Consider the following 56,509-nt stretch of genomic DNA (forward strand, 5'->3'; position numbering starts at 1 on the left):
GCCAGCCAGTCCACGTGGACGGGTGCGCCGTTGGCCTTGATCTGGCGGGCCATCGCGTCGGCCTGGCCCAGCGGGAACAGCGAGTCGCTCTGGCCCTGCGCGATCAGCGTGGGCACCTTGATCCGGTCGCCCACGGCGGACGGGCTGCGCTCCTCCAGGAGCTTGCGGGCCGCGGCGTCCGGCTCACCGGCGACCGCCACTCGCTGGTACATCGCGCACAGCTCCGGCTGGAAGCGTCCGCATTCGAGGCCTGCCTCGCTGGTGCGCGCGCCCAGGTCCGCGGACCCGGAGGTGAAGAAGATGCCCGTCCACAGCTTCTTGAAGACGCCGTCGGGGAACAGGGCGTCGGCGAGGTTCCAGTACGTGATCTGCGGCGCGATCGCGTCGACCCGCTCGTCGTGCGCGGCGGCGAGGAGGGAGACCGCGCCGCCGTACGAGGCGCCGGTGACGCCCACCCGCGGGTCGCCCGCCTTGTCGAGCCGTACCTCCGGGCGGTCCGCGAGCCAGTCGATGAGCCGGGAGACGTCGGCGACCTCGCCGTCCGCGTCGTTCAGGCCGATCTTCCCGGTGGAATCGCCGAAGCCGCGGGCGGACCAGGTCAGCACGGCGTACCCGTGCCGGGCGAGCTTCTCGGCCTCGCCGCGCACGTCGTTCTTGCTGCCGCCGAAGCCGTGCGTGAGCAGGACGGCGGGGCGCCTGTCGTGGCGGTCGCCCGTCGTGAAGTACGAGGTGTCGATGCGGACGCCGTCCGGCATCGGCATCATCCGGTCCTGCCGGTGCACGGGCGGTGCGCCGTCGGACGCCGCCGCGGCGGACCAGGTTCCCGCCCCCGCGAGCACCACGAGGGCCGCTGCCGCGGCGGTCCATCGCCTCGGCGCGCCCCGTACTCGCTCGCGCCATGCGCGCACTCGTAGATCCATGCGTCAACCGTAGGCGCCGCCGCCTCCGCCCACGGCACCCCCCGGGCGGAACCGGGCCCCCTCCACCAGTAGTACGGTTCCGCCCCGGTCTACCGCGGCTGGTGTACCCCGGGCGGCCGGGCCCTCGCCACGGACCACACCCCGGTGGGACGTCTCGCGCAGTTCCCCGCGCCCCTGAACAGCCGGCTGCGTCTGCCGGGCTGATCCGTCACCGCGGACTACAGGTGCGTCGTGGTTGCTCGCGCAGTTCCCCGCGCCCCTGGACACTGCCGAGCTGATCTGCCATCACCGTATGCAGGTGCATCGTGGCTGATCGCGCAGTTCCCCGCGCCCCTGGAGATGCGCCCTTCGGGCGGCATCTCCCCGGAGGAGGAGGCTGCGCGCAGCGCATGCCTTCAGGGGCGCGGGGAACTGCGCGAGCAACCACGACGCGACCCACGGTGAAAGAACACACCGCGACACGGCAGACGCTCAGGGGCGCGGGGAACTGCGCGACCAGCCACGACGAGGCCCGCACCCGGCGAACACCCCGTCGACACCACGGCGCGCAGCCGTGCCCAGGAACGGACATGAGTCCGGCAGGCGCGGGACGCTGGTGGGATGCGGATCGTACGAGCCACCACCACGCCCCAGCTCCTCACCGCCTCCGCCCTCTTCGACACCCCACCCCACCCGGACCACGCGGCAGCCTTCCTCGCGGCCCCCGGCCACCACCTCTTCCTCGCCCACGAGGACGACCTCACCCCGGACCCCGTCGGCTTCATCAGCGGCGTGGAGACGCTCCACCCGGACAAGGGCCGCGAGATGTTCCTGTACGAACTCGCCGTCGCCGAACCGTTCCGACGCCGCCGCATCGCCCACACCCTGATCCGCACGCTCGCGGACCTGGCCGCGGAACTCGGCTGCTACGACATGTGGGTCGGCGTGGACACGGACAACGGAGCGGCGCTCGCCGCGTACCGCGCCGCGGGCGGCACCGACGAAGGGCCCTGCCGGATCGTCACGTGGGACCTCGGGCAGAGCTGACGTCGTCGATCCTGCAAGCGCTCGCAGAAGCCGTCAAGAGGGCGGTGCGCACCCGCGCACACCGGAACCCCACCCCGTACGACTCCTCGCAGAAAGCGCTTGCCAGATCCATTGACGGCGCTGCGAGCGCGTGCAAAGGTCCCACCTCGACACCGCCGTCGAACCGCACGTGGAGGCCCCCATGGGCACGGAAGCCCCCTCCCGCCGCACCGCCCTGTCCGCCCTGCTGGCCGCCGGCCTCGGCACCGCGCTCACCGCCTGCGGCGGACCGTCCCGGTCCGTCGGCGCCGGGGGCACCGTGACCCTGCGCTACTTCTTCTGGGGCGACAGCGGCCGCGCCGAACTGATCAACAAGTGCATCGCCGTCTTCGAGCGGGCCAACCCCAAGATCCGGGTCAAGTCGAGCTTCGCGGCCTTCGACTCGTTCTGGCCGAAGCTGAGCACCGCCGCCGCGGGCGGCAACCCGCCCGACGTCATGCACATCGACTACGCCTGGATCCGCACGCTCGGCGAACACGGCGTGCTCGCCGACCTCGGCGACCACACCGGTCCCGGCAAGGAGATCGACGCCTCCACCCTCGTGTCGTCGCTGCGCACCGCGGGCATGGTGGAGGGCCGCCGGGTCGCGCTGCCGCTGTCGCACAACAGCGTCTCGCTGCAGTACGACGCGAAGGTGTGGGCCGCCGCCGGGGCCAGGCCGCCGAGCGCGGCGGACGCGCCGATGGGCTGGGACACGTTCATGGAGCAGGCCCTGAAGGTGACCCGGCACACCGGCCGCGAGCAGTACGGCATGGACAACCCGGGCCAGAACTACCTCGGCGTCGAACTGTGGATGCGCCAGCAGGGCAAGCAGATGTGGACCGAGAAGGGCGAACTCGGCTTCAGCCGCGACGACATGAGCCGCTACTTCGGCCAGGTCGACGGCTGGCGCAGGGAGGGCGCGCTCGCGGGCCCCGACGTGGTCCTGGAGTCACTGCCCGGCTTCCCCATCTCCACCCGCCGCGTCGCCTCCAACCTGGAGTGGGACAACCAGGCGGGCGGCCGCAGCGCGATGCGCGGCAGCAAGCTCTCGCTCGGCTTCGTCCCCACCGACACCGCCCGCTCGGGCATCTACGCCAAGCCCGGCATGCTGCTCAGCGCCGCCGCGAAGAGCCCGTACATCAGCGAGGCCGCCCGGTTCATCGACTTCATGATCAACGACCGGCGGGTCGCGAAGATCCTCGGCACGAACATCGGGATGCCGCCCACCACCAGCCAGGAGGGTGCCGCGGAGGTCACCGATCCGGCGGTGCGCCAGGTCCAGGCGTACGAGAAGGCGGTCGCGGCGACCCTCGCGCCGACGCCACCGCCCCCGGCCGACGGCGGCGCCTCGCTCAACGTCTACCTGCAACGCGTCGCCGAGAAGCTCTTCTACGAGCGCGTCTCCGTGGACCACGCCGTGGACCTCTTCTTCGACCAGGCGAAGGTCGTCCTCGCCTGACGGCGGGACCGGCACCGGCCCTTCTCCCCCCTCAACGTACGGAGCCCTCATGGCCTCTACGACGACGACCGACGCCGCGATCCCCCGCGCCCGCCGCGGCGACGCCCCCTCCGCCGAGCCCGCGAAGCGGCGCGGGCGCGCGGGCGACCGGTCCGCGTACGTCTTCCTCACCCCGTGGATGATCGGCGCGGCGCTGCTGACGATCGCGCCGATGCTGTTCTCGCTCTACATGTCGTTCACGGACTACAACCTGTTCGACGCGCCGCGCTGGATCGGCCTCGACAACTACAAGCGGCTGCTCTTCGACGACCCCGAGGTCCGCGACACCGTCGGCGTCACCCTGCTGTACGTCGTGGTGGCGACGCCGCTCAAGCTCGCCGCCGCGCTCGGGGTGGCGCTGCTCCTGAACACCCGGCGCAAGGGCCGCAACGTCTACCGGGCCGCGTTCTACATGCCGTCCCTGATCGGCGCGAGCGTCGGCGCGGCCATCGTGTGGCGGCTGCTGTTCTCCACCGGCAGCGTCGTGGACGGCTTCCTCGGCGCGTTCGGCGTGCACACCGGCGGCTGGATCTCCGATCCCGACTGGTCGTTGATGTCGCTCGTGGCGCTGTCCGTGTGGCAGTTCGGCGCCCCGATGGTGATCTTCCTGGCGGCGCTGCAGCAGATCCCGCGCGATCTGTACGAGGCGGCGGAGATCGACGGGGCGGGCTCCTGGCGCCGCTTCGTCTCGGTGACCGTCCCCATGCTGTCCCCGGTGATCTTCTTCAACCTGGTCCTGGAGATGGTGCACGCCTTCCAGATGTTCAACTCGGCGTTCGTGCTCTCCAACGGCACCGGCGGCCCCGCGGGCTCCACCCACGTCTACTCGATGTACCTCTACGAACTCGGCTTCAACGACTTCCGGATGGGCTACGCGGCCGCCCTGACCTGGGTGCTGCTGCTGGTCGTCGGCGTGATCACCGCGGTGCTGTTCAAGACGTCGGGCCGCTGGGTCCACTACGCGGGCGAGGAGAAGTGACCGTGACGACCACCCCTGTACAGATCCCCGCCCCTGCCGCGGCGCCCCGCGCCCGGTCCCGGTCCCGCTCCCTGGCCTGGCACGTGGGTGCCGTGGCCCTGCTCCTCGTCCTGCTCTACCCGGTGCTGTGGGTGTTCACCGCGTCGGTGAAGCCCGCCGACGAGATCATCTCCAGCTTCGACCTGCTGCCGTCGAGGGTCAGCTGGAGCGGCTTCAGTACGGCCCTGGACGGCATCGCCGAGGTCCCCGCCTGGCGGTTCTTCACCAACTCGCTGATCCTGTCGCTCGGTTCGGTGGTGGGCAACGTCCTGTCGTGCTCGATCGCCGCGTACGCCTTCGCCCGGCTGCGGTTCCGCGGCCGCGGCCCGATGTTCGCGATCATGATCGGCACGATCCTGCTGCCGACCCACCTGCTGCTCATCCCGCAGTACACGATGTTCCAGAAGGCCGGCCTGGTCGACACGTACGTGCCGCTGCTCCTGGGCAAGTTCCTCGCCACGGACGCGTTCTTCGTGTTCCTGATGGTGCAGTTCGTCCGCAACCTGCCGCGCAGCCTCGACGAGGCGGCGCTGATCGACGGCTGCGGCCACTTCCGCATCTTCGGCCACATCATCCTGCCGCTGCTGCGCCCGGCGCTGATCACCACGGCGATCTTCACCTTCATCTGGTCGTGGAACGACTTCTTCGCTCCGCTGATCTACCTCCAGTCACCGGAGAAGTACCCGCTGCCGCTGGCCCTGCGGCTGTTCGTCGACTCGACGAGCAGCCAGGACTACGGGGCGATGCTCGGCATGTCGGTGCTGTCGCTGCTGCCGGTGATCGCGTTCTTCGTGGCCTTCCAGCGGCTGCTCATCGAGGGCGCGGCGACGTCAGGACTGAAGGGATGACGCGGCCCGTGACCGGTCGGCGTGACACCCCGTACGGCGAGCGCTTCACGCTCTTCGCCGAAGTGCTGTGGATCGGCGTGCTCGTGGCGGCGGGGTCGCTGCTCGTGGTCACCTGGCCGGCCGCGACGGCGGCGGGGTGCGCCGCGGTGCGGCGCTGTCTGCCGGACGGGCCCTCGCCCGGTACGGCACGGCGGTTCGCGGCGGACTGGCGGGCCGCGCTGCCCGGCGGGGCGAAGGTCGGCGCCGCCGGTCTGCTCGCCCTCGGCTTCCTCGCCGCCGATCTGCGGCTGGCCGCCGTCGCGGGCGACCTGCCGTTCTTCTGGCTCCTCGCGCTGGTGATCGCGGGGGCGGCCGGGGCGGTGGTCGTGTACCAGGTCCGGATGGCGGCGGCCTGGTCCGCGACGTCCCGCTGGGCCCGGCCGGCCCGGGATCCGTCGGGCACGGCGATGCTGGCGGGAGCGGTGCTGGTGTCGGCGGTCTGCGTGTGGCAACTCCTGCTGCTCGCTCCGCTGGTGGCGGGAGTGTTGTCCTTGGCCGCCGTAGCCGTGGACCGGCGCCGCACGGGGCTCCGCCCCGGCCCCCGCTCCTCAATCGCCGGAGGGGCTTGAGATGCCCACCCCCGGATTGGCGGCCGAAGGCCGGCACTTCAAGAGCGCGAAGAACTACGCGACCAGCCACGACAGACCCACAACCGCTGACGCACTCGACATGCCCGCCCCCGGATTGCCGGCCGAAGGCCAGCACTTCAGGGACGCGAGGAACTACGCGACCAGCCACGACGAACCCACAACCACTGACGCACTCGATATACCCACCCCCGGATTGCCGGCCGAAGGCCAGCACTTCAGGGACGCGAGGAACTACGCGACCAGCCACGACGAACCCACAACCACTGACGCGCTTGACATGCCCGCCCCCGGATTGCCGGCCGAAGGCCGGCATTTCAGGGGCGCGGGGAACTGCGCGAGCAGCCACGACGGACCCGCAGCCGCTGACGGGTCAGCACCAGTCACGGCGCGGACGCGCCACCCAGGAGGGGGACCACATGAACGAGGACGAGCCGAGACGCGGCAGCGTGGGCGCGAGTGCCGAAGACGTGGCGGCCGGCGCAGGCGTCTCCCCGTCGACCGTGAGCCGCTGCTTCGCCTCCCCGGACCAGGTCCGCCCCGAGACCCGCCGAAAGGTCCTCGCGGCAGCGGAACGCCTCGGCTACCGCCCCAACCGGATCGCCCGCTCCCTGGCCCTCGGCCGCACCGGCACCCTCGGCCTGATCGTCCCCGACATCGCCAACCCGTTCTTCGCCGTGATCGTCAAGGCGGTCCAGGCCCGCGCCCGCCGCAAGGACTACGCGGTGTTCCTCGCGGACACCGACGAACACCCCGACGACGAGTACGAGTTGGCGCTGACGCTGGCCCGCCAGGTCGACGGGCTGCTGCTCGTCGCCCCGAGGATGACCGGCGACCGGCTCGGCGAGATCGTCCGGCAGGTGCCGAGCGTCGCCGTGAACCGGAGCGTGTCCGGGGTGCCGTCCGTCGTCGCCCCCAGCGAGGACGGCCTGCGCCAGGCGGTGGCCCATCTGCACGCGCTCGGCCACCGCCACCTGGCCCTCGTCCTGGGGGCCCGCAACTCCTGGTCGAGCGAGCAGCGCGGCCACGCCGTACGGTTCGCGGCCGAGCAACTCCACCTGAAAGTGACCGAGTTCGGGCCGCACGAGCCCAAGTTCCACACCGGTGCGCAGGTCGCCGACCTGGCCCTCGCGGCGGGCGCGACCGCGATCGTCGCGCACAACGACCTGATGGCGCTCGGCGTGCTGTCCCGGCTCGCCGACCGGGGCGTGCGCGTCCCGGACGACGTGAGCGTGGTCGGCGCCGACGACACCCTGCTCGCCACCACCGCGACGCCCGCGCTCACCACGGTCCGCATCCCGCTCGACGCGCTCGGCGAACGGGCCGTCGACCTGATGCTGCACCACCTGGACGACCCCGGCCACCCACCCCAGGAGGTCGCCCTGGACAGCGAGTTGATAGTCCGCCGCTCGACCGGACCCGCCCCTCGAAAGGACGCCTGACCATGAAGCGCGCCGCGATCATCGGCACCGGCCACCGTGCCCGGATGTACACGAGGGCCATGGCCGCCCGGGCCCACTACGACGTGGCCCTGCTCGCCGACCCGAGCCCGGCCCGGGTCGCCCACCACAACCGGCTGCTCACCTCGCTCGGCGCACCGGAGGCGGCGGCCTGCGACCCGGCCGCCTTCGCCGGGGCGCTGCGCGACCACCGCATCGACGAGGTCGTGGTCACCACGGTCGACGCGACGCACCACACGTACATCACGACGGCCCTCGAAGCGGGCTGCCGGGTGGTGACGGAGAAGCCCCTCACCACGGACGCGGCCCGGTGCCGCACCATCCTCGACGCCGTGGACCGCACCGGCGGCGAGCTCTCCGTCGGCTTCAACTACCGCTACAACCCGGCCCACGAGAAGGTCTGGCAGCTGCTGCACGACGGCGCGATCGGCGAGATCCGCTCGGTGCACTTCGAGTGGCTGCTCGACGTGCGGCACGGCGCGGACTACTTCCGCCGCTGGCACCGCGAGAAGCGGCACAGCGGCGGGCTCCTCGTGCACAAGTCGGGCCACCACTTCGACCTGGTCAACTGGTGGCTGGGCGCGGCCCCTTCACGGGTGTACGCGGAGGGCGGTCTGGTCTTCTACGGCCGTGCCAACGGCGAACGCACCGGGCTGCGCCGCGACTACGTCCGCGCCCACGGCTCGGCCGAGGCGGCCGACGACCCGTACGCGATCCACCTCGCCGACGACCCCGACCTCGACGCGCTCTACCTCCGGGCGGAGGCCGAGGGCGACCCGTACGTCCGCGACCGGAACGTCTTCGGTGACGCCATCGACATCGAGGACGACCTGTCGGTCCTGGTCCGTTACGACTCCGGGGCCACGATGACGTACCACCTCACGGCGTACTCGCCCTGGGAGGGCTACCGGGTGATGTTCAACGGCACCGGTGGGCGGCTGGAGCTGGAGGTCGAGGAGAACACCTGGCAGCAGCCGCGCCCGCCGCGCGGTGCGGCGGGTGCGCACGGCGGGGTGGTGATGGCCAACCCGGGCCGCACCTCGATCCTGCTGCGGCCGCTGTGGGAGGCGCCGCGCGAGGTGCCGTACGAGACGTCGGCGGGGTCGCACGGCGGGGGTGACCTGCGGATGCTGAAGGAACTCTTCGGGCCGCTCGGGGACGGTTCCGACGAGGGGGCCGTGCCGGCGGCGGGGAAGGGGGCGACGGCCCGTGACGGTGCGCTGGCGCTGGCCGTCGGGGTGGCGGGCAACGCCTCCCTGATCTCCGGCGGCCCCGTGGAGACGGCTGACCTCTGGTGACCGGGTGAGTTCCCCGCGCCCCTGAAAACCGACTGCGTCTGCGGGTACGTCGTGGTTGCTCGCGCAGTTCCCCGCGCCCCTGGAAGGCATGCGCTGGCGCGCCGCCTTCCCCGGCCGGGGAGATGCCACCCGAAGGGTGCGCATCTCAGGGGCGCGGGGAACTGCGCGAGAACCCCCACCGGCCCGGCAGCCCGCGACGAAACACCAACCCGGCAGACGCAGTCGGTTTTTCAGGGGCGCGGGGAACTGCGCGACCAGCCCCCACGCACCCGCAGACGCCGACGAAGCAGCGTGAGCGCTACGGCTGGGTGTCCTCGGGCAGGGTGACCAGCCAGCGAGTCTCCCGGCGCGGCCGCAGGTACAGCGCCCAGTACAGGGTCGCCACCGCGGCGATCCCCCCGGTCCACAGCAGGTAGGACGCCTCCTGCTGGCTGAGGATGTACGCCATGACGGCGATCAGCAGCAGCGGGATCCCCGGCCACAGCGGCATGCGCCACGCCGACTGCCCCCGGTGCGCCCCGCGGCGAGCGAACAGCGCGGCGACCGCGACCAGGAGGTACATGCCGGTGACGGAGACGCCGGTGACGCCGTAGAGGGTGTCCAGGTTGACGAAGCAGAGGGCGGCGCCGGGGACGCCCACGACGAGCGTGGCGACCCACGGGGAGCCGAACCGGCCGAGCTTGGCCAGGCCCCGGTTGACCGGCTCGGGCCACGCCTTGTCCCGGGCCGACGCGAAGAGCACGCGCGAGTTCTGGATCACCATGACGATGCCCGCGTTGATGATGGCGAGCGCGACGCAGAGCGAGACGAAGGTGCCGACGGCCGAGTTCGACCAGGCCTCGACCATGCCGCCGATGTCACCGGAGGTGAGGGCCGCGAGGTCGGGCGCGCCCATGGTGATCGCGACGACCGGGACGAGGATGATCACCGTGGAGATGGCGAGCGTGGCGAGGACCGTGCGGGACACGGACGTGCGGGGGTTCTCCAGCTCCTCGGAGAGGTAGACGGCGGTGGAGAAGCCCTGGGTGATGAAGAGGGCGATGGCCAGGCCGGAGACGACGAGCATGGCGGTGACGGTGTCCGTGTGGCCGTTGCCGCCCGCGACCTCCATCGACACCAGAGAGCCCGCGCCGCGCTCGCTGTGCGCGAAGCCGAGCACGGCGACGACGGCCGCCGCGATGACCTCCAGGACGAGGAAGACTCCGGTGATCCAGGCGTTGGCCCGCAGGTCGAGCAGTCCGGCGAGGGTGGCGAGGAGCATCACGCCGGCGCCCGCGATCGCCGGGTCGAGGTGCACGATCGGGGCGAGGTAGTCCGCGGTGCCCATGGCGATCACCGGCGGCACGATCATCACGACCAGCAGGGACAGCACGAAGACGAGCCAGCCGGCGAGGCGGCCCGCGAGCGTCGACACCATGGCGTACTCGCCGCCGGCGCTGGGGATGAGCGTGCCCAGCTCCGAGTAGCAGAACGCCACGCCGATGCAGAGCAGGGAGCCGATCGCGATGGTCAGGGCGGTGGCGGTGCCGAGCGAGCCGAACAGGTCGGGGACGACGACGAAGAGCGTGGAGGCGGGCGTCACGCACGACAGCGTGAGCAGGGTGCCGCCGACGACGCCGATGGAACGCTTGAGCTTCTGGGGAGAGCCTTGGGGTGCCGAGTTCGGCAAGGGCTCCACCGATGGGGATACGGCGGGGCGAAGCGTGTCGGTCATGGAGCGGTTCCGATCGACTCGTGCGGCAGGTGGTTCGGGCGGGAGCGCTATCGCCTCCGAAGGCTGTACTGGTGGTTCCTTGTCCGCTCCCGGCGCGTCATGGAACCCCGCGCGTATCCGGAACGTCAACGGCCGTTTCCCTGCGGATTCCGCACCCTTCACGGCGTCCAACCGCCCGCGCTTCTTTAGCTGTTCGCAAAGTCGGCCGAGTTCCATGCAGTGATTGCGATGGATGACCTTGTTATCCAAGGCGCACCGGTCGGATAGCTTGCGGAGCCCGTTTCATCCCCTACGTACGGGAACCGCAGCCCGGGCTCCGAAGTTCGCCGGAATTTGTCCGCAGTCCGGACACCACCGGGTCCCATATGTCCCTCGGATTGGCCCACGCCCCCGGCGCCGCTAGAGTCCGCCCCCGCACACACAGGGGAACGCACAGGGAACGCACAGCAGGGGGCGGGACAGATGAAGCACATACGGTTCGTGGCCTGGACGGGGATCACCGTGGCCGCGCTGGCCGCGACGACCGCGTGCGGCGCCGACGGCGTCAAGCGGGCCGCGGAGGTCGCCGACCACGCGGACACCATCATGGCCGCGTTCGGCCGCGCCACCGACAGGACGGACGAGCTCGGCTCGGCCGAGGTGAAGATGACGACGACGCTGCCCGGCGGCAAGGCCGTCGCGATGGACGGCACGTACAGCTGGAGCGACGGCTTCGCCTTCGACGTCGAGATGGACAGCGCGCAGGCCCAGATGCAGGCGCTGACGGCCTCGAAGACGATCCGCGCGCTCTACGTCGACGGCGCCTACTACTACGACGTCGACCCGCAGCCCTCCGGCCCGCTCCGGGGCAAGGAGTGGATGAAGGTCGACACCTCCGCCGTGTTCGGCGAGCAGGGCGCGGCCGCGATGCAGAACGGCGCCGACCAGAGCCCCACGCAGGCGCTGAAGCAGCTCAGGTACGCGAGCAACGTGAAGGAACTGGGCGAGACGACGGTCGACGGGCGGTCCGCCACGCACTACCGCGCGACCCTCGACAAGAAGGCGATGGGCAGAATCGGCGACGCCTACAACGGCGACGGCCTGGCGAACCGGATGACCGGCGGCGTGGACGAGCTCGTCATCGACGTCTGGCTGGACGGCAAGGACCTGCCGGTCCGGATGACGCAGGACATGGGCGCCATGAAGGTGTCGATGGACTTCGAGAAGTTCGGCGGGGCGAAGCGGATCACCGCGCCGCCGGCCGCGCAGACCGGCGACGTCACCGACCAGCTCAAGAACGCCCAGCAGCAACAGGGCTGAGCACGCGCGCGCGGGGCCCCGGCCGTACCCACGGCCGGGGCCCCGCTCACGTACCGGTGCCTCAGTGGTTGCGCGGGAAGCCCAGGTCCACGCCCGAGGGGGCCTCGGACGGGTCGGGCCAGCGCGTGGTGACGACCTTGCCGCGGGTGTAGAAGTGCGTGCCGTCGTTGCCGTAGATGTGGTGGTCGCCGAAGAGGCTGTCCTTCCAGCCGCCGAAGGAGTGGTAGCCCACCGGCACCGGGATCGGCACGTTCACGCCGACCATGCCGGCCTCGACCTCCAGCTGGAAGCGGCGGGCGGCGCCGCCGTCCCGGGTGAAGATCGCCGTGCCGTTGCCGAACGGCGAGGCGTTGATCAGCGCCAGGCCCTCCTCGTACGTGTCGACGCGCAGCACGCACAGCACCGGGCCAAAGATCTCGTCCTGGTACGCCTTGGCGGACGTCGGGACGTTGTCGAGGAGCGAGAGGCCGATCCAGTGGCCGTTCTCGTGGCCCTCGACCGTGTAGCCGGTGCCGTCGAGGACGACGTCGCAGCCCTCGGCCGCGGCGCCCTCGACGTACGAGGCGACCTTGTCGCGGTGGACGGCCGTGATGAGCGGGCCCATCTCGGACGCCGGGTCGTTGCCGGGACCGATCTTGATCTTCTCGGCGCGGTCCTTGATCTTCCCGACGAGTTCGTCGGCGACCGAGCCGACGGCGACGACGGCGGAGATGGCCATGCAGCGCTCGCCGGCCGAGCCGTACGCGGCGGAGACGGCGGCGTCCGCGGCCGCGTCCAGGTCGGCGTCCGGCAGCACCAGCATGTGGTTCTTGGCGCCGCCGAGCGCCTGGACGCGCTTGCCGTTGGCGGAGGCGGTGGTGTGGATGTAGCGGGCGATCGGGGTCGAGCCGACGAAGGAGACGGCGGAGACGTCCGGGTGCTCCAGGAGGCGGTCGACGGCGACCTTGTCGCCGTGCACGACGTTGAAGACGCCGTCGGGCAGGCCCGCCTCGGACAGCAGCTCCGCGATCTTCAGCGACGCCGAGGGGTCCTTCTCCGACGGCTTCAGGACGAAGGTGTTGCCGCACGCGATGGCGATCGGGAACATCCACATCGGCACCATGGCCGGGAAGTTGAACGGCGTGATGCCGGCCACGACACCCAGCGGCTGCCGGATCGAGGACACGTCCACGCGGCTGGCGACCTGCGTCGACAGCTCGCCCTTGAGCTGGACGTTGATGCCGCAGGCCAGGTCGACGATCTCCAGGCCGCGGGCCACCTCGCCGAGCGCGTCCGAGTGCACCTTGCCGTGCTCGGCGGTGATCAGCTCGGCGATCGCGTCCCGGTTGGCGTCGAGCAGCGCGCGGAACCGGAAGAGGATCTCGGTGCGCTTGGCGAGGGACGACTGGCCCCACGTCGCGTACGCCTCCTTGGCGGCGGCGACGGCCGCGTCCACCTCCTCGACCGAGGCGAAGTCGACCTGGGTGGTCACGGCGCCGGTCGCCGGGTCGGTCACCGGGCCGTGGTTGCCCGATGCGCCCTCGACGGTCTTGCCGCCGATCCAGTGGTGGACCAACTTCGTGTCAGACATGTGGGGCAACTCCTGTTACGTCTCAGAGGTGGCGGCGTCGGGCGGTGACGTGCCGGTCGTACTCCTCGCGGGCCTTGACGGCGGACGGTCGGTCGGCCGTCTCGGCCACGGGCACATCCCACCACGCCTGCGCCGGGGGCGGGCCCGACACTGTGTCTGCCGTTTCGGTCTCGACGTAGACACATGTGGGGCGCGTGGCGGCGCGCGCCGCGGCCAGCGCCTCGCGCAGCTCCCTGACCGTCTTCGCCCGGTGCACGTCCATGCCGAGGCTGGCCGCGTTGGCGGCGAGGTCGACGGGGAGCGGGGCGCCCGTGTACCCCTCGCCCTCGCGGTACCGGTAGCCCGTCGCGAACCCCTCCGCGCCCACGGACGCGGAGAGCCCGCCGATCGAGGCGTACCCGTGGTTCTGCAGGACGACGACCTTGACCGGGATGTTCTCCTGCACGGCGGTGACGATCTCGGTCGGCATCATCAGGTACGTGCCGTCGCCGACCAGCGCCCACACCGGCCGGCCCGGCGCGGCGAGGGCGACCCCGATCGAGGCGGGGATCTCGTAGCCCATGCAGGAGTAGCCGTACTCGACGTGGTACTGGTCGTGGGAGCGGGTCCGCCACAGCTTGTGCAGGTCGCCGGGGAGCGAGCCGGCCGCGTTGATCAGGATGTCGTCGCCGGTCACCAGCGCGTCGAGGGCGCCGAGGACCTGGGCCTGGGTGGGGCGGACGAGGTCGTCGTCGGCGGCGTAGCAGGCGTCGACGCGGTGCTCCCAGCGTTCCTTGTCGTCGGTGTACTCGGTGATGTGGGCGGGCTCGGCCCGGTACCCGGCGACGGCCTCGCGCAGCGCGGTCAGGCCCGTGCGGGCGTCGGCGACCAGGGGCAGCGCGGCCAGCTTGTGCGCGTCGAACGCGGCGACGTTCAGGTTCAGGAAGCGGACCCCGGGGTCCTCGAAGAGCGTGCCGGAGGCCGTCGTGAAGTCGGAGTAGCGGGTACCGACGCCGATCACCAGGTCCGCGGTGCGGGCCAGTTCGTCGGCGGTGGCGGTGCCGGTGTGGCCGATGCCGCCGACGTCGGCCGGGTGGTCGTGGCGCAGGGAGCCCTTGCCGGCCTGGGTGGACGCGACGGGGATCTTGGTGGCGTCCGCGAACGCCGCGAGGGCGTCCTGCGCGCCGCTGTGGTGCACGCCGCCGCCGGCGATCAGCAGGGGCCGCCGCGCCGACCTCAACGCCTGTGCGGCGGCGGCGAGTTCGGCCGGGTCGGGGGCGGGGCGGCGGATCGCCCAGACGCGCTCGGCGAAGAACTCCTCCGGCCAGTCGTACGCCTCCGCCTGCACGTCCTGCGGCAGCGCGAGGGTGACGGCGCCGGTGTCGACCGGGTCGGTGAGCACCCGCATCGCGGCGAGCGCGGCCGGGACCAGCTGCTCGGGCCGGGTGATCCGGTCGAAGTACTTCGACACGGGCCGCAGGCAGTCGTTGACCGACACGTCGCCCGCGTAGGGGACTTCGAGCTGCTGGAGGACGGGGTCGGCGGGCCGCGCCGCGAACACGTCGCCGGGCAGCAGCAGGACGGGCAGGTGGTTGATGGTGGCGAGGGCGGCGCCGGTGACGAGGTTGGTGGCGCCGGGGCCGATGGAGGTGGTCACCGCGTGGGTGGCGAGACGGCCGCTCTGGCGCGCGTACCCGACGGCCGCGTGCACCATCGCCTGCTCGTTGCGCCCCTGGTGGAACGGCATCTCGTCGGCGTACTGGACGAGGGCCTGGCCGAGCCCCGCGACGTTGCCGTGGCCGAAGATGCCCCAGGTCGCGCCGATCAGCCGCCGCCGGTCGCCGTCGCGCTCGGTGTACTGGCGGGCGAGGAAGCGGACGAGGGCCTGGGCGGTGGTGAGCCGAACGGTTCCGGTCATCGGTATCCCTCCGTCACGTGGTCGGGGTGGAAGCAGATCCGCCACTCCCTCTCCTCTCCCGGCCCCGCCATCACGTTCAGGTAGTACATGGCGTGTCCCGGCTGGGCGATCGACGGGCCGTGCCAGCCGTCCGGGACGAGGACCGCGTCACCGCCGCGGACCTCGGCGAGCAGATCCGTACCACCCGGCCGGGAGGGCGACACCCGCTGGTAGCCGTAGCCACCCTCCCCGTCGATCTCGAAGTAGTAGATCTCCTCGAGCAGCGACTCGGCGCCCGGCCGGTGCTCGTCGTGCTTGTGCGGCGGGTACGAGGACCAGTTCCCGCCGGGGGTGATCACCTCCACGGCGATCAGCTGGTCGCAGTCGAAGGTGCCGGCGGCGGCGAAGTTGCGCACCTGGCGGGCGCTGGTGCCGCTGCCGCGGGCCTCGACGGGTACCTCCGGCGCGGGGCCGTAGCGGACGGGGAGTCGTCGCCCGCACTTCGCTCCTGCCAGGGCGAAGCGGCCTCCCGCACCGGAGGCGATCTCTGCGCGAGTGTCGCGCGGGACGTAAGCGAAGTCGCTCACGCCGCTGAACACGCTGTCCCTGCCCAGGAGTTCGATGATCCGCCCTTCCACACCGACGGAGCAACCACCTGACAGGGGCAGCACGATCCATTCACTCTCGCCGGTGTCGAAGACGTGCCGCTGTCCGGCTTCCAGTTCGAGCACGCGCAGGCCCGCGCGGGACCAGCCGGCCTTGTCCGGATCGACGAGCAGGGCGTACGGACCGTCGGCCGCGGCCCCCTTCGGGAGGTACGTCATGACTCCACTGTCCTCCTCTGTCCTTCGTACAGCTCTGTCCTTCGCGGGGATGAACGCGGCCGGAACGCCGGGTGGGTCACAGCAGCCCGACGGCGGTGTCGACCGCCCCGGCGACGTCGCCGTCCACCGGGTACAGCAGCGAGCGCCCGACCACCAGGCCCTGCACGGTGGGCAGTTGCAGCGCGCCGCGCCACTTCTCGTACGCGGCGTCCTGGTCGCCGTCCTTGATGTCGCCGCCGAGCAGCACGGCGGGCAGCGTCGAGGTCTCCATGACGCGGGCCATGGCGTCCGGGTCGTCGGTGACCGGGACCTTCAGCCAGGTGTACGCGGAGGTGCCGCCGAGGCCGGAGGCGATGGCGATGGACCGGACGACGGCCTCCGCGCTGAGGTCGTTGCGCAGCAGGCCGGTCGCGGGCTCGCGGCGGGACAGGAACGGTTCGACGAAGACCGGCAGCCGGTGCCGGGCCATCGCGTCGACGGCACGGGCGGCGGCCTCCATCGTGCGCAGCGAGCCCGCGTCCTCGTGGTCGATCCGCAGCAGCAGCTTCCCGGCGTCGAAACCGAGCCGGTCCAGGTCCTCCGCCCGGTACCCGGTGAACCGGTCGTCCATCTCGAAGGAGGCGCCCGCGAGTCCGCCCCGGTTCATCGACCCGATGACGATCTTGTCGTCCAGCGCGCCGAGCAGCAGCAGGTCGTCCAGTACGTCGGCGGAGGCGAGCACGCCGTCGACCCCGGGCCGCGACAGCGCGAGGCACAGCCGCCCGAGCAGGTCCCCCCGGTCGGCCATGGCGAACGCCCGCTCCCCGGCACCGAGGGCGCCGCGGGCCGGGTGGTCGGCGGCGATGATCATCAACCGGGAGCCGGCCCCGGGCAACAACTCCCGCCGCCCCCGCCGAGCGGCGGCCTCCGCCACGGCCCCGGGCCACTCGGCCCGCACCCGAGCGATCCCCCGCACATCAACCCCACCGGCCCCGAGCAAACCCAACTCCCCCACCGCCAACTCCCCCGCCGCCTTGGGCAATCTGCCGCCTGGGGCGGCAGGGTGGGCAAGGCGGCCCCCCGGTGCCGCGTCACTTTCCGGACGACGTCCCGACGGACCAGACACCCCGAGACGCCGGGACGCCCCCACCCCCACGACCCGCCCAGCCGCCAGCGCCGCCTCCACCTCCCCCGGCACCGGCATGGCCGAAGAGCACTCCAACCGGGACGCCACGATCGCCCCGGCCGCGTTCGCGTACCGCATCACCCGCTCGAGCCCCCACCCCTCCACCAGCCCCCGGCACAGCGCCCCACCGAACGCGTCCCCCGCCCCCAGCCCGTTGAGCACGTCGACGGGCAGCGGCGGCACCTCCACCGCCTCCCCGCCGGCCGTCATCGCCAGCACGCCCTTCGGCCCCTGCTTGACCACCGCGAGCTCGAGACCGAACCCGAGCAACGCCCGTGCCGCCCGCCCCGGTTCCCGCTCCCCCGTGGCGATCTCGACCTCGTCCACGTTCCCGACGGCCACCGTCGCGTGCCGCAACGCCTCCTGGTAGTACGGCCGCGCCGCCCCGGGCTCCCCCCAGAACATCGGCCGCCAGTCCAGGTCGAACACCGTGGCCCCACCGGCCCCGGCCCGGTGCGCGAGAGCGGTCAGCGTCGCGCTCCTGCTGGGCTCGGCGCTCAGCCCCGTACCGGTCATCCAGAAGATCCGGGCGGCCCGGACCGCGTCGAGGTCCAGCTCACCGGGCGCGATCTCCAGGTCCGGCGCCTTGGGCTGCCGGTAGAAGTACAGCGGGAAGTCGTCCGGCGGAAAGATCTCGCAGAAGGTGACCGGCGTGGGCAGCCCGTCGACCGGCGTCACCCAGCGGTCGTCGACCCCGAACTCCCGCAGCCTGTCGTGCAGATACGCACCGAAGGGATCCCGCCCGGTCCGGGTGATCGTCGCCGTGCGCAGTCCGAGCCGCGCCGCCGCGACGGCGACGTTCGTCGAGGACCCGCCGAGGAACTTCCCGAACGTGTCCACGTCCCCGAGCGTCCGGCCCGCCTGCAACGGATACAGGTCCACCCCGATCCGCCCCATCGTGATCAGGTCGAACGTGCTGCCTGACTCGGTACGGGGCTCGCTGCGGGCCATGGAGGGTCCCTTCGACGGCGTCGTCTCCTGCCAGATCTAGCCCCGGCCGCACCTCCCTGTCAACATTTTGTCCTGACATTCGGACCACGCCTTGACACCCCTCTCCGGAGGCCCCAAGGCTGGTCCCATGACGATCCCGACGACCCCGGTGACGACTCAGGCATCACGGTCACGGCGCATCCGCATCGGCTCGGCCCCCGACTCCTGGGGCGTCTGGTTCCCCGACGACCCGCAGCAGGTGCCCTGGCGGCGGTTCCTCGACGAGGTCGCCGAGGCCGGCTACGAATGGATCGAGCTGGGCCCGTACGGGTACCTGCCGACCGATCCGCGGGTCCTCGCGGAGGAGACGGGGCGGCGCGGGCTCCAGGTCTCCGCCGGCACCGTCTTCACCGGCCTGCACCACGGCCCGGCCGTCTGGGACCGCACGTGGGAGCACGTGGCGTCGATCGCCGCCCTGACCCGGGACATGGGCGCCCGCCACCTCGTCGTCATCCCGTCCTTCTGGCGCGACGACAAGACGGGCGAGGTCCTGGAGGACGCCACGCTCACCGGCGAGCAGTGGGGCCATCTCGCCACGGGCACCGAGCGGCTGGCCCGCGAGGTGGGCGACCGGTACGGGCTGGAGGTCGTCGTCCACCCGCACGCCGACACCCACATCGACACGGAGGAGAACGTCGCCCGCTTCCTCGACGCGACCGACCCCGGGCTGGTGTCGCTCTGCCTGGACACGGGCCACTACGCGTACTGCGGCGGCGACAGCGTCAAGCTCATCGAGACGTACGGGGAGCGCATCGGGTACCTGCACCTGAAGCAGGTCGACCCGGTGGTGCTCGCCGACGTCCGGGACCGCGGCACGCCCTTCGGGCCGGCCGTCGCGCAGGGCGTGATGTGTGAACCGCCGCGCGGCGTACCGGAGTTGGAGCCCGTGCTCGCGGCGGCCGAGCGGCTCGGCGTCGATCTCTTCGCGATCGTCGAGCAGGACATGTACCCGTGCGATCCGGACCGGCCGCTACCGGTCGCGCGCCGTACGCGGGGCTATCTCCGGTCGTGCGGCGTGTAGCAGTATCGGCGGATGAGTTCTCGTGCCACGGGTACCGCACGGCCCGCCGTCCGCCCCGCCCGGAGCCCGGACGGGACCTGGGAGACGGCGGCCGGGCGCCCGCACCCGCGGCTGCGCCCCGGCGTCATCGGGTACCGCGGCTTCCGGCTCGCCTTCCCCGGACCGCGCGCCCGGCTCGAGGCGCCGATCGGCGCGGTGACGCTGATGCTCGCCTTCCAGGGCGCGGTGCGCATCACGGAGGCGACCGGCGGCTGGGTGGGCGTCGGCCGGCACGGCGGCGTCCGTCCGTCCGGGCTGCGCACGAGCGAACTCCCCTGCGTCCTCTCGGCGCTGTCCACCACCCCGGTCCTCGGCGAGCACGACGGCCACCTCGGGGGCGTGGAGGTCCTGCTGACCCCGTGGGCCGCGTTCAACCTGCTCGGCACGCCCCTGCACGAGCTGTCCAACCGGCGGGTGCACCCGGACGAGCTGGGAGCGCTCCCGCGCGCCGCAGTCGCCGAACTCTCGAACTCTCTGGGCGAGTTGACGTCATGGCGGGCCCGGTTCCGGCACCTGGACGAGACCCTCACCCGCTGGCTCGACTCGGGGCCGCGCTGCGCGACCGGCACGGTGCGCGCCTGGTACGCGCTCACGCACAGCGGCGGGGCGGTCCCGGTGGGGCTGCTCGCCGATCAGGTCGGCTGGAGCGTACGGCACTTGGAGAACCGCTTCCGCGAGCAGATCGGGCTCAGCCCGAAGGCGGCGGCCCGGGTCCTGCGGCTCCAGCGCGCCCGGCGGCTGCTCTGCGCGGGCAGCACCCAGGCGGAGACCGCCGCCGCCTGCGGCTACTACGACCAGGCGCACCTGAGCGGCGAGTTCAAGGCGATGACGGGGTGCACCCCGCGCGAGTTCGCCCTCGCCCGGGGGCTGCGGACGGACCCGGAAGGACCACCGGCCACGGACCGGCTGGCCGGGGAGGCGACGAGCCTGGTCCTGCGCCGTGACCACCGCCCCGGAAGTGCGCATTTCTCCAAGACCGGCGGTAACCACTGAGGCACTCTTGTCCCTTCGGGCCAACGGGCCGGGGGGAAGCGGGGAGCGGTGGGCCGGGCCTGGCGCAGCAGGTTCGGCCCACCACGCTTGTCCACTCCCGCGCCGGTGCATGCGCCGTCAACGCGCCCTCTTTGCATCATTCACGTCACAAACGCCCCCTTCCTGTCACACATGTCAGGCATACGCGGGTTCTGCGTCACAGGGGACACACAGGCCCTCCCTTCACCTCGGTGCACGTCGTTCTCCGGGCACAGGGTGAGTGATCGCCGACGGCCACCCCCGAGCCGCCGCGACACCCGCCAGGGAGGAGCCACCGATGACCGACCGCAGGCTCTGGTCGTACAAGGACATCGCCGCGCACATCCGGGTCCAGCCCGACACGGTCCGCTCGTACCGCAAGCACGGGCTGCTGCCGCCGCCGGACCACGTCGAGTCAGGGAAGCCGTACTGGTACGCCGACACGGTCAGAGCCTGGGTGGCCTCCCGGCCGGGGAACCGGGGCCGCCGGGACTGACCGTCGGCCTTCGCCGGGCCGCGGCCTCCGGGCTCAATCGCCGCGGGGGCCCGCATGCGGTTCCACCACCGTCACCCCCGCCCCCGGCGCCTCGCCCATCGCGGCGAGCGCCCGGGGCGCCGCGGCCAGCGGGATCGTCGAGGTCACCAGGAGGTCGGGCCGCAGCACCCCGGCGCCGACCAGTTCCAGCATCCCCGGATAGGTGTGCGCGGCCATCCCGTGGCTGCCGATCAGCTCCAGCTCGTACGCCACCGCCCGCCCCATCGGCACCACGGGATCCTCCGGCAGCAGCCCCACCTGCACGTGCCGGCCCCGCCTGCGCAGCCCGCGCAGCGAGGCCGCGCAGGTCGCGGCGGAGCCCAGCGCGTCGAGGGACAGGTGCGCGCCCCCGCCGGTCGACTCCCGTACGGCTTCGGCGACATCACCGGCGGCCCGCGCGTCCACGCAGGCGGCGGCGCCGAACGTCCTGGCCAGGTCGAGCGCGCCGGGCGCCACGTCCACGGCCACCACCCGCGCCCCGGCCGCCGCCGCGATCATCACGGCCGAGAGCCCTACCCCGCCGCAGCCGTGCACGGCCACCCACTCGCCGGCCGCGACCCGCCCCTGCTGCACCACGGCCCGGTAGGCCGTCGCGAACCGGCAGCCGAGGCCGGCCGCCGTGCCGAAGGCCATCCCCTCCGGCACGGCCACCAGGTTCACGTCCGCGTGGTCGAGGGCCACGTACTCCGCGAACGAGCCCCAGTGCGTGAAGCCGGGCTGGGTCTGCCGCTCGCACACCTGCTGGTCCCCGGCCGCGCATGCGGCGCAGCTCCCGCACGCGCAGACGAACGGCACCGTGACCCGGTCGCCGGCCCGCCAGCCGCGCACGTCGGGGCCCACCTCCGCGACCACACCGGCCAGTTCGTGACCGGGTACGTGCGGCAGCACGATGTCGGGGTCGTGGCCCATCCAGCCGTGCCAGTCGCTGCGGCACACCCCGGTCGCCTCGACCCGCACGACGACCCCGTGCGGCGCGGGCACCGGATCCGGCACCTCCCGGACCTCGGCCGGCTCCCCGAACCGCTCGAACACGACTGCCCGCATGCCCCGCCCCTTCCGTGCTCCGTCGTCCGGCACCCGAACGCCGATGATCCACGGCCCCACGCTAAGGCCCGCCGTCAAGCCCCCTCACCACGACTCGGCGCCCGTGACCGGCCCCTTCGGCAGGGCCCGCTCCCCCTTGCCGGCCCGCAGTTTCAGGCCGATGAGCGGGAAGACGAGGACGGACAGCATCCCGGCGCCGACCAGCGCCGCCGCCTCGTCGGTGCGCAGCACCCCGGCCTTGACGCCGATCGTGGTGATGGCGACGACCAGCGGCAGCGCCGTGGAGGAGAAGAGGGTGAGCGCCCTCCGGTCGCCCGGCCCCAGGTCACGCGGGGCGAGCGCGTACACGGGCCCGCCGCGCACCACCAGGAACAGGGCCAGGAACACCGGCAGCAGCACCAGCGCCCGGCCGCCATCGAGGAGCGCGTCCAGGTCGAACTCGATCCCGGTGACGACGAAGAAGATCGGCACCAGGAAGCCGAAGCCCATGGCCTCCACCTTGGCGACGACCTCGTGCGCGCTCTCGGGGGCGGCGCCGTGCAGCACGAGCCGTACGACCATCCCGGCGGCGAAGGCGCCGAGCAGCATGTCCACCCCGAGCGCCGTGGAGGCGCCGAGCATCACGGCGAGCAGCAGCACCACGAGCCGCACCGCGAACTGGCCGCTGCTGTGCAGGGTCTTGGCGATGACCTGGGAGAACCACGGCGGCCGCGGCCGCATCGCCCAGAACACGGCGCCCGCGATGATCAGGGCGAACGCGGCGAGCAGCGCCGCCGACTCGATCGGCGAGCGTCCGCTGAGCAGCAGCGCCATGGCGACGATCGGCCCGAACTCGCCCACGGACCCGAACGCCATCATCACGGACCCGAACCGCGAGTGCAGGTCGCCCGAGTCGCGGAGCACCGGCAGCACGGTGCCCAGGGCGGTGCTGATGAGGGCGGTCCCGAGGTAGACCCCCTTGGTGTACGACCACCCGGCCAGCGCACTGGCGAGCAGCAGTCCGAACGCCAGCGAGATCACCCAGGCCCGCAGGGCGCGCTTGAGGGTGTCGCCGCGGACCTTGTCGAACTCGATCTCGTACCCGGCGAGGAAGATCAGCATCGCGAGCCCCAGCTCGGACAGCGCGTCGATGGTCTGCCCGCCGTGCGCCCAGCCGAGGACGTCGGGCCCCACGACGATCCCCAGCAGGATCTCGAAGATCACCAGCGGTACGGGCAGCCAGCGGCCCACTCCGTAGGCCAGAAGGGGTGCGAGCACCGCGATGGCCATGATCAGGATCAGAACCCCGTACTGCGACATACCGGGTTCCTACCATAAACTTCGGGCAAATCACCCAAACCCACTGTCAGTTAGTCCGCACCGAGGGAGCCGCCGTGACGCACCCCCAGCCCCCAGGAGCACCCCGGGCCCGCATCCCCCAGCAGCCCCCGCCGCCGGGACCGCAGATCCGGCCTGGCCTCTGGAAGCGGTGCCTGTGGGGCGGCCTGGCCCTGTGGATCCTGACGGCGATCGTCACCTACGCCACCAAGAACACCACCCTGCTCCCCACCCTCATCATGCTCGGCAGCTTCCTCGTGCCGGCCACCTTCGTGCTGTGGGCGTACGAGCGGCACGGCCGCGACCTGGGCGTGAACCTGATCCTGGGCTGCTTCCTGATCGGCGGCATCCTCGGCGTGCTCGGCGCCTCGGTGATGGAGTACTACCTCGTCCACCCCTCGGTGTGGATGTTCGTCGGCGTCGGCCTGATCGAGGAGGCCGTCAAGCTGCTCGCCCTGATGTACGTGCTGCACCGGCACCCCCGCGTCCACGGCCTGCGCGCCGGTCTCGTCCTGGGCGCCACGGTCGGCTTCGGCTTCGCGGCCTTCGAGAGCGCGGGCTACGCGTTCAACGCGGCGGTCACCATGAAGGGCATCGACCTGCGCTCCCTCCTGGAGACGGAGGTGCTGCGCGGTCTGCTCGCCCCGTTCGGGCACGGCCTGTGGACGGCGATCGCCGGCGCCGTCCTGCTCTCCTTCCGCAGGCCCAACGGCCGCTTCCGGTTCACCGGCCCCGTGGCCCTCACCTATCTCGGCGTCTCCCTGCTGCACGCCCTGTGGGACTCGATGCACGGCATCGCGATCTGGCTGGTCGCCCGCGTCACCGGCACCGGCCTGGACCGCCAGCTCTTCGCGCAGGGCTACATGCCCGAGCCGACCGACACCCAGCAGCACCTCTTCACCCTCTTCTCGGTGGGCGGTCTGGTGCTGGTGTCGCTGGCCGGGCTGGCCTGGGTGCGCTCCCTGGCCCGTCGCGACCCCTCTTGGAAAAATACCCCCTAGGGGTATAGAGTCGAGTGCGTCAGGAGATGCCGGGGGTACCCGGCAGCCCCGCACGGCCATTCACTAGGAGAACGACATGAGCGCCCAGACCGAGCTCCCCCAGATCGGCGAAGAGTCGGCCGGTTCCTGCTGCGGCGGTGCCTGCCACACGGACGCCGCGGCCCCCGCCGCCGAAGGCGCCGTCACCACCGTCTACCAGGTGAAGGGCATGACCTGCGGCCACTGCGAGGGCGCCGTGTCGAGCGAGATCTCCGAGCTCGCCGGCGTCTCCTCCGTCAAGGCGGTCGCCTCCACCGGTCAGGTCACCGTGATCTCCGAGTCCGCGCTCGACGAGGAGGCGGTCCGCGCCGCCGTCGACGAGGCCGGTTACGAGCTCGTCGGCACGGCCTGAGCCCGGGCGGGCGACGGACGGGCGGAGGGGGCCGGGCACAGCACCGGCCCCCTCCGCCGTAGGCTCGACGGCACCATGACGGACGCACCACCACCCGCTCCCACCGCCGAGATCGACCTCACGATCGGCGGCATGACCTGCGCCTCCTGCTCGTCCCGCATCGAGCGGAAGCTCAACCGCATCGAGGGCGTCACCGCGACGGTCAACCTCGCGACGGAGCGCGCGACGGTCTCGTACGGCCGGGACATCGATCCCGACGTCCTCGTGGGGACGATCACCCGGCTCGGCTACACGGCCGAGGTGCGCCCCGCCAGGGGCGCGGAGACCCGCGCGAGCGACCACGACGAACCCGCGGGCGACGAGGCGTCGGACGCCCCCGCGGCGCAGGACGCCGAAGCACCGTCGGCCCGTCGCCTGACGGTCTCGGCGGTCCTCACCGCCCCGGTGATCGCCCTCTCCATGATCCCGGCGCTCCACTTCGCCGGATGGCAGTGGCTCACCCTCGTCCTGGCCACCCCCGTGGTCGTCTGGGGCGGCCTCCCGTTCCACCGCGCCGCCTGGACGAACGCCCGGCACGCCGCGGCCACCATGGACACCCTCGTCTCGCTGGGCACCCTCGCCGCGTACGGCTGGTCCCTGTACGCGCTGGTGTCCGGCACGGACGCCCTCTACCTGGAAGTCGCCTCGGGCGTCGTCACGTTCATCCTCCTCGGCCGCCACCTGGAGGGCCGGGCCAGGCGCAGCGCGGGCGCCGCGCTGCGCGCCCTGCTCGAACTCGGCGCGAAGGACGTGGCCCTGCTCGGCCCGGACGGCGCCGAGACGCGCGTCCCCGCCGACCGGCTGAAGCCGGGCGACCGCTTCGTCGTCCGCCCCGGGGAGAAGATCGCGACCGACGGTCTGGTCGTCGACGGCGCCGCCGCCGTCGACGCGTCACTGCTCACCGGCGAGGCGGTCCCGGTCGACGTGACCGTCGGGGACACCGTCACCGGCGCGACCGTCAACGCGGGCGGGCGGCTGGTCGTCGAGGCCACCCGGGTCGGCGCCGACACCCAGCTCGCCCGGATGGCCCGGCTCGTCGAGGACGCCCAGACCGGCAAGGCCCAGGTGCAGCGCCTGGCCGACCGGGTGTCGGCGGTGTTCGTCCCGGTCGTGATCGTCATCGCGCTCGCCACCCTGCTCGGCCGGCAGCTGGCCACCGGCGACACCACGGCGGCGTTCACCGCGGCCGTGGCCGTCCTGATCATCGCCTGCCCCTGCGCGCTGGGGCTCGCCACGCCCACCGCCCTGCTGGTCGGCACCGGCCGCGGCGCCCAGCTCGGCATCCTCATCAAGGGCCCCGAGGCGCTGGAGTCGACGCGTACGGTCGACACGGTCGTCCTGGACAAGACGGGCACCGTGACGACGGGCCGGATGACGCTGGCCGCCGCCCACCCCGCGCACGGCGTCGACGAGAAGGACCTGCTGCGCATCGCGGGCGCCGTGGAGCACGCCTCCGAGCACCCGGTCGCCCGCGCCGTCGCGGCGGGCGCGGCCGAGCGCGCGGGCACCCTGCCGCCGGCCGGCGCCTTCACCAACGTCCCCGGTCTCGGCGTGCGCGGCGCCGTCGAGGGCCACACCGTCCTCGTCGGGCGCGAGCGGCTCCTGGCCGACGCCGGGATCGCCCTGCCGCCCGCCCTGACCGAGGTGCTGCGGTCCGCCGAGAGCACCGGGGCCACGGCCGTCGCGGTCGCCTGGGACGGGGCGGCGCGCGGCGTCCTGACCGTGACCGACGCGCTCAAGGAGACCAGCGCCGAGGCCGTGGCAGAGCTGCGCGCCCTGGGTCTCGCCCCGGTCCTGCTCACCGGCGACAACCGGGCCTCGGCCGAGGCGGTCGCGCACGCGGTCGGCATCGGCCCGGACGACGTGATCGCCGAGGTCCTGCCGCAGGACAAGGTCGACGTGATCCGGCGGCTGCGGGCCGAGGGCCGCACCGTGGCGATGGTCGGCGACGGGGTCAACGACGCCGCCGCCCTGGCCACCGCCGACCTGGGCCTGGCCATGGGCACCGGCGCGGACGCGGCGATCGAGGCGGGCGACCTCACCCTCGTCCGCGGTGACCTGCGGGTCGCGGCCGACGCGATCCGGCTCTCCCGCCGCACCCTCGCCACGATCAAGGGCAACCTCTGCTGGGCCTTCGGCTACAACGTCGCCGCCCTGCCGCTGGCGGCCGCGGGCCTTCTGAACCCGATGATCGCGGGCGCGGCCATGGCCTTCTCGTCGGTCTTCGTCGTGACGAACAGCCTGCGGCTACGAAGGTTCACCTAGACACGTCTGGACCTCCACACAATCCACACGGCACAATTGCATCATCCTCACGAGGGGGCTCGTATCTACATATCGGGCCTCTTGTGTACGCACGGGACATATGCAAGAGACGCAGATCACATTGATGAGAACGTAACCCTTTGCAGGTCTCGTGAGTCTAAGGAGGCGATGCAGGAACGTCTTGGGGGGCGTTTCCGTATCAACCGGGCCCGTCTTGGGGGACGGACCCGACTGCGTTGGCCGGGGCACGTGCACCGGGGAGCTTGAGCGGCCCACCCGTACGTACGTGTTCCGGCGGCCGACGCGGACACCGAGACACCCGGCCGGATCCCGTGGGGGGAATCCGTCACCGGGAAAAGGAAAGCGCCCCGACTGTCGGCCCGTGGGGGGACCGACAGCGGGGCGCTTTCTGCTCCGCCTACAGGGGCGCGGGGAACTGCGCACCCAGCCCCCACCGGCGGTCAGGCGGCGTACGGCCACGGGGCTCCGCCCCGGACCCCGCTCCTCAATCGCCGGAGGGGCTTGATTCTGCTTCTGCTCAGCGCTGCTCTACGGGGACGAAGTCCCGCTCGACGACGCCCGTGTAGATCTGGCGCGGGCGGCCGATGCGCGAACCCGGCTCCTTGATCATCTCGTGCCACTGGGCGATCCAGCCCGGCAGACGACCCAGCGCGAAGAGCACCGTGAACATCTCGGTCGGGAAGCCCATGGCCCGGTAGATCAGGCCGGTGTAGAAGTCGACGTTCGGGTAGAGCTTGCGCTCGACGAAGTAGTCGTCGGCCAGCGCGTGCTCTTCCAGCTTCAGCGCGATGTCCAGCAGTTCGTCGCTCTTGCCGAGCGCCGAGAGGACGTCGTGCGCCGCCGCCTTGATGATCTTCGCCCGGGGGTCGAAGTTCTTGTAGACGCGGTGCCCGAAGCCCATGAGCTTCACGCCGTCTTCCTTGTTCTTCACCTTGCGGATGAAGGTGTCGACGTCGCCGCCGGAGGCCTGGATGCCTTCCAGCATCTCCAGGACCGACTGGTTGGCGCCGCCGTGCAGCGGACCCCAGAGGGCCGAGATGCCCGCGGAGATCGACGCGAACATGTTGGCCTGCGAGGAGCCGACCAGACGCACGGTGGACGTCGAACAGTTCTGCTCGTGGTCCGCGTGCAGGATGAGCAGCTTGTCCAGCGCGGAGACGACGACCGGGTCCAGCTCGTACTCGGCGGCCGGCACGGAGAACGTCATGCGCAGGAAGTTCTCGACGTAGCCGAGGTCGTTGCGCGGGTAGACCACCGGGTGGCCCTGCGACTTCTTGTACGCGTACGCCGCGATCGTCGGAAGCTTGGCGAGCAGGCGGATCGTCGAAAGGTTGCGCTGCTGCTCGTCGAACGGGTTGTGGCTGTCCTGGTAGAAGGTGGACAGCGCCGAGACCACCGACGACAGCATGGCCATCGGGTGGGCGTCGCGCGGGAACCCGTCGTAGAACCGCTTGACGTCCTCGTGCAGCAGCGTGTGCTGCGTGATGTCGTTCTTGAAAGTGGCGAGCTCGTCCACGGTGGGAAGCTCGCCGTTGATCAGCAGGTAGGCCACCTCGGTGAAGGTGGAACGCTCGGCCAGCTGCTCGATCGGGTAGCCGCGGTACCGGAGGATGCCCTGCTCACCGTCGAGGTAGGTGATGGCGGATTTATAGGCGGCGGTGTTGCCGTATCCGCTGTCGAGGGTCACCAGTCCGGTCTGGGCCCGGAGCTTCCCGATGTCGAAGCCCTTGTCGCCGACGGTGCTGTCGATCACCGGGTAGGTGTACTCGCCATCGCCGTACCGCAGTACTACAGAGTTGTCGCTCACGTCATCCCTCACCGACGTAGTGCCTCTTCTTCGAGGTGCCCTGACTGTCTCTACCATCCCCCACTTGGCCCAGCAGAGTGCACTCGGGGTCGACCATTGGGCCTATTGGCGGCACTCAGTGCCGTCTAACCTGCTCATCCTGCCCCCTTCGCCCTGGTTCCGGAAGTGCTCTGTGACCTTCGCGACGAATTTGATCGATCAAAACTTTTGAAGGTTCGCGCCGGACAACCGGAAATCGAGTGCAGTACAGCGTCTACCCGCCGAAACCGTGCGCACCGCCTGGCCGAGAGCCTTCCGCGAACCGACCAGGACCACCAGCTTCTTGGCTCGGGTGACCGCCGTGTAGAGCAGATTCCGCTGAAGCATCATCCAGGCCCCGGTCGTCACCGGGATCACCACGCACGGGTACTCGCTGCCCTGTGAGCGGTGGATGGTCACAGCGTAGGCATGAGCCAGCTCGTCCAGCTCGTCGAAGTCGTAAGGCACCTCCTCGTCCTCGTCGGTCAGGACGGTGAGCTTCTGCTCGTCGGCGTCGAGGGAGGTGACGACCCCGACCGTGCCGTTGAACACCCCGTTCGTCCCCTTCTCGTAGTTGTTCCTGATCTGGGTGACCTTGTCGCCGACCCGGAACACGCGGCCGCCGAACCGCTTCTCGGGCAGCTCGGGGCGGCCGGGGGTGATCGCCTGCTGGAGCAGTCCGTTCAGCGTGCCCGCGCCGGCCGGGCCGCGGTGCATGGGGGCGAGGACCTGGACGTCACGCCGCGGATCGAGGCCGAATCTGGCCGGGATGCGGCGGGCGGCCACGTCCACGGTGAGCCGGCCCGCCTCCTCCGTGTCCTCCTCCACGAACAGGAAGAAGTCCTTGAGCCCCTGGGTGAGGGGCGGTGTCCCCGCGTTGATCCGGTGGGCGTTCGTGACGACGCCCGACTCCTGGGCCTGCCGGAAGATGCGGGTCAGGCGCACCGCGGGGACCGGGCTCTCCTCGGCCAGCATGTCGCGCAGCACCTCGCCCGCCCCGACGCTCGGCAGCTGGTCCACGTCCCCCACGAAGAGCAGATGGGCGCCGGGCGGGACGGCCTTCACCAGCTTGTTGGCCAGGAGCAGGTCGAGCATGGAGGCCTCGTCCACCACGACCAGGTCGGCGTCGAGCGGCCGGTCCTTGTCGTACGCGGCGTCCCCTCCCGGTTTGAGTTCGAGCAGGCGGTGGACCGTGGACGCCTCCGCGCCCGTCAGCTCGGCCAGCCGCTTGGCGGCCCGGCCGGTGGGGGCGGCGAGGACCACCTTCGCCTTCTTCGCGCGTGCCAGCTCCACGATCGAGCGGACCGTGAACGACTTGCCGCAGCCGGGCCCGCCGGTGAGCACGGCGACCTTCTGGGTGAGCGCGAGCTTGACGGCCTCCTCCTGCTCGGGCGCGAGCTGTGCCCCCGTCCGGCCGGACAGCCAGCTCAGCGCCTTGTCCCAGGCCACGTCCCGGAACGCGGGCATCCGGTCCTCGCCCGTGCGCAGCAGCCGCAACAGCTGGGCGGACAGCGACAGTTCGGCCCGGTGGAACGGGACGAGGTACACGGCGGTGACCGGCGCCACCCCGTCCTCGCCCGGCACCTCCTCCCGGACGACACCGACCTCGCCGGAGTCCTCGTCCGGCAGGGTGAGCTCGGCGAGGCACTCGATGACGAGCCCGGTGTCGACCTGGAGCAGCTTCACCGCGTCGGCGATGAGTCGCTCCTCGGGCAGGAAGCAGTGGCCCTGGTCGGTGGACTGCGACAGCGCGTACTGCAGACCGGCCTTGACGCGCTCGGGGCTGTCGTGCGGAATGCCGACCGACCGGGCGATGCGGTCGGCGGTGAGGAAGCCGATGCCCCAGACGTCCGAGGCCAGGCGGTACGGCTGGTTCTTCACCACGGAGATGGAGGCGTCCCCGTACTTCTTGTAGATCCGCACCGCGATGGAGGTGGACACCTCGACGCTCTGCAGGAAGAGCATCACCTCCTTGATGGCCTTCTGCTCCTCCCAGGCGTCGGCGATCTTCTTGGTGCGCTTGGGGCCGAGGCCCGGCACCTCGACGAGGCGCTTCGGGTCCTGCTCGATGATGTCGAGGGTGTCGAGCCCGAAGTGCTGGGTGATGCGGTCGGCGAAGACCGGGCCGATCCCCTTCACGAGGCCGGAGCCGAGATAGCGGCGGATGCCCTGGATCGTGGCGGGCAGCACCGTCGTGTAGTTCTCCACGGTGAACTGCTTGCCGTACTGCGGGTGGGAGCCCCAGCGGCCCTCCATCCGCAGCGACTCCCCCACCTGCGCGCCGAGCAGCGAGCCGACCACGGTCAGCAGGTCACCGGCGCCTCTGCCGGTGTCCACGCGCGCCACGGTGTAACCCGTCTCCTCGCTGGCAAACGTGATCCGCTCGAGGACTCCCTCGAGCACCGCCATCGGCCGCGCGGCCGCCGCCTGCTGCTTCGCCATGATCCGACCGTATCGGTGGGGTCCGACAGCGGGACACCCCGCCGGAAGAACCTGCAGCCTGAAGCTTTTCTGCGTCCGTTCGGGCGGGCCGCGCGGGAATCAGAGGTCCGAATGAATGACACCGCTCGGACATTGCGTGACCGAATTCAATTCAAGGGCGTTTCGGCAGATCGCACGTCGCACAATAAAGGCGACTTTCGTCACCCCCGGACAAATGGAGAAGAAATGATCCGCAAGGTTCTGGCCGGCGCCGCACTGGCGACCGCCGCGGCCGCCGCGACCGTCGGCAGCACCGGTGTGGCCGTGGCCCACACCGGCGGCCCGGAGGCCGAGAACATGCAGACCAGCGCGCACGACATGAACCAGGCCGCGCGCGTCGCCAACGGCGAGACCACCAGCGGCACGGGCGCCTCCGAGTTCGCCACCAGCAACGGTGACGTGGCCATCGCCGGCGACCCGGGCGGCATCCTGAACAGCTACGGCGCCCCGTTCGTCGACGTCGACCTGCGCTGCGCCGTCCCCGCGGCCCAGGGCGTGGGCGGCAACGTCCTCGGCGGTCCGGTCACCGCCTGCAACAACGCTCCGGTCGACCAGTTCGACGCCCCCGAGCGCATCGTCTGAGACCCTCACGCATTCCCCTTCGCGCTGGGTCTCACCCATAGCCGAAGCCCCTTCGGCCGCGTCCCCTCCTTACGCGGCCGAAGGGGCTTTGCCGTTTTTCCATTTGTTTCGCACGACCGAATTTCCGGCCCTTCCGGAATTCCGGTGCGGCGCGTACGGTTCCGGGGTGGGCGCAGCGACTGGAACGAGTGGGGCGGGCGGCGCGGCCGGGCCGCCGGTGAGCGTGCGGCGAGTGCTGCCCGACCTGCTGACGGCGCTGGCACCACCGGTCGGGGAGCGGCTGACCGGGGTGTGGCTGTACGGGTCGGCGGTGACGGGGTCGTTCGACCGGGGCGTCAGCGACATCGACGTACTGATCGGCATCGAGGGCGAACTCGACCTGGACACGGACGGGTTGGCCGCGGCGCATGCGCAGGTCCTGCGCGCTCACCCCGGGTTCCGCGACCGGCTCGACCTCACCTGTGCGCCCGCCGCGGCCCTCGCGGGCGGTCTGCTGCACCCGCTGTGGGTGGTGTCCCCCGGTGAACCGCCGCACACGGCGCGGGTGGCGCCCCGCTGGGCGCTCACGCGCGCCCTGGTCCGGGAGACGGGTCTGACCCTGGCGGGGCGTCCGGCGCGCGAGGCGCTCGCCCCCGCGGACGCCGGGGAGGTGCGGCTCGCGCTCGTCGACTCCGTCGCGGAGCTGCGGAGCCGGGCGCCCGGGGTGCGGCATCGCGGCGGCCACGCGTACGTCGTCCTGACCGCGTGCCGGGCCCTGCGCGCCCTGACGGCGGGCGAGTTGGCGGACAAGGGCGAGGCGGCGGCCTGGACGGCGGAGCGGTGGCCCCGGCTGCGCCCGCTGCTGGCGGCGGCGCTGGTGTGGCGCCGCACGCAGGCGGTCAGGGACGAGACGCCGCTGCCGGCGGAACTGGTGCCGCTGCTGGGCGAGTTGCTGGATCTGACGGCGGCCGCGGCGGTCGCGGAGGAGACGCACTCCGAACGGAAACATCATCGGGGCACACGGGACCGATGAGTTTTTCCCGGCCCGCCGGTCGACACCTCCGACACGTTCACCACGGACCGGACAGGACCACGCCATGACCACGACCCCCGCCGCCAAGGGCCCCGCCAGCTACTTCCCGTCCATCGAGAAGAAGTACGGCGAGCCGATCGCGCACTGGCAGGGCCTCATCCGCAGCTCGCCGCTCACCAAGCACATGGAGCTGGTGAACTGGCTCAAGGCCGAGCACGGCCTGGGCCACGGTCACGCCAACGCGCTGGTGGCGCAGACGCTCGCCGAGGACAAGGCCTCCTAGGGCCCGCCTCCCGGCACCGGACCAGCCCCGGCCTGGCACCGGACCAGCACCGGGCAGGGCTCACACCCCGCCCATCGGCTCCACGTCGACCTTCACCGGCGTGCCCCACACCCGCACGACCTCGTAGTCGGTGAACTCGTGCACCAGGCGGTACGCCATCGCGGCGTCCGGGCGGCGGCGCTGGGCCGCCAGGTACAGATCCGCCTCGCGGCGGTCGTGGCGCGGGGTGCCGCAGAGCTGCCAGACCTGGCCGGTCCACATCTCGGGGATCCAGCGCTGCTGGGGCTGCGGGCGGTCCTCGCGCGTGCCGTACCGCGACAGGACCGGCTGCTGCTCGGTGCGCGGGCGGGCGGGGCCGCCGCCGAACTCGGAGCGGCGGGCCTGGCGGCGGCGGGTCTCGCAGAGCAGGCACAGGTCGGGCGCCGACTCGTCGACCGCGCCCTGGGGGTGCTCGGGGCAGCGGGTCGTCGGCGCCGAGCCGGTGACCGTGTCGTCGAGCAGCTCGAGGGCGCGCTTCACGTCGCCGCGCACCTCGTGGAGCTTGGCGTCCGACGTGTCCCCGGTGAGGCCCTCGCCGTGCTCGCCGAGCAGGCGCAGGGCGCGGCCGAGTGCGGTGAGCTGCGCGTGGTTCACAGTCCTGTGCTCCGTCTCCGTGTGCCGAAACGGCCCGTGCCGTCGTAGGTCCTCCACCATCGCACGCGGCACCGACAAAGCCCCCGCCATCACTCCCGCTCCATCACGATCCGGTCACGACAACCGGAACCCCTCTTGCCACAGACCCGTGTAATCGATTCCAATCCCTCATGTAATCGATTCCATGCACATGTGCGGCCCAGCCTTCCCAGATGAGCCCGGACCCGCATGAGCGCACGCAGCCACAAGGAGGTGGCCCGTGGTGTCTTCGAGCGCGAGCATCAAGGACGTCGCGGCCGCGGCCGGGGTGTCCGTCGCCACGGTCTCCCGTGTCCTCAACAGCCATCCGTCCGTCAGCCCGGACGCGCGCACCCGGGTCATGGCCGCCGTGGAGTCGCTCGGCTACCGGCCCAACGCCGTGGCCCGTTCCCTGCGCACCCACCAGACCCGCACCCTCGGCCTGGTCATCAGCGACGTGCTGAACCCGTACTTCACCGAGCTGGCCCGCTCCGTCGAGGAGGAGGCCCGCGCCCTCGGCTACAGCGTCATCATCGGCAACGCCGACGAGCGGCCCGACCTGCAGGACCACCACGTCCAGAACCTGCTGGACCGGCGCATCGACGGGCTGCTCGTCTCCCCCACCGACGGGGGCTCCCCGCTCATGCTGGCCGCGGCCCGCACCGGCACCCCGATGGTCTTCGTCGACCGGTGGATCCCGGGCGTCGACGTGCCCGTCGTGCGCTCCGACGGACGGGCCGCGATCCGGGACCTGGTCGCGCACCTGCACCGGCTCGGGCACCGCCGGCTCGCCATCATCGCGGGCCCGGCCGCCACGACCACCGGCAGCGAGCGCGTCGACGCCTTCCGGGAGGCCCTCGCCTCGTACGAGCTGGAGCTGCCGGACGCCTACATAGGACAGGGCGACTTCCAGGCGGACAGCGGGCGCCGGGTGGTGGACGGCTTCCTGGACCTCGCCGAGCCGCCCGAGGTCGTCTTCGCGGCCGACAACCTGATGGCGCTCGGCGCGCTGGACGCGATCCGCGCGCGCGGGCTGCGCGTCCCGGACGACATCGCGCTCGCCGCCTTCGACGACATCCCGTGGTTCGTGCACACCGATCCGCCGGTGACGGCGATCGCGCAGCCCACCAAGGACCTCGGCCGGGCCGCCGTGCGCGCCCTGGTCGACCGCATCGAGGGGCGCACCCCGCAGTCGGTGACGCTCCCCGCCCACCTCGTCGTACGGCGTTCCTGCGGCGAATCCCCCCACCCGCGTACCTCAATGGAGAGGAGCACCCGGTGACCCCGGTCGAACAACAGGGCAACCCGGTGGAGTTGCTGCGTATCGAAGGGATACGGAAGACCTTCCCCGGCGTCGTCGCGCTCGACAGCGTCGACTTCGACCTGCGCCGCGGCGAGGTGCACGTCCTGCTCGGCGAGAACGGGGCCGGCAAGAGCACGCTCATCAAGATGCTCTCCGGCGCCTACACGCCGGACGAGGGCCGCATCACCGTCGGCGGCGAGCAGGTCAGGATCCACGGCGCGCAGGACGCCGAACGGCTCGGGATCGCGACCATCTACCAGGAGTTCAACCTCGTTCCCGACCTGACGGTCGCCGAGAACATCTTCCTGGGCCGCCAGCCGCGCCGCTTCGGGCTGATCGACCGGAAGAAGATGGAGAGCGACGCCGAGGTGCTCCTCGCGCGCGTGGGCGTGAACGTGTCGCCCCGCGCGCGGGTGCGTGAACTCGGCATCGCCCGGCTCCAGATGGTCGAGATCGCGAAGGCGCTGAGCCTGGACGCGCGCGTGCTGATCATGGACGAGCCGACCGCCGTGCTCACCTCCGAGGAGGTCGACAAGCTCTTCGCGATCGTGCGGGCGCTGCGCGAGGACGGCGTCGGCGTCGTCTTCATCACCCACCACCTGGAGGAGATCGCGGCGCTCGGCGACCGGGTCACCGTCATCCGGGACGGGCGCAGCGTGGGCCAGGTGCCCGCCTCGACCCCCGAGGACGAGCTGGTCCGCCTCATGGTCGGCCGCTCCATCGAGCAGCAGTACCCGCGCGAACGGCCGGACACCGGCGGCGCGTTGCTGAAGGTCGAGGGACTGACCCGGGACGGCGTCTTCCACGACGTGAGCTTCGAGGTGCGGGCCGGTGAGGTCGTCGGCATCGCCGGACTCGTCGGCGCGGGTCGTACGGAGGTCGTCCGGGCCGTCTTCGGCGCCGATCCGTACGACCGGGGTTCCGTCGAGGTCGCGGGCACCGCGCTGCCGCGGCACGACGTGATCGCCGCGATGGCCGCCGGGGTCGGGCTGGTGCCCGAGGACCGCAAGGGCCAGGGCCTCGTCCTCGACCAGTCGGTGGAGGAGAACCTGGGGCTCGTCACGATGCGCGCGGCGACCCGCGGCGGGTTCGTCGACCGCAAGGGCCAGCACACCGCAGCCGAGCGGATCGCGTCCCAACTGGGCGTGCGGATGGCCGGGTTGGGCCAGCACGTGCGCACACTGTCCGGCGGCAACCAGCAGAAGGTCGTCATCGGCAAGTGGCTGCTCGCGGACATCAAGGTGCTGATCCTCGACGAGCCGACGCGCGGCATCGACGTCGGCGCGAAGGTCGAGATCTACCAGCTCGTCAACGAGCTGACGGCCGCCGGGCACGCCGTGCTCATGATCTCCAGCGATCTCCCCGAGGTCCTCGGCATGAGCGACCGGGTCCTGGTGATGGCGCAGGGGCGCATCGCCGGTGAACTGGCCGCCGAGGACGCCACGCAGGACTCCGTGATGGCGCTCGCCGTCAGCAACAACCAGACCCAGTCCCAGACCCAGACCCAGGAGGAGGGCTCCCGTGACCACTGAAGCACTCAAGAAGAGCACCCGGACCAAGAACGGGAGCCTGCTGCGGCTGCTGCTCGACAACGGGGCGCTGACCGCGCTCGTCGTCCTGGTCATCGTGATGTCGCTGCTCTCCGGCGACTTCCTCACCACGCAGAACCTGCTGAACGTCGGTGTGCAGGCGGCCGTGACGGCCATCCTCGCGTTCGGTGTCACCTTCGTCATCGTCTCGGCGGGCATCGACCTGTCGGTCGGCTCCGTGGCGGCGCTGTCGGCCACGGTCCTCGCGTGGGCGGCGACGAACGAGGGCGTGCCCGTCGCGATAGCCGTACTCCTCGCCGTCCTCACGGGTCTGGCGTGCGGTTTCGTCAACGGCGCCCTGATCTCGTACGGCAAGCTCCCGCCGTTCATCGCGACGCTGGCGATGCTGTCGGTCGGGCGCGGTCTGTCGCTGGTGATCTCGCAGGGCTCCCCGATCCCGTTCCCGGACTCGGTCTCCAAGCTCGGTGACACGCTGGGCGGCTGGCTGCCGGTGCCGGTCATCGTGATGGTCGTGATGGGGCTCGTCACGGCGGTCGTGCTCGGCCGGACGTTCATCGGCCGTTCCATGTACGCGATCGGCGGCAACGAGGAGGCGGCCCGCCTCTCCGGTCTGCGGGTCAAGCGGCAGAAGCTCGTCATCTACGGCCTGTCGGGCCTGTTCGCGGCCGTCGCGGGCATCGTGCTCGCCTCCCGCCTGGCCTCCGCGCAGCCGCAGGCCGCGCAGGGCTACGAGCTGGACGCCATCGCCGCCGTCGTGATCGGCGGCGCCTCCCTCGCCGGCGGTGTGGGCAAGGCGTCGGGCACGCTCATCGGCGCGCTGATCCTCGCGGTGCTGCGCAACGGCCTCAACCTGATGTCCGTGTCCGCCTTCTGGCAGCAGGTCGTCATCGGTGTCGTGATCGCCCTCGCGGTGCTGCTCGACACGGTGCGCCGCAAGGCCGGTGCCACGCCGACCGCCGCGGGCACCGGGTCGCCCGGTCCCAAGCAGGCGTTGCAGTACGTGATCGCGGCGGTCGTCGCCGCGGCGATCGTCGGCGGCCTCGCCCTGTGGAACAACACGGGCTCCTCCGGCGGCAAGAAGGACCTGAAGATCGGCATGGCCGTCTCCACGCTCAACAACCCGTTCTTCACGGAGATGCGGGCGGGCGCGCAGGCCGAGGCGAAGAAGCAGGGCGTCGAGCTGACGGTGACGGACGCCCAGAACGACGCGTCGCAGCAGGCCAACCAGCTGGAGAACTTCACCAGCGGGGGCATGGGCGCGGTCATCGTGAACCCGGTCGACTCCGACGCCGTCGGCCCGTCCGTGCGCGGCGCCAACCAGGCGGACATCCCCGTGGTCGCCGCCGACCGCGGCGTGAACAAGGCGAAGACGGCCACGCTCGTCGCCTCCGACAACGTCGCGGGCGGCAAGCAGGCCGCGAAGACCCTCGCCGAGAAGCTCGGCGGCAAGGGCACCATCGTGATCCTCCAGGGCCAGGCCGGCACGTCCGCGAGCCGGGAGCGCGGCGCCGGGTTCGCGGCGGGCATCAAGGAGTACCCGGGCATCAAGGTCGCCGCGAAGCAGCCCGCGGACTTCGACCGCACCAAGGGCCTGGACGTCATGACGAACCTGCTCCAGTCGCACCCGGACGTCGACGGCGTCTTCGCCGAGAACGACGAGATGGCGCTCGGCGCGATCAAGGCCCTCGGCGCCAAGGCCGGCACGTCGGTCGACGTCGTCGGCTTCGACGGCACCCCCGACGGCTTCAAGGCGGTCGAGGCGGGCACGCTCTACGCGTCGGTCGCCCAGCAGCCGCGCGAACTCGGCAAGATGGCCGTGCAGAACGCGATCAAGGCGGCGCAGGACGACGAGATCCCCGACGCCGTGAAGGTGCCGGTGAAGGTCGTGACCGAGAAGAACGTCGCCGCGTTCAAGTGACGCTCCGGGCGGCCTGGACCTCTGCCGCTCTCGTAGCCTTTGCGGTGACGTACGAAGAAAGGTGCAGCATGAACACGTACGACCTCCTCGTCGTGGGGTCCGCCAACGCGGACCTGGTCGTGGGCGTCGAGCGGCGCCCCGGCGCCGGGGAGACCGTCCTCGGCTCCGACCTGGTGGTCCACCCGGGCGGCAAGGGCGCCAACCAGGCGGTCGCCGCCGCCCGGCTCGGGGCCCGTACGGCGCTGCTCGCGCGGATCGGCGACGACGGCCACGGGGCGCTGCTGCGCGGGTCGATGGAGTCGGCGGGCGTGGACACGTCGGGCGTGCTGGTCGGCGGGGCGCCCACCGGGGTCGCGCTGATCACGGTCGACCCGTCGGGCGACAACTCGATCGTGGTGTCGCCCGGCGCGAACGGCCGGCTCACGCCGGACGACGTGCGCGCGGCGGGCGAGCTGTTCGGGGGCGCCCGGGTCGTCTCCGTGATGCTGGAGATCCCGCTGGAGTCGGTCGCGGAGGTCGCGCGGTCGGTCGCCGACGGGGCCCGGCTCGTCCTCAACCCGTCGCCGCCGGCACCGCTGCCGGACGAGGTGCTCGCGGTCTGCGACCCGCTGATCGTGAACGAGCACGAGGCGAAGGTCATCGCCGATGCCTCCGGCACGGAGCTGGGAGCGACCCCCGAGGACTGGGCGCGGCAGCTGCTGGCGCTCGGCCCGCGCTCGGTCGTGATCACGCTGGGCGCGGAGGGCGCGCTCGTCGCGGACGCGGCGGGGTCGGAGCGGGTGGCCGCGGTGAAGGTCGAGGCCGTGGACACGACGGGTGCGGGTGACGCCTTCACGGCGGCGCTCGCCTGGCGGCTCGGCACCGGCGAGTCGCTGGCCGACGCGGCCGCCTACGCGGCGAAGGTCGGTGCCGCCGCCGTCACGAAGGAGGGCGCGCAGGCGTCGTACCCGACGGCGGAAGAGGTCGCCGCCCTGTGCTGTGTCTCTCCGGGGACACCCCCCGGACCCCCGGCCGGAACGGCGGGCACGACGGCGTGAGGTACGACGAACGACAAAGGCGGCCTCAGTGAAGCGCTCCGGGATACTCAACCGTCATCTGGCGGGCGCCGTCGCCGAGTTGGGGCACGGGGACGGGGTCCTCGTGTGCGACGCGGGGATGCCGGTGCCGGCCGGTCCGCGCCTCGTCGACCTCGCCTTCCGGGCCGGGGTGCCGTCGTTCGCCGAGGTGCTCGACGGGCTCCTCGACGAGCTGGTGGTCGAGGCGGGGACGGCGGCGCGCGAAGTGCGCTCCGCGAACCCGTCGGCCGCGGAACTGCTGCGGGAGCGGGTGCCGTCGCTCTCCTACGTCACCCACGAGGAGCTGAAGACGCTGTCGGCGGACGCGAAGCTCGTCGTCCGCACCGGGGAGGCGCGGCCCTACGCGAACGTGCTGCTGCGCTGCGGCGTCTTCTTCTGAGCCTGTTCTTCTGAGCCCGCCGCGCCGCACGAACCCCGATGTGCTGCGAGGGGCCCGGTCCGCGGACCGGGCCCCTCGGGCTTTCCCCTCCAGTGTCGGAACTTCCTCGATCCCCCCGGATCCCCCTCCAAAAGTTCCGACGCCACGTACGACCCGTCGTGCTCCGGAAAGGTTGCACGCCTCGGCAGCATTTTCTTGGCTGGATTTTCAGCGTGCCGACATTACGGGGCAGTCGTAGCGTTTGACGCATGAGCGAACAATCGTCGGAAAACTCGCTGGAGAAGGACGTCATCGACGAGCTCGGCGACGACCGGCTGCACGAGCTCGCGAGCCTGCTGGGCACGGACCCCTCCGGGGCGCAGGACGTCGTCGGCAGCACCGTCTCCGCGCTCTCGGGCGGCCTGCGGGAGCGGGCCGACGAGGGGCCCGAAGGGGCGCAGGAGGTCCGGGACGCCATCGCCGAGGCCGAGGCGCCGCCCCTGCAGGGCGTCGCCACGCTCGGCGGGCTGGCCTCCGGCGGGCTGCTGGCGGGGCTCCTCGCGAAGATGAGCCGGCCGGTGGCCAACGCGGTCGCCAAGAAGACGGGGTTGCCCGCGGCGAACGTGGCGCGCGGGATCGAGATGCTGATTCCGGTGGTGCTGGCGGTCATGAGCAAGCGCGCCGCTCGGAAGCGGTAGCCGCCCTTTCGCCGTGGGGCCTCGGGTGTCGTGGGCGGGTGCGGGCCGGTGGGGCTTCTCGCGCAGTTCCCCGCGCCCCTGAGATGCACACTGCGTGTGCCATCTCAGGGGCGCCCGATGGGGCTGCGGCGCAGCCGCATGCTCCAGGGGCGCGGGGAACCGCGCGACCAGCCCCACCGCCCCGATGGGGCTGCGGCGCAGCCGCATGCTCCAGGGGCGCGGGGAACTGCGCGACCAGCCCCCACCGGCCCGCAGCCGCCGCCCAGGGAAAGCCCTACGGCGAACAGGCGCCGACGGTCGACCGGTCAGGCGGCATGACGCGTGAAACGGTCGGCCGTCTCCGCGAGGACCTCTCGGCCGTCGCGGGCCCACAGCCCGTCGTTGAAGAGCTCGACCTCGATGGGACCGGCGTAGCCCTGGTCCTCCACCAGGCCCCGCCAGTACCGCATGTCGATCGCCCCGTCACCGATCTGGCCACGCCCGTTGAGGACGCCCTCCGGCAGCGGGGTCGTCCAGTCGGCGAGCTGGAACGTCGCGATGCGGCCCTGCGCGCCCGCCCGGGCGATCTGCGCGGGCGCGGTGTCGTCCCACCAGATGTGGTACGTGTCCACGCAGACGCCGACCTGGTGGGCCGGGAACCGCTCGGCGATGTCCAGGGCCTGCGCGAGGGTGGAGACGACGCACCGGTCGGCCGCGTACATCGGGTGCAGCGGCTCGATGGCGAGCCGCACCCCGTGCTCGGCGGCGTACGGGGCGAGCTCGACGAGCGCGTCGGCGATCCGCTCCCGCGCGCCCGGCAGGTCGTAGGACCCGGCCGGCAGTCCGCCCGAGACCAGGACCAGGACGTCCGTGCCGAGGGTGACGGCCTCGTCGACGGCCCGCTTGTTGTCCTCGATCGCCGCCTTGCGCTCGGTCGCGTCGATCGCGGTGAGGAAGCCGCCCCGGCAGTGCGTGGTGACGCCGAGACCGGCGTCGCGCAGCAGCTTCGCGGCCGCCTCGACGCCGTACGCCTGGACCGGCTCGCGCCAGGTACCGACGTACTGGACGCCCAGCTCACGGCAGGAGTCGGCCAGTTCGGGCAGGCTGAGCTGCTTGACCGTCATCTGGTTGATGGAGAAGCGCGGGTCCGCGGTCACGATGACACTCCGTACAGGGCGAGCAGGTTCTTCATCCGGGCCTCCGCCAACTCCGGGTTCGGGAACAGGCCGAGGCCGTCGGCCAGTTCGTAGGCCCGCGCGAAGTGCGGCAGCGAGCGTGCCGACTGGAGTCCGCCGACCATGGTGAAGTGGTCCTGGTGGCCGGAGAGCCAGGCCAGGAAGACGACACCGGTCTTGTAGAAGCGGGTCGGCGCCTGGAAGAGGTGCCGGGACAACTCGACGGTGGGGTCGAGGAGTTCACGGAATCCCTTCGCGTCCCCCGTGTCGAGGACGCGGACCGCCTGCGCGGCGAGCGGGCCCAGCGGGTCGAAGATGCCGAGCAGGGCGTGCGAGAAGCCGCGGTCGTCGCCCGCGATCAGCTCGGGGTAGTTGAAGTCGTCGCCGGTGTAGCAGCGCACGCCCTTCGGGAGGCGGCGGCGCAGCTCGACCTCGCGCCGGGCGTCGAGGAGCGAGACCTTGATGCCGTCGACCTTGTCCGGGTGCGCGGCGATGACGTGGAGGAACGTCTCGGTCGCGGCGTCCAGGTCGGCGGAGCCCCAGTAGCCCTCCAGGGCCGGGTCGAACATCGGGCCGAGCCAGTGCAGGACGACGGGCTCGGTGGCCTGACGCAGCAGGTGGCCGTAGACGTCGAGGTAGTCCTCGGGGCCCTTGGCGACGGCGGCCAGGGCGCGGGACGCCATGAGGATCGCCTGCGCGCCCGTCCCCTCCACGAGCGCGAGCTGTTCCTCGTAGGCGGCCCGCACCTCGGCCAGGTCCTGTGCGGGCGCGGTGAGCTGGTCGGTGCCGGCGCCGCACGCGATGCGCCCGCCGACGGACCGCGCCTCGGCCGCCGAACGCTCGATGAGCTCGGCGGCGCCCGCCCAGTCCAGGCCCATGCCGCGCTGCGCGGTGTCCATGGCCTCCGCCACGCCGAGGCCGTGCGACCACAGGTGGCGGCGGAAGGCGAGGGTGGCGTCCCAGTCGACGGCGGCCGGTGAGTCCGGGGTCGTGTCGGCGAACGGGTCGGCGACGACGTGCGCGGCCGAGAAGACGACGCGCGAGGCGAGCGGCGCGCCGGTGTCGAAGGACAGGGGGGTGGCGCGGGGCTCGTAGGCCCGCAGTCCGCCCTGGCCGTCCGGGAGTCGGATCGTCACAGCGTGATCTCCGGAACGTCGACGCGGCGGCCCTCGGCGGACGACCGCAGGCCCAGCTCGGCGAGCTGCACGCCACGGGCGCCGGCCAGCAGGTCCCACTGGTAGGGCGCGTCGGCGTAGACGTGCTTGAGGAAGAGCTCCCACTGCGCCTTGAAGCCGTTGTCGAACTCGGCGTTGTCGGGGACCTCCTGCCACTGCTCGCGGAACGAGTACGTGGCGGGGATGTCGGGGTTCCACACCGGCTTCGGCGTGGCGCTGCGGTGCTGGACGCGGCAGTTGCGCAGGCCGGCCACGGCGGAGCCCTCGGTGCCGTCGACCTGGAACTCGACGAGTTCGTCGCGGTTGACGCGCACGGCCCAGGAGGAGTTGATCTGGGCGACGGCGCCGCCGTCGAGTTCGAAGATGCCGTACGCGGCGTCGTCGGCGGTGGCGTCGTAGGGCTTGCCGTTCTCGTCCCAGCGCTGCGGGACGTGCGTGGCGATGAGCGCCTGCACGGAGGTGACGCGGCCGAACAGCTCGTGGAGCACGTACTCCCAGTGCGGGAACATGTCGACGACGATGCCGCCGCCGTCCTCGGAGCGGTAGTTCCACGACGGGCGCTGGGCCTCCTGCCAGTCGCCCTCGAAGACCCAGTAGCCGAACTCGCCGCGCACGGAGAGGATCTTGCCGAAGAAGCCGCCGTCGATGAGGCGCTTCAGCTTGAGCAGGCCCGGCAGGAAGATCTTGTCCTGGACGACACCGGACTTGACGCCCGCGGCCTTGGCGAGGCGGGCCAGTTCGAGGGCGCCGTCGAGGCCGGTCGCGGTCGGCTTCTCGGTGTAGACGTGCTTGCCGGCGGCGATGGCCCGCTTGAGGACGTCCTCGCGGGTGGAGGTCATCGCGGCGTCGAAGAAGATGTCGACCGAGTCGTCGGCGAGGACGGCGTCGACGTCGGTGGAGATGTTCGCCTCGTCCAGGCCGTGCTTCTCGGCGAGTGCCTTCAGGGCGTGCTCGCGGCGGCCGACGAGGACCGGCTCGGGCCACAGCACCGTGCCGTCGCCCAGGTCGAGCCCGCCCTGCTCGCGCAGGGCGAGGATGGAGCGGACGAGGTGCTGGCGGTAGCCCATGCGCCCCGTCACGCCATTCATGGCGATGCGCACCGTCTTGCGTGTCACGTGAGTCCCTTCGTCCAGCCACCCGTACGCGGCGTACGCGAATCGGCGCCTGCCGGATCGTGCGTAGCAAGCGCTTTCTATCTGAGAAGAAGCTAGCCTCTGCACAGCCGCTCGGACAAGAGCGGAGACCGGACCGGCCTTGTGAACGAGCCCCGGGCCCTTCCGACCGACCCGCCCGGAGCCTTTGCCGGAGCCTTTGACGGAGGATGACGATGACCGTGACCCTGGCGGACGTGGCCGCCCGCGCGCAGGTGTCCCCCGCCACCGTCTCGCGCGTGCTGAACGGCAACTACCCGGTGGCCGCCGCCACGCGTGAGCGCGTCCTCAAGGCCGTCGACGAACTGGACTACGTCCTCAACGGCCCGGCGAGCGCGCTGGCCGCCTCCACGTCGGACCTGGTCGGAGTCCTGGTCAACGACATCGCCGACCCGTTCTTCGGGATCATGGCCTCGGCCGTGCAGTCGGAGATCGTCGGCCCCGGCGGCCGGGCGGGCGGCGAGCGGCTCGCGGTGGTCTGCAACACGGGCGGCGACCCGGAGCGCGAACTGACGTACCTGACCCTGCTGCAGCGCCAGCGCGCGGCGGCGGTCGTGCTGACCGGTGGCGCGATCGAGGACGAGGCCCATGTCGCCGCCGTGGCCAGCAAGTTGAGACGGCTGTCCGAGGCCGGCACCCGGGTGGTCCTGTGCGGACGCCCGCCGCTGCCGGACACCGACGCGGTGGCCCTGACCTTCGACAACCGGGGCGGGGGACGGGAGTTGACGGAGCATCTGCTCTCCCTCGGCCACCGCCGCATCGGATACGTGGCGGGTCCCGAGGAGCGTACGACGACCCGCCACCGCCTGGAGGGGCACCGCGAGGCGCTGGCCGGCGCGGGCGTGACGGAGTCCGACGGCCTGGTGGTGCACGGCCCCTACGACCGGGCGGCCGGACATGCGGCGACGGTCGAACTCCTCGGCAAGGAGCCGTCGTTGACGGCCGTGGTCGCGGCCAACGACACGGTGGCGCTCGGCGCGTGCGCGGCCCTGCGGGAGGCCGGGCTGCGGATCCCGGAGGACGTCTCGGTGGCGGGCTTCGACGACCTGCCGTTCAGCGTGGACGCGGTCCCCGCCCTGACGACCGTACGTCTGCCGCTGGCGGAGGCGGCGGCGCGGGCGGGCCGGATCGCGATGGGCCGGGAGGCGGCGCCGCCCGGCGGGGTCGATGTCGTACGGGGCGAGCTGGCGGTTCGGGGATCGACGGGGGCGCCGCGTGGACAGTGAGAGAACCGGACCTCTGCGCTGGACGGGCCCGATCCTGCTGAACCTCCTGATCGGCCTGCCGGCGACCGTCCCGCTGGGCTGCGCGTGGTGGCTGGTGAGCGAATGGCTGCCGATGGACTGCGACAGCATCCAGGAGTCCTACTCCCCCGGTTTCAGCGGGAGTTGCAACTACAGCACCCTCGACAGCGGCCCGGTGGTGATGGGCCTCGGCGCGGTGTCCGCAGCCGTGGTGCTCGGCCTGTTGGCCTGGGCCAACGTCTCCCTGTCCCGCAACCCGGCGCTCGGCCGGGCGACGTGGCTGCGCGCGGCGCCGTTCGCGGTGGCGCCGTTCGCGGCGTGGGCGGTGCTCGCCCTGTTCGCGGTCTAGGGCCTGTCGTCACACTCGCGTCGTCGCCCGAAGGGCGGCCCCGCCGCGTCTGGTGCGTGCGATCGCAAGGCGCCGGAAGGTCCTGGTAGCGGAGCTGCTCGGGCCTTTCGGCAACGCGGCGAGCGTGCGTGCCAGACGCCGCGGGGCAGACGGGAGTGTGACGACAGGCCCCAGGGCCCGTCTCCCAGGTCCTGGGTCAGGAACGCCCCCTCGTCGCAGGCCGGCGCCCCGCGAGCCGGCACCCGACGCAGCCGGCGTGCCCCGCGCCCGCGCTCACGTCCCGCACCCGGACGGGGCGCTGACCGACGGGCCGGGGCCCCGGCGGCTTGCCCCACCCCGCCAGGTGCAGCACCCAGACGGCCACCACGGCCGCGACGAGGACCGCGGGCCCCAGCCACGCCCCCGGCCGCCACCCGATGATCCCGAGCCCGGTGACCGCGACCCCGGCGGTGGCGACGGCGCAGCCGACCCAGCCCGCGAGGGTGTGCCCGTCGTCGTGGTGCCGCGCCACGACGACCTGCTCGCCGGCTTCCCCACTCACTCGCACCCGCACATCCACGTCAGTCACGGCTCCCCACGCGTCGACTTATTTGTTGAGCGAAGGCTCAACAACGGATCGCCTGGACCCTAGCACCCCTCTTGAGCGACCGCTCAACAAATAGGGTTCTCCGGTTACAGTTGCGGCATGAGCGAGGCCAGGACACGAGGACGACCGCGTACGTTCGACCGGGACGCGGCACTCGCGACGGCCGTCCGGCTGTTCTGGGAGCGCGGTTTCGAGGCGACCTCGGTGGGCGAGCTGACCACCGCCATGGGCATCCGGCCGGCCAGCCTGTACGCGGCGTTCGGGGACAAGAAGGCGCTGTTCAGGGAGGCCGTCGAGGTGTACGGGCGGTCACCGGTCGGCGCCTTCGTGGCCGAGGCCCTGGCGGAGGAGGAGACGGCCCGCGGCGCGTTCGCCCGGATCCTGCGCGACGCGGCGAGGATCTACGCGGACCCGTCCCACCCGGCCGGCTGCCTCGCCATCAGCGCCGCCACGAACGTCACGGCCCAGGACGCGGAGGTCGCGGCGTTCCTGCGCGACGTGCGCAACGCGGGCGTGGCCGCCTTCGAGGACCGCCTGAACAGGGCGAAGAAGGACGGCGAACTCCCGGCCGGGACGGACGCGCCCGCCCTGGCGTCCTACTTCACGGCGGTCGTCCAGGGGCTGTCACAACGGGCCCGCGACGGAGCGACCGCGGAGGAGCTGGCGCGGGTGGCCGAACTGGCCCTGGCGGCATGGCCAGGGGGCCGTTGAGCCCAGGACCCGGACAGGTGCGCTGAAGTCCGCCACCACGGTCACGGCGTGGTGGCGAGTCCGACGAGGTGGCGGGCCGTGCCCGCGGGGTCGACCGTCTGGTGGAGGTGTTCGCCGGGGAGGTGGGCCACGCGCCAGCCGCGTGCGCGCGCCTCCGCGGCCGGCTCCTCGTACGGAGGGCCGAAGAGGAGGTACGAGACCGGGTGGTCGTCCCAGCCCTCGGGGACCGGGACGTGCTGCTCGTAGTAGGACAGGGGCAGGGTGGGCTGCTCGGCGACGAGCGTCCGCCGCGTCGCCGGGTCCGGGAACATGGGCGCGACGTCCGCCTCGTCCCACCAGTCGGTCCAGCGCGGCAGCCGTCCGTCCACCGCCAAGGGGCGGAGGAACTCGAGCAGTTCGGGCGGGGCGACCGGGGTCGGGCCACGCCGGGCCGGCAGGGCGGCGTCGACGAAGACGGAGCCGGTCACCGGGTGGTCGAGGCCTGAGCGGATCAGCGGGAGGAACAGGCCCGCGTTGCTGTGGGCGACCAGCACGACCGGGCCGCCGGGCGGCAGCTGCCGGAGGTCGTCGCGCACGGCGCGGACGACGTGGGGCCAGAAGGGCGCCGCGCACGCGCCCACGTGGAGGAGGGACGGAACCCGCACCCGATGTCCCGCGGCCGTCAGGTGATCGGCGACGGCACGCCAGGTCGTGGGCCCCACGGACGGACTGTGCACGAGAACGAAGGTCGGCCGCATACGCCGATCCTGCCGCCCGCGCCGCCCCCACCGCGATCGTCTCGGCCCACAGCAGAACGCCGCGCCTCGACGCCTCGCACGAACCCCAACTCGCGGCGCCCATACCGCACTTGACCGACGGGGCCGGCAGTGGCGCGCGTCGGTGGACGCGGGCGGGTGGTGGGCGTACGGTGGGCGAACCCCCGAAACCTCTGACTGAGTCAACTGTCCGAGCCGCGAGGTGGCCATGACCGTGCACGACATCCGGTCCTTCAACCGCTTCTACACGAACGTCATCGGCGCGCTGGACTACAGCCGCCACCTGTACGCCCCGTACACCCTCACCGAGTCCCGCGTGCTGTACGAACTCGCGCACACGGAGAAGGTGGACGCCGCCGACCTGCGGACCCGGCTCTCCCTGGACGCCGGGTACCTGAGCCGGATCCTCGGGAAGTTCGAGCGGGAGGGACTCGTCGAGCGCGGGTCGTCCGAGCGGGACTCGCGGCGCCGCCGCATCACGCTGACCGCGCGCGGCCGCACCGCGGCCGACCTGCTCGACGAGCGGTCGCGGGAAGCGGTCGGCACGCTCCTGGCCGCCGTGCCGCCCGACCAGCGCGACCGGCTCGCCGACGCGCTGCGCACCGTGCGCGAGGTGCTCGGCGACGGCCGCGCCGCCCCGCACCCGGACAACGTGCTGCTGCGCGAGCCGGGCCCGGGCGACCTGGGCTGGATCGTGGCCCGCAACGGCGCGGTGTACGCGGCCGAGTTCGGCTGGAACGCCGACTACGAGGGCCTGGTCGCCCGGATCGTCGCCGACTTCGCGCAGGACCACGACCCGCACCTGGAGCGGGTGTGGATCGCCGAGCTCGACGGGCGTCCGGTGGGGTGCGTGATGTGCGTGCGCGACGAGGCGCCGGGCACCGCGCGGCTGCGGCTGCTGCTGGTGGAGCCCGACGCGCGCGGCCTGGGCGTCGGCGACCGGCTCGTGCGGTCGGTCATCGACTTCGCGCGCGGCGTCGGCTACCGGGATCTGGTGCTGTGGACGAACGACGTGCTCAAGTCGGCCCGTTCGATCTATCTGCGGCACGGGTTCGTCCTCGTCGGCGAGAAGCCGCACCGGTCCTTCGGCGCCGACCTGATCGGCCAGGACTGGCGCCTCGCCCTGCACCGCGCACCGGAGTGACGGGCGGGAGCGCGGGTAAGGTCCGGGCCATGAAACTGGCGTTCTCCACCCTCGGTGTCCCTGGTCTCCCGATCCCCGACGTCCTCCGCCTCGCCACCACGCACGGCTACCACGGCGTGGAGCTGCGCGCGCATCCCGAGGAGCCGGTGCACCTGGGCCTCACCCCGGCCGAACGCGCCGACGCGGCCGCCGAGTTCAAGGCGGCGGGCGTCGAGGTCCTGGGCGTCGCCGGGTACGCCCGGGTGGCCGCGCCCGGCGAGGACGGGCCGGTCCTGGACGACGTACGGGCGCTGGTGGACCTCGCCCGCGACCTGGGCGCACCGTACGTCCGGGTGTTCCCCGGCGGCGGCGACGAGCAGGGGCCCGAGGAGGCCGACGCGACGGCGGCCCGCCGCCTCGGGGTGGCCGCCGAGTACGCGGCCGACCGCGGCGTCCGGGTCCTCCTGGAGACCCACGACTCGCACCGCACCGGCGCCGCCGCCTCCCGGATCGTCGGCCCGGTCGGCCACCGGAACGTGGGCGTGCTCTGGGACGTCATGCACACCTGGCTCGGCGGCGAGCAGCCCGTGGCCTCGTACGCCGCGCTCTCCCCCTACCTCGGCTACGTGCAGGTCAAGGACATCGCGGGTCCCGACGACAAGACGCCCCTCGCGCTCGGCGCCGGCGTGCTGCCGCTGGCCGAGTGCGTGGAGGTGCTCAGCCGGGAGGGCTGGGACGGCTGGCTGTGCTGGGAGTACGAGGCCCGCTGGTACGAGGCCGCCGCGCCGCTCCCCGAGTTGCTGGGCGCAGGGCGGGAGCACCTGGCCCGGCTGCTCAACGAGTCGGCGTAGGGCGGGGGTCGAGGGCCAGGCCCGCTCCGGGCGCGTCGGGTACGCCAGGTGCTGCGGCGGTGGTCGCGGGCCGCGCGGGCCTCTTCCGTGCGCCGCCCAGTGAGGTCAGGGCCACCCCCGCCACCAGCAGCGCGCCCGCGCACCACCGGAGCGGGCTGACCGACTCGCCCAGGAAGAGGGCGGCCGACGACATGCCGAAGACCGGGACGAGCAGCGAGTACGGGGCGACCGTCGAGGCGTCGTAGCGCTGCAGGAGCCGGCTCCACGCGCTGAAGCCGAAGAGCGTGGTGACCAGGGCCACGAAGAGGATCGCGCCGGCGCCGGGGAGGTCGAGGTCCCGCAGCGCCCCGGCGTCGCGCGCCGGGCCCTCGAAGAGGAGGGAGAGGGCGAGCAGCGGCAGGACGGGGACGGCGCTCGACCACACCATGAAGTTGAAGGGCGCCCCGGGCGACGCCTTGCGGGTCAGGACGTTCGAGACGCCCCAGAACGCGGCCGCCACGAGGACCAGCGCGAAGGCGCCGAGCGGGCCGGAGCCGCCCTCGTCGACGGCCGCCACCGCGATGCCGGAGAGCGCCACGGCCATGCCCAGCATCCGGACCGGGCCCGGTCGTTCACCGAGGAACGCGAACGCGATCAGCGCCGTGAACACCGACTGGACCTGGAGGACGAGGGAGGAGAGGCCCGCGGGCATCCCGGTGTTCATGCCGATGAAGAGCAGGCCGAACTTACCGACGCCCAGCGCCAGCCCCACCCCGACGATCCAGCGCCAGGGCACGCACGGCCGCCCCACCAGGAACACGGCGGGCACCGCGGCCAGCAGGAAGCGCAGGGCGCAGAAGAGCAGCGGCGGGAAGTGGTCGAGGCCGATGTCGATGACGACGAAGTTCACGCCCCACAGGGCGGCGACGAGGACGGCGAGGCCGGTGTGCGCAGGTCTCATGCGTCGAGGATCACGCCTCGCAACCGTGTAGCACCAGCGATGATTGCTGCATGGTTGGATGAAGCACTGCTGAAGGGTTGGTCCCGGGATGCTCGATCTGCAACGGCTGCGCGCCCTGCACGCCGTCTCCGTCCACGGCACGGTCGGCGCCGCCGCGGCCGCCCTCGGCTACACCCCGTCCGCCGTCTCGCAGCAGATCGCGAAGCTGGAGCGGGAGACCAGGACGGTGCTGCTTGAGCGGGAGGGGCGGGGCGTCCGGCTCACCGACGAGGCGCTCCAACTCGCCGAGACGGCGCGTGAGTTGATGGCCATCATGGAGCGGGCCGAGACGGGGATCGAGGAGCGGCGCGGGGTGCCCGCCGGGCGGCTGACCGTCGCCGCGTTCGCCTCGGCCGCGCGGGGGCTGCTGCCCGCCGCGCTCGCCGGGCTCGCCGTGCGGCATCCCGCGCTCGACGTCCGGCTGACCGAGGTCGACCCGCACCTGTCGGTCGACCTCGTGGCGAAGGGGGCGGTCGACGTCGTGGTGGCCCACGACTGGGACATCGCGCCGCTGCCGGCTCCCGCCGGGGTCGAGCAGGCCGTCGTCGGGGACGACCTGTGCGATCTGCTGGTGCCGGACGGGCATCCGCTGGCCGGGCGGGAGTCGGTGCGGCGGGAGGAGCTGGGCGGGGAGCGGTGGGTGTCGCAGCCGCCGGGGCGGGTGTGCCACGACTGGCTCCTGCGCACGATGCGCTCCGCCGGGTTCGAGCCGGAGATCGTTCATCAGGCCGACGAGAACCCCACGTTGGTGGCGTTGGTCGCGGCGGGGCTCGGGGTCGCGGTCATTCCTCGGCTCGGGCGGGGGGCCTTGCCGGCGGGGGTGGTCGCGGTGGGGCTCGATCCGATGCCGCGGCGGCGGGTCTACGCGTTGTGGCGCACCGGCACGGCTCGTCGGCCGGCGGTCGGGGCGGTCGTCGAGGCGCTGCGCACCCAGGGCCGCGTCTGCCTCCGACGCGAACCGTCCGTCTGACCGCCCGGTGGGGGCTGCCCGCGCAGTTCCCCGCGCCCCTGAGCATCTGCCACGTGGCGCAAAGCTCTTCGACCGCAGGTCTCGCCGTGGTTACTCGCGCAGTTCCCCGCGCCCCTGGGCGTCTGCCATGTGACGCGGAGCCCTTTGACCGCGAGACTCGCCGTGGTCGCCCGCGCAGTTCCCCGCGCCCCTGAACGTCTGCCACGTGGCGCGGAGCCCTTTGACCGCGAGACTCGTCGTGGTTGCCCGCGCAGTTCCCCGCGCCCCTGAGCGTCTGCCATGTGGCGCGGAATTCTTTGACCGCGAGTCTCGCCGTGGTTGCCCGCGCAGTTCCCCGCGCCCCTGAGCGTCTGCCATGTGGCGCGGAGCTCTTCGACCGCGAGACTCGCCGTGGTTGCCCGCGCAGTTCCCCGCGCCCCTGGGGATGCGCACTTCGTGCGGCATCTCCGGGCCGGGGAAGGCTGCGCGCAGCGCATGCCTTCAGGGGCGCGGGGAACTGCGCGACCAGCCCCACCGGGCCCGCGGACAAAGTCCGCATTTCAGGGGCGCGGGGAACTGCGCGAGAAGCCCCGCGCGGCCACAGATACCCACCCCCGGAACGGAGTTGCGGCGCCCACCCGTATCAGGATCACCGCACGCCACCTCCACACCAACTTCGCCGAACCTTCAAAAGTTGGGAACCCAAGCGTCGCCGCGCTCGTCCAAAGGGCACGCTGCCGGTGAGTCTCCGTAGTGCGGTGTCGGCCTCGCTGCTGGCTGCGAACGCTGACCACCCTCTCCGCCGCACACGGCCGGCAGCATGCCGTCACCGGCGCGCCCCCCTCCAACAGCGCCGGTGACGGCCCCTTCGTACGCGAAGCCCGGAGCGTCGACTCCCTTGACTGGCAGAAACTTTCCCCATATTCATGACGCGCGGAAGTTTCCTTCAGCCGTCAGCCAGCACGCCCCTCCTCCGGAAGGAGCGCAAGTGCACCACATCTCCAGACGTACGCTGCTCGCCGCCGCCACGACCGGCGCCGCCGCCCTCTCGCTGCCCGGCACCGCCACGGCCCAGGCCGCCACGGACCGGGACCGCACCCTCAAGAAGATCATCTCCGGGATGTCCCTGGAGGAGAAGGTCGGCCAGCTCTTCGTGATGCGGGTGTACGGCCACTCGGCCACCGCCCCCGACCAGGCCGACATCGACGCCAACCTCAAGGAGATCGGCGTCCGTACGGCCGCCGAGATGATCGCCAAGTACAAGCTCGGCGGCATCATCTACTTCGCCTGGGCGCACAACGTCCGCGACCCGCACCAGATAGCCGACCTCAGCAACGGGATCCAACAGGTCGGCCTCCAACAGCCGTCCCGCATACCGCTGTTGATATCGACCGACCAGGAGCACGGCATCGTCGCCCGGGTCGGCAAGCCCGCCACCCTGTTCCCCGGCGCGATGGCCCTCGGCGCGGGCGGCTCCCGCTCCGACGCGCGCAAGGCCGGGCAGATAGCCGGCGCCGAGCTGCGCGCCGTCGGCATCCGCCAGGACTACGCGCCCGACGCCGACGTCAACGTCAACCCGGCCAACCCCGTCATCGGCGTCCGCTCCTTCGGCGCCGACCCGCAGTCGGTGGCCGGAATGGTCGCCGCGCAGGTCAAGGGGTACCAGTCGGCCCACATCGCCTCGACGGCCAAGCACTTCCCCGGCCACGGCGACACGGCGACCGACAGCCACACCGGCATCCCGTACATCACCCACACGCGCGAGCAGTGGGAGCAGCTGGACGCCCCGTCGTTCAAGGCCGCGATCGCCGCGGGCATCGACTCGATCATGACGGCCCACATCGTGGTGCCCGCCCTCGACCCGTCCGAGGACCCGGCCACCCTCTCCCACCCGATCCTCACCGGCATCCTGCGCGAGCAGCTCGGCTACGACGGCGTCGTGGTGACGGACTCCCTCGGCATGGAGGGCGTCCGCACGAAGTACGGCGACGAGCGCGTCCCGGTGCTGGCCCTGAAGGCGGGCGTCGACCAGCTGCTCAACCCGCCGTCCCTGGACGTCTCGTGGAACGCGGTCCTCAAGGCCGTGCAGGACGGGGAGCTGACGGAGGCGCGGCTCGACGAATCGATCCTGCGGGTGCTCCGCCTGAAGGCGAAGCTGGGGATCTTCAAGGAGCCGTACGTCTCGCACAAGGGCGTCGACCGGACCGTGGGGACGGCCGCGCACCTGGCCGCCGCGGACCGGATCGCCGAGCGGACGACGACGCTGCTGGTGAACAAGGAGGGGCTGCTGCCGCTGTCCCGCCGCACGCACAAGAACGTCCTCGTGCTCGGCGCCAACCCGGCGTCGCCCTCGCTCAGCGACGGCCCGCCGACCACGGTGCTCGGTGCCGCCCTCACCGAACTGGGCTTCTCCGCCACGGTGCTGGCGACCGGTACGGCGCCGAGCCAGGCCACGATCGCCCAGGCGGTCGCCGCGGCCGCGGGCAAGGACGCGGTGCTCATCGGCACGTACAACGTCACCAAGGGCAGCGCGCAGCAGGCGCTGGTCGACGCGGTCGCCGCGACGGGCGTGCCCGTGGTGACGCTGTCGATGCGCAATCCGTACGACGTGGCGCAGCTGTCGTCGTCCGACGCCCACCTGGCCGCCTACTCGTGGATCGACGTCGAACTGCGGGCGGCGGTACGGGTGCTGGCCGGCCGGGCCGAGCCGCAGGGCAGGCTGCCGGTGCCGGTGCAGAAGGCCGACGACCCGACGCAGGTCCTCTACCCGATCGGTTACGGCCTGTCGTACTGACCTGTCCGTACGGGGCGTACGCCGGGCAACCTGCGCACCACCCGCAACCGACGCAAAGCCCCCTGCACATCTGGCGTGCGCCCGCCCCCAAGGGTCACGCTGGGTGGGTATATCGGGGGGATTGCCATGCTTGCGAGGATGGTCTGGGCGGTGTGCGCGGTGCCGTTGCTGGTGCTCGCGCTGGCCGGATGTCAGGCGCTGTCGGGTTCGTCGGGCGGGTCGGGGGACCCGACGACGGCGAACCCGCTGCGGTCGCCGTCCGGGTACGGGGCGGTGTTCCTGGCGGTCGGCGAGTGCAGTTCGCGCGGGCGCACGTCGTTCAACGAGGTGCCGTGCCGCAGCGAGCGCGCGGTGGCCAAGGTCGAGGCGCGCCACGAGGGCAGCACGGCGGACGGCCCGGCGTGCCCGGCCCGTACCGACTTCGTCCTGCACATCAGCGAGAACACCCCGGCGGCCGGCGGGGGCGGGTCCGTCGCGCAGGGCTACGCGTGCATGCGCAACCTGGAGGCGCCGCACCCCGGTGACCCGGGCGGCGGGGGCGGGCCGCGCACGGTCGTCGGCGACTGCGTCTACTCGGCCGGCAAGGGCCAGGTCCGGGAGACTCCGTGCGACGGCTCGGGCGAGAGCGCGCCGCAGTACCGGGTGAAGTCGGCGGTGACCACGCGCGAGGCGTGCCCGGCGTCGACGTCGCTGTACGTGGCGCTGGGCGGCAGCCAGCCGGTCGGCTGCGCCGTGAAGGTGTGAGCGAAGGGGGCCGCCCCGTCCGGGACGACCCCCTCGGTGTGCTCATCCGTGGGTCACGGGGTCACGGCCGGAGCTTCAACTCCCGTGCTCCGTCCACCCGGTCGAGCTTCGCGTCGTGCGGCGCCTTGGCCGTCGTGCCCGACAGGCCGGCCCAGTCCAGGATGCGGGACGTGGCGAGGGCCTTGTCGTCGGCCGTCAGACCGGCCACGTTCGCGCCGTGGTTGGCGTGCGGCGCGGTCATGACGTACGAGTCACGCGCCCCGGACCCGAGGCGGAAGCGCTCGGCGCCCCACGGGTCGTTGTCGCCGTACACGTACAGCATGCGCGTGGCGTGGTGGCGCACCCAGCCGTCCACGTCGGGCATCGCCCGCGCGTCGAACTTCATGGGGATGGAGCGCGGCACGAAGTTGCGCGGCGGCTGGTAGCCGTAGCGCGACAGCTTGCCCAGCCAGGGCTGCTTGATGTCGGGCGAGCCGAGCTGCGTGCCCGCCTGGTAGTAGTACGGCGTGTACTGCTCCAGGCCCTGGTCGGCGTAGGACGACCAGCCGCCGACGGAGTCGACGTAGTCGAAGAGCGCCTGGTCGGTGACCGTGGCGGCGTCCGGGACGTCCGCGCAGGCCGACTCGGGCTGGTACTGCCAGAAGCCCCACACCAGGTCGAGGACGGTCGCCTCGTACGCCTTGTCCAGCGAACCGACCGTGTTCACGGTGTAGTCGTTGGCGGTCAGGTACTCCTGGTACTTCTTCTCCAGCGCGTCCCGGCGCACCAGCGTCTCGCGCTGCACCTTCTGCAGGGCGACGCGGCAGTCCTTCGGGCCGACGTTCGCGAGGAACGTGTCGTACGCGGAGTCTTCCTTGTCGACGACGTCGTTGGGCGCCACGTACGCGACGACGCCGTCCATGTCGCGCGGGTAGAAGCGCTCGTAGTACGTGGCCGTCATGCCGCCCTTGGAGCCGCCGGTGGTCAGCCAGTTCTGGTCGTAGATCGGCTGGAGCGCCTTGAAGATGCGGTGCTGGTCGCTGGCGGCCTGCCAGATGTTCAGCTTGGACCAGTCGGCGGGCTGCGGCCTGGACGGCGTGAAGAAGCGGTACTCGACGGAGACCTGGTTGCCGTCGACGATCCGCGTCGGCTCGCTGCGCGAGGGGTTCGTCGAGACGTTGTAGCCGCTGGTGAACATGACCGTCGGGCGGCTGACGTCCTTGTGCAGCACGGTGATCCGCTGCTGGAACGTACCGGCCTTCGGGTGCCGGTGATCGACCGGCTGCGTGTAGTTGAGGACGAAGTAGCGGTAGCCGGTGTACGGCTTCTCCTCGATGAGGCTCATGCCGGGTATGGCGAGGAGCCGGTCCTTGATGTCGGTGGCCGCGGCG

At 72.2% G+C, this 56,509-nt stretch carries 49 protein-coding genes and 1 pseudogene (2 of these 50 running past the window's edge); 31 read left to right on the forward strand and 19 right to left on the reverse strand.

The features are described from left to right. A protein-coding gene (locus tag RBJ77_RS52015; protein WP_372351361.1) for an alpha/beta fold hydrolase crosses the window boundary here: on the reverse strand, positions 1-920 show its beginning. 1,780 nt of this gene lie to the left of the window's left edge; 920 of the gene's 2,700 nt are visible here — the first part of the coding sequence; the start codon lies at positions 918-920; its stop codon lies beyond the left edge, outside the window. A gap of 600 nt (positions 921-1,520) precedes the next feature. Here RBJ77_RS52015 and RBJ77_RS52020 point away from each other — a divergent pair. From RBJ77_RS52020 to RBJ77_RS52050, 7 genes are all read left to right on the forward strand, one after another. Beyond that, the gene (locus RBJ77_RS52020) at positions 1,521-1,946 is read left to right on the forward strand and encodes a GNAT family N-acetyltransferase (RefSeq protein WP_372351362.1); all 426 of its coding nucleotides are present in this window, start codon (positions 1,521-1,523) and stop codon (positions 1,944-1,946) included. Between the two features lie 181 nt (positions 1,947-2,127). Next, positions 2,128-3,426, forward strand: coding sequence for an ABC transporter substrate-binding protein (locus tag RBJ77_RS52025; protein WP_372351363.1), 1,299 nt, complete (start codon positions 2,128-2,130; stop codon positions 3,424-3,426). Between the two features lie 49 nt (positions 3,427-3,475). Further along, on the forward strand, positions 3,476-4,444 hold the full coding sequence (locus RBJ77_RS52030; RefSeq protein ID WP_372351364.1) for a carbohydrate ABC transporter permease: 969 nt from the start codon (positions 3,476-3,478) through the stop codon (positions 4,442-4,444). A 2-nt stretch (positions 4,445-4,446) separates the two neighbouring features. Next, the gene (locus RBJ77_RS52035) at positions 4,447-5,331 is read left to right on the forward strand and encodes a carbohydrate ABC transporter permease (protein ID WP_372351365.1); all 885 of its coding nucleotides are present in this window, start codon (positions 4,447-4,449) and stop codon (positions 5,329-5,331) included. After that, positions 5,328-5,939: a hypothetical protein gene (locus RBJ77_RS52040; RefSeq protein ID WP_372351366.1), complete on the forward strand. Its 612-nt coding sequence runs from the start codon at positions 5,328-5,330 to the stop codon at positions 5,937-5,939. The genes RBJ77_RS52035 and RBJ77_RS52040 overlap by 4 nt, the downstream gene beginning before the upstream one ends. A 437-nt stretch (positions 5,940-6,376) precedes the next feature. Continuing rightward, positions 6,377-7,399, forward strand: coding sequence for a LacI family DNA-binding transcriptional regulator (locus tag RBJ77_RS52045; protein ID WP_372351367.1), 1,023 nt, complete (start codon positions 6,377-6,379; stop codon positions 7,397-7,399). A gap of 2 nt (positions 7,400-7,401) precedes the next feature. Beyond that, positions 7,402-8,715: a Gfo/Idh/MocA family oxidoreductase gene (locus RBJ77_RS52050; RefSeq protein ID WP_372351368.1), complete on the forward strand. Its 1,314-nt coding sequence runs from the start codon at positions 7,402-7,404 to the stop codon at positions 8,713-8,715. Positions 8,716-9,013: 298 nt separating this feature from the next. Here RBJ77_RS52050 and RBJ77_RS52055 read toward each other — a convergent pair whose 3' ends face one another. Further along, positions 9,014-10,429, reverse strand: coding sequence for an APC family permease (locus RBJ77_RS52055; protein ID WP_372351369.1), 1,416 nt, complete (start codon positions 10,427-10,429; stop codon positions 9,014-9,016). A gap of 462 nt (positions 10,430-10,891) precedes the next feature. On the opposite strand from RBJ77_RS52055, the gene RBJ77_RS52060 reads away from it, so the two are divergent. Next, complete coding sequence (locus RBJ77_RS52060) at positions 10,892-11,728, forward strand: hypothetical protein (protein ID WP_372351370.1); 837 nt, start codon at positions 10,892-10,894, stop codon at positions 11,726-11,728. 61 nt (positions 11,729-11,789) lie between these two features. On the opposite strand, the gene mmsA is transcribed toward RBJ77_RS52060, so the two are convergent. From mmsA to iolC, 5 genes and pseudogenes are all read right to left on the reverse strand, one after another. Further along, positions 11,790-13,298, reverse strand: a complete 1,509-nt coding sequence (gene mmsA / locus RBJ77_RS52065; protein WP_372351371.1) for a CoA-acylating methylmalonate-semialdehyde dehydrogenase — start codon at positions 13,296-13,298, stop codon at positions 11,790-11,792. A gap of 22 nt (positions 13,299-13,320) precedes the next feature. Then, complete coding sequence (gene iolD, locus RBJ77_RS52070) at positions 13,321-15,195, reverse strand: 3D-(3,5/4)-trihydroxycyclohexane-1,2-dione acylhydrolase (decyclizing) (RefSeq protein WP_372351372.1); 1,875 nt, start codon at positions 15,193-15,195, stop codon at positions 13,321-13,323. Further along, positions 15,192-15,998, reverse strand: a complete 807-nt coding sequence (gene iolB, locus RBJ77_RS52075) for a 5-deoxy-glucuronate isomerase (RefSeq protein ID WP_372351373.1) — start codon at positions 15,996-15,998, stop codon at positions 15,192-15,194. The genes iolD and iolB overlap by 4 nt, the downstream gene beginning before the upstream one ends. Before the next feature lie 76 nt (positions 15,999-16,074). Continuing rightward, on the reverse strand, positions 16,075-16,848 hold the full coding sequence (locus RBJ77_RS52080; RefSeq protein WP_372351567.1) for a deoxyribose-phosphate aldolase: 774 nt from the start codon (positions 16,846-16,848) through the stop codon (positions 16,075-16,077). A gap of 282 nt (positions 16,849-17,130) precedes the next feature. Continuing rightward, positions 17,131-18,114: pseudogene (iolC, locus tag RBJ77_RS52085) on the reverse strand (5-dehydro-2-deoxygluconokinase); the annotation flags it as partial. A 127-nt stretch (positions 18,115-18,241) separates the two neighbouring features. Here iolC and RBJ77_RS52090 point away from each other — a divergent pair. The 3 genes from RBJ77_RS52090 to RBJ77_RS52100 all read left to right on the forward strand — a co-directional run bounded on the left by RBJ77_RS52090 (position 18,242) and on the right by RBJ77_RS52100 (position 20,720). Beyond that, complete coding sequence (locus RBJ77_RS52090; protein WP_372351374.1) at positions 18,242-19,174, forward strand: sugar phosphate isomerase/epimerase family protein; 933 nt, start codon at positions 18,242-18,244, stop codon at positions 19,172-19,174. Between the two features lie 12 nt (positions 19,175-19,186). Then, entirely contained in the window at positions 19,187-20,206 is a 1,020-nt protein-coding gene (locus RBJ77_RS52095; RefSeq protein WP_372351375.1) for a helix-turn-helix domain-containing protein, read from the forward strand. 316 nt (positions 20,207-20,522) lie between these two features. Next, complete coding sequence (locus RBJ77_RS52100) at positions 20,523-20,720, forward strand: AlpA family transcriptional regulator (RefSeq protein WP_255983130.1); 198 nt, start codon at positions 20,523-20,525, stop codon at positions 20,718-20,720. A 33-nt stretch (positions 20,721-20,753) separates the two neighbouring features. Here RBJ77_RS52100 and RBJ77_RS52105 read toward each other — a convergent pair whose 3' ends face one another. Together RBJ77_RS52105 and RBJ77_RS52110 are read right to left on the reverse strand one after the other, a co-directional pair. Further along, on the reverse strand, positions 20,754-21,803 hold the full coding sequence (locus tag RBJ77_RS52105) for an alcohol dehydrogenase catalytic domain-containing protein (protein ID WP_372351376.1): 1,050 nt from the start codon (positions 21,801-21,803) through the stop codon (positions 20,754-20,756). An 84-nt stretch (positions 21,804-21,887) separates the two neighbouring features. Then, positions 21,888-23,102 (reverse strand): cation:proton antiporter, encoded by a 1,215-nt coding sequence (locus RBJ77_RS52110; protein WP_372351377.1) that lies wholly within the window; start codon positions 23,100-23,102, stop codon positions 21,888-21,890. Positions 23,103-23,176: 74 nt separating this feature from the next. Between RBJ77_RS52110 and RBJ77_RS52115 the strand changes: the two genes are divergently transcribed. The 3 genes from RBJ77_RS52115 to RBJ77_RS52125 all read left to right on the forward strand — a co-directional run bounded on the left by RBJ77_RS52115 (position 23,177) and on the right by RBJ77_RS52125 (position 26,816). Beyond that, complete coding sequence (locus RBJ77_RS52115) at positions 23,177-24,121, forward strand: PrsW family intramembrane metalloprotease (protein WP_372351378.1); 945 nt, start codon at positions 23,177-23,179, stop codon at positions 24,119-24,121. A gap of 76 nt (positions 24,122-24,197) precedes the next feature. Then, positions 24,198-24,512, forward strand: a complete 315-nt coding sequence (locus RBJ77_RS52120) for a heavy-metal-associated domain-containing protein (RefSeq protein WP_372351379.1) — start codon at positions 24,198-24,200, stop codon at positions 24,510-24,512. Between the two features lie 75 nt (positions 24,513-24,587). Then, the gene (locus tag RBJ77_RS52125) at positions 24,588-26,816 is read left to right on the forward strand and encodes a heavy metal translocating P-type ATPase (protein WP_372351380.1); all 2,229 of its coding nucleotides are present in this window, start codon (positions 24,588-24,590) and stop codon (positions 26,814-26,816) included. 538 nt (positions 26,817-27,354) lie between these two features. Here RBJ77_RS52125 and RBJ77_RS52130 read toward each other — a convergent pair. Next, on the reverse strand, positions 27,355-28,644 hold the full coding sequence (locus RBJ77_RS52130; protein ID WP_255975087.1) for a citrate synthase: 1,290 nt from the start codon (positions 28,642-28,644) through the stop codon (positions 27,355-27,357). A gap of 198 nt (positions 28,645-28,842) precedes the next feature. Then, positions 28,843-31,104: an ATP-dependent RecD-like DNA helicase gene (locus tag RBJ77_RS52135; protein ID WP_372351381.1), complete on the reverse strand. Its 2,262-nt coding sequence runs from the start codon at positions 31,102-31,104 to the stop codon at positions 28,843-28,845. A gap of 225 nt (positions 31,105-31,329) precedes the next feature. Here RBJ77_RS52135 and RBJ77_RS52140 point away from each other — a divergent pair, with 225 nt between their 5' ends. The 3 genes from RBJ77_RS52140 to RBJ77_RS52150 all read left to right on the forward strand — a co-directional run bounded on the left by RBJ77_RS52140 (position 31,330) and on the right by RBJ77_RS52150 (position 33,020). Next, positions 31,330-31,725, forward strand: coding sequence for a hypothetical protein (locus RBJ77_RS52140; RefSeq protein ID WP_372351382.1), 396 nt, complete (start codon positions 31,330-31,332; stop codon positions 31,723-31,725). A gap of 166 nt (positions 31,726-31,891) precedes the next feature. Then, complete coding sequence (locus tag RBJ77_RS52145; protein ID WP_372351383.1) at positions 31,892-32,737, forward strand: aminoglycoside adenylyltransferase domain-containing protein; 846 nt, start codon at positions 31,892-31,894, stop codon at positions 32,735-32,737. 64 nt (positions 32,738-32,801) lie between these two features. Beyond that, the gene (locus RBJ77_RS52150) at positions 32,802-33,020 is read left to right on the forward strand and encodes a DUF4287 domain-containing protein (RefSeq protein ID WP_372351384.1); all 219 of its coding nucleotides are present in this window, start codon (positions 32,802-32,804) and stop codon (positions 33,018-33,020) included. A gap of 60 nt (positions 33,021-33,080) precedes the next feature. On the opposite strand, the gene RBJ77_RS52155 is transcribed toward RBJ77_RS52150, so the two are convergent. After that, positions 33,081-33,653 (reverse strand): hypothetical protein, encoded by a 573-nt coding sequence (locus RBJ77_RS52155; RefSeq protein WP_255975082.1) that lies wholly within the window; start codon positions 33,651-33,653, stop codon positions 33,081-33,083. Between the two features lie 262 nt (positions 33,654-33,915). Between RBJ77_RS52155 and RBJ77_RS52160 the strand changes: the two genes are divergently transcribed. The 6 genes from RBJ77_RS52160 to RBJ77_RS52185 all read left to right on the forward strand — a co-directional run bounded on the left by RBJ77_RS52160 (position 33,916) and on the right by RBJ77_RS52185 (position 40,574). Continuing rightward, positions 33,916-34,953 (forward strand): LacI family DNA-binding transcriptional regulator, encoded by a 1,038-nt coding sequence (locus RBJ77_RS52160; protein ID WP_372351568.1) that lies wholly within the window; start codon positions 33,916-33,918, stop codon positions 34,951-34,953. Further along, the gene (locus RBJ77_RS52165) at positions 34,950-36,506 is read left to right on the forward strand and encodes a sugar ABC transporter ATP-binding protein (protein ID WP_372351385.1); all 1,557 of its coding nucleotides are present in this window, start codon (positions 34,950-34,952) and stop codon (positions 36,504-36,506) included. The genes RBJ77_RS52160 and RBJ77_RS52165 overlap by 4 nt, the downstream gene beginning before the upstream one ends. Beyond that, positions 36,496-38,442: a substrate-binding domain-containing protein gene (locus RBJ77_RS52170; RefSeq protein WP_372351386.1), complete on the forward strand. Its 1,947-nt coding sequence runs from the start codon at positions 36,496-36,498 to the stop codon at positions 38,440-38,442. Before RBJ77_RS52165 ends, RBJ77_RS52170 begins: the two co-directional genes overlap by 11 nt. Positions 38,443-38,510: 68 nt before the next feature. After that, positions 38,511-39,479 (forward strand): ribokinase, encoded by a 969-nt coding sequence (locus RBJ77_RS52175; protein WP_372351387.1) that lies wholly within the window; start codon positions 38,511-38,513, stop codon positions 39,477-39,479. A gap of 28 nt (positions 39,480-39,507) precedes the next feature. Continuing rightward, a complete protein-coding gene (gene rbsD, locus RBJ77_RS52180) occupies positions 39,508-39,897 on the forward strand; it encodes a D-ribose pyranase (RefSeq protein ID WP_372351388.1) in 390 nt (129 codons plus the stop codon). A 248-nt stretch (positions 39,898-40,145) separates the two neighbouring features. Next, positions 40,146-40,574, forward strand: a complete 429-nt coding sequence (locus RBJ77_RS52185; protein ID WP_372351389.1) for a DUF937 domain-containing protein — start codon at positions 40,146-40,148, stop codon at positions 40,572-40,574. Positions 40,575-40,879: 305 nt separating this feature from the next. Here the strand turns inward: RBJ77_RS52185 and RBJ77_RS52190 are convergent, their stop codons facing one another. From RBJ77_RS52190 to RBJ77_RS52200, 3 genes are read right to left on the reverse strand one after another with little or no spacing between them, the layout of a single operon-like run. After that, positions 40,880-41,710 (reverse strand): sugar phosphate isomerase/epimerase family protein, encoded by an 831-nt coding sequence (locus RBJ77_RS52190; protein ID WP_372351390.1) that lies wholly within the window; start codon positions 41,708-41,710, stop codon positions 40,880-40,882. Next, on the reverse strand, positions 41,707-42,864 hold the full coding sequence (locus RBJ77_RS52195) for a dihydrodipicolinate synthase family protein (protein ID WP_372351391.1): 1,158 nt from the start codon (positions 42,862-42,864) through the stop codon (positions 41,707-41,709). Before RBJ77_RS52195 ends, RBJ77_RS52190 begins: the two co-directional genes overlap by 4 nt. Continuing rightward, complete coding sequence (locus RBJ77_RS52200; protein WP_372351392.1) at positions 42,861-44,018, reverse strand: Gfo/Idh/MocA family protein; 1,158 nt, start codon at positions 44,016-44,018, stop codon at positions 42,861-42,863. Before RBJ77_RS52200 ends, RBJ77_RS52195 begins: the two co-directional genes overlap by 4 nt. A 212-nt stretch (positions 44,019-44,230) precedes the next feature. Here RBJ77_RS52200 and RBJ77_RS52205 point away from each other — a divergent pair, with 212 nt between their 5' ends. Together RBJ77_RS52205 and RBJ77_RS52210 are read left to right on the forward strand one after the other, a co-directional pair. Further along, positions 44,231-45,280, forward strand: a complete 1,050-nt coding sequence (locus RBJ77_RS52205; protein WP_372351393.1) for a LacI family DNA-binding transcriptional regulator — start codon at positions 44,231-44,233, stop codon at positions 45,278-45,280. After that, a complete protein-coding gene (locus tag RBJ77_RS52210) occupies positions 45,270-45,647 on the forward strand; it encodes a hypothetical protein (protein ID WP_372351394.1) in 378 nt (125 codons plus the stop codon). Before RBJ77_RS52205 ends, RBJ77_RS52210 begins: the two co-directional genes overlap by 11 nt. A gap of 196 nt (positions 45,648-45,843) precedes the next feature. Here RBJ77_RS52210 and RBJ77_RS52215 read toward each other — a convergent pair whose 3' ends face one another. Continuing rightward, the gene (locus tag RBJ77_RS52215; RefSeq protein ID WP_372351395.1) at positions 45,844-46,188 is read right to left on the reverse strand and encodes an HGxxPAAW family protein; all 345 of its coding nucleotides are present in this window, start codon (positions 46,186-46,188) and stop codon (positions 45,844-45,846) included. Between the two features lie 144 nt (positions 46,189-46,332). Between RBJ77_RS52215 and RBJ77_RS52220 the strand changes: the two genes are divergently transcribed. Further along, positions 46,333-46,944 carry a TetR/AcrR family transcriptional regulator gene (locus tag RBJ77_RS52220; RefSeq protein ID WP_372351396.1) on the forward strand — a complete coding sequence of 204 codons (612 nt, stop codon included), beginning with the start codon at positions 46,333-46,335 and terminating at the stop codon, positions 46,942-46,944. 41 nt (positions 46,945-46,985) lie between these two features. Here the strand turns inward: RBJ77_RS52220 and RBJ77_RS52225 are convergent, their stop codons facing one another. Further along, positions 46,986-47,645: an alpha/beta hydrolase gene (locus RBJ77_RS52225; protein WP_372351397.1), complete on the reverse strand. Its 660-nt coding sequence runs from the start codon at positions 47,643-47,645 to the stop codon at positions 46,986-46,988. A 262-nt stretch (positions 47,646-47,907) separates the two neighbouring features. On the opposite strand from RBJ77_RS52225, the gene RBJ77_RS52230 reads away from it, so the two are divergent. Continuing rightward, entirely contained in the window at positions 47,908-48,843 is a 936-nt protein-coding gene (locus tag RBJ77_RS52230) for a GNAT family N-acetyltransferase (RefSeq protein WP_372351398.1), read from the forward strand. A gap of 29 nt (positions 48,844-48,872) precedes the next feature. Then, positions 48,873-49,673 (forward strand): sugar phosphate isomerase/epimerase family protein, encoded by an 801-nt coding sequence (locus tag RBJ77_RS52235; RefSeq protein ID WP_372351399.1) that lies wholly within the window; start codon positions 48,873-48,875, stop codon positions 49,671-49,673. Here RBJ77_RS52235 and RBJ77_RS52240 read toward each other — a convergent pair. Beyond that, the gene (locus tag RBJ77_RS52240) at positions 49,657-50,613 is read right to left on the reverse strand and encodes an EamA family transporter (protein ID WP_372351400.1); all 957 of its coding nucleotides are present in this window, start codon (positions 50,611-50,613) and stop codon (positions 49,657-49,659) included. The two genes, RBJ77_RS52235 and RBJ77_RS52240, sit on opposite strands and share 17 nt — an antisense overlap. Positions 50,614-50,701: 88 nt before the next feature. Here RBJ77_RS52240 and RBJ77_RS52245 point away from each other — a divergent pair, with 88 nt between their 5' ends. From RBJ77_RS52245 to RBJ77_RS52255, 3 genes are all read left to right on the forward strand, one after another. Beyond that, the gene (locus tag RBJ77_RS52245) at positions 50,702-51,622 is read left to right on the forward strand and encodes a LysR family transcriptional regulator (protein ID WP_372351401.1); all 921 of its coding nucleotides are present in this window, start codon (positions 50,702-50,704) and stop codon (positions 51,620-51,622) included. Between the two features lie 967 nt (positions 51,623-52,589). Next, positions 52,590-54,395 (forward strand): glycoside hydrolase family 3 protein, encoded by a 1,806-nt coding sequence (locus RBJ77_RS52250; RefSeq protein WP_372351402.1) that lies wholly within the window; start codon positions 52,590-52,592, stop codon positions 54,393-54,395. Between the two features lie 138 nt (positions 54,396-54,533). Continuing rightward, a complete protein-coding gene (locus RBJ77_RS52255) occupies positions 54,534-55,139 on the forward strand; it encodes a hypothetical protein (protein ID WP_372351403.1) in 606 nt (201 codons plus the stop codon). Between the two features lie 61 nt (positions 55,140-55,200). On the opposite strand, the gene RBJ77_RS52260 is transcribed toward RBJ77_RS52255, so the two are convergent. Beyond that, positions 55,201-56,509, reverse strand: partial view of a S28 family serine protease gene (locus RBJ77_RS52260; protein WP_372351404.1) — the 3' portion only. It continues 101 nt past the right edge of the window; only the last 1,309 of its 1,410 coding nucleotides appear in the window; its start codon lies off the right edge, out of view; its stop codon occupies positions 55,201-55,203.

Source organism: Streptomyces sp. KL116D (genome assembly GCF_030766975.1).
GTDB classification, from domain to species: Bacteria; Actinomycetota; Actinomycetes; order Streptomycetales; family Streptomycetaceae; genus Streptomyces; species Streptomyces longispororuber_A.

What these genes read in the sequence shown, in the direction of transcription:
- RBJ77_RS52020 (WP_372351362.1), top strand. Translation starts at nt 1,521, where the DNA reads ATGCGGATCGTACGAGCCACCACCACGCCCCAGCTCCTCACCGCCTCC.
- RBJ77_RS52025 (WP_372351363.1), top strand. Translation starts at nt 2,128, where the DNA reads ATGGGCACGGAAGCCCCCTCCCGCCGCACCGCCCTGTCCGCCCTGCTG.
- RBJ77_RS52030 (WP_372351364.1), top strand. Translation starts at nt 3,476, where the DNA reads ATGGCCTCTACGACGACGACCGACGCCGCGATCCCCCGCGCCCGCCGC.
- RBJ77_RS52040 (WP_372351366.1), top strand. Translation starts at nt 5,328, where the DNA reads ATGACGCGGCCCGTGACCGGTCGGCGTGACACCCCGTACGGCGAGCGC.
- RBJ77_RS52045 (WP_372351367.1), top strand. Translation starts at nt 6,377, where the DNA reads ATGAACGAGGACGAGCCGAGACGCGGCAGCGTGGGCGCGAGTGCCGAA.
- RBJ77_RS52050 (WP_372351368.1), top strand. Translation starts at nt 7,402, where the DNA reads ATGAAGCGCGCCGCGATCATCGGCACCGGCCACCGTGCCCGGATGTAC.
- RBJ77_RS52055 (WP_372351369.1), bottom strand. Translation starts at nt 10,429, where the DNA reads ATGACCGACACGCTTCGCCCCGCCGTATCCCCATCGGTGGAGCCCTTG.
- RBJ77_RS52060 (WP_372351370.1), top strand. Translation starts at nt 10,892, where the DNA reads ATGAAGCACATACGGTTCGTGGCCTGGACGGGGATCACCGTGGCCGCG.
- mmsA (WP_372351371.1), bottom strand. Translation starts at nt 13,298, where the DNA reads ATGTCTGACACGAAGTTGGTCCACCACTGGATCGGCGGCAAGACCGTC.
- iolD (WP_372351372.1), bottom strand. Translation starts at nt 15,195, where the DNA reads ATGACCGGAACCGTTCGGCTCACCACCGCCCAGGCCCTCGTCCGCTTC.
- iolB (WP_372351373.1), bottom strand. Translation starts at nt 15,998, where the DNA reads ATGACGTACCTCCCGAAGGGGGCCGCGGCCGACGGTCCGTACGCCCTG.
- RBJ77_RS52080 (WP_372351567.1), bottom strand. Translation starts at nt 16,848, where the DNA reads ATGATCATCGCCGCCGACCACCCGGCCCGCGGCGCCCTCGGTGCCGGG.
- RBJ77_RS52090 (WP_372351374.1), top strand. Translation starts at nt 18,242, where the DNA reads ATGACGATCCCGACGACCCCGGTGACGACTCAGGCATCACGGTCACGG.
- RBJ77_RS52095 (WP_372351375.1), top strand. Translation starts at nt 19,187, where the DNA reads ATGAGTTCTCGTGCCACGGGTACCGCACGGCCCGCCGTCCGCCCCGCC.
- RBJ77_RS52100 (WP_255983130.1), top strand. Translation starts at nt 20,523, where the DNA reads ATGACCGACCGCAGGCTCTGGTCGTACAAGGACATCGCCGCGCACATC.
- RBJ77_RS52105 (WP_372351376.1), bottom strand. Translation starts at nt 21,803, where the DNA reads ATGCGGGCAGTCGTGTTCGAGCGGTTCGGGGAGCCGGCCGAGGTCCGG.
- RBJ77_RS52110 (WP_372351377.1), bottom strand. Translation starts at nt 23,102, where the DNA reads ATGTCGCAGTACGGGGTTCTGATCCTGATCATGGCCATCGCGGTGCTC.
- RBJ77_RS52120 (WP_372351379.1), top strand. Translation starts at nt 24,198, where the DNA reads ATGAGCGCCCAGACCGAGCTCCCCCAGATCGGCGAAGAGTCGGCCGGT.
- RBJ77_RS52125 (WP_372351380.1), top strand. Translation starts at nt 24,588, where the DNA reads ATGACGGACGCACCACCACCCGCTCCCACCGCCGAGATCGACCTCACG.
- RBJ77_RS52135 (WP_372351381.1), bottom strand. Translation starts at nt 31,104, where the DNA reads ATGGCGAAGCAGCAGGCGGCGGCCGCGCGGCCGATGGCGGTGCTCGAG.
- RBJ77_RS52140 (WP_372351382.1), top strand. Translation starts at nt 31,330, where the DNA reads ATGATCCGCAAGGTTCTGGCCGGCGCCGCACTGGCGACCGCCGCGGCC.
- RBJ77_RS52150 (WP_372351384.1), top strand. Translation starts at nt 32,802, where the DNA reads ATGACCACGACCCCCGCCGCCAAGGGCCCCGCCAGCTACTTCCCGTCC.
- RBJ77_RS52175 (WP_372351387.1), top strand. Translation starts at nt 38,511, where the DNA reads ATGAACACGTACGACCTCCTCGTCGTGGGGTCCGCCAACGCGGACCTG.
- RBJ77_RS52185 (WP_372351389.1), top strand. Translation starts at nt 40,146, where the DNA reads ATGAGCGAACAATCGTCGGAAAACTCGCTGGAGAAGGACGTCATCGAC.
- RBJ77_RS52205 (WP_372351393.1), top strand. Translation starts at nt 44,231, where the DNA reads ATGACCGTGACCCTGGCGGACGTGGCCGCCCGCGCGCAGGTGTCCCCC.
- RBJ77_RS52220 (WP_372351396.1), top strand. Translation starts at nt 46,333, where the DNA reads ATGAGCGAGGCCAGGACACGAGGACGACCGCGTACGTTCGACCGGGAC.
- RBJ77_RS52230 (WP_372351398.1), top strand. Translation starts at nt 47,908, where the DNA reads ATGACCGTGCACGACATCCGGTCCTTCAACCGCTTCTACACGAACGTC.
- RBJ77_RS52235 (WP_372351399.1), top strand. Translation starts at nt 48,873, where the DNA reads ATGAAACTGGCGTTCTCCACCCTCGGTGTCCCTGGTCTCCCGATCCCC.
- RBJ77_RS52240 (WP_372351400.1), bottom strand. Translation starts at nt 50,613, where the DNA reads ATGAGACCTGCGCACACCGGCCTCGCCGTCCTCGTCGCCGCCCTGTGG.
- RBJ77_RS52245 (WP_372351401.1), top strand. Translation starts at nt 50,702, where the DNA reads ATGCTCGATCTGCAACGGCTGCGCGCCCTGCACGCCGTCTCCGTCCAC.
- RBJ77_RS52255 (WP_372351403.1), top strand. Translation starts at nt 54,534, where the DNA reads ATGGTCTGGGCGGTGTGCGCGGTGCCGTTGCTGGTGCTCGCGCTGGCC.